51 protein-coding genes and 1 pseudogene (2 of these 52 running past the window's edge) are annotated in these 57450 nt (G+C 64.2%); 11 read left to right on the top strand and 41 right to left on the bottom strand.

The window, feature by feature from the left end:
- The 9 genes from addB to ubiE all read right to left on the bottom strand — a co-directional run.
- Positions 1 to 430 carry the beginning of a double-strand break repair protein AddB gene (gene addB, locus I6F35_RS23675; RefSeq protein WP_225120063.1) on the bottom strand. Its footprint begins 2717 nt before the window's first position, so only the first 430 of its 3147 coding nucleotides appear in the window; the start codon lies at positions 428 to 430; the stop codon falls past the left edge of the window.
- Positions 431 to 637: 207 nt separating this feature from the next.
- Complete coding sequence (locus tag I6F35_RS23670) at positions 638 to 1360, bottom strand: nucleotidyltransferase family protein (RefSeq protein WP_225120062.1); 723 nt, start codon at positions 1358 to 1360, stop codon at positions 638 to 640.
- A gap of 141 nt (positions 1361 to 1501) precedes the next feature.
- Complete coding sequence (locus tag I6F35_RS23665) at positions 1502 to 1828, bottom strand: PilZ domain-containing protein (RefSeq protein ID WP_225120061.1); 327 nt, start codon at positions 1826 to 1828, stop codon at positions 1502 to 1504.
- A 77-nt stretch (positions 1829 to 1905) separates the two neighbouring features.
- The gene (tsaE, locus tag I6F35_RS23660) at positions 1906 to 3429 is read right to left on the bottom strand and encodes a tRNA (adenosine(37)-N6)-threonylcarbamoyltransferase complex ATPase subunit type 1 TsaE (protein ID WP_225120060.1); all 1524 of its coding nucleotides are present in this window, start codon (positions 3427 to 3429) and stop codon (positions 1906 to 1908) included.
- Positions 3426 to 5945 (bottom strand): PAS domain-containing sensor histidine kinase, encoded by a 2520-nt coding sequence (locus tag I6F35_RS23655; RefSeq protein WP_225120059.1) that lies wholly within the window; start codon positions 5943 to 5945, stop codon positions 3426 to 3428. The genes tsaE and I6F35_RS23655 overlap by 4 nt, the downstream gene beginning before the upstream one ends.
- A gap of 335 nt (positions 5946 to 6280) precedes the next feature.
- Entirely contained in the window at positions 6281 to 6739 is a 459-nt protein-coding gene (dut, locus tag I6F35_RS23650; protein WP_225120058.1) for a dUTP diphosphatase, read from the bottom strand.
- Positions 6736 to 8154: a bifunctional phosphopantothenoylcysteine decarboxylase/phosphopantothenate--cysteine ligase CoaBC gene (gene coaBC, locus I6F35_RS23645; RefSeq protein ID WP_225120057.1), complete on the bottom strand. Its 1419-nt coding sequence runs from the start codon at positions 8152 to 8154 to the stop codon at positions 6736 to 6738. Before coaBC ends, dut begins: the two co-directional genes overlap by 4 nt.
- A 52-nt stretch (positions 8155 to 8206) precedes the next feature.
- Positions 8207 to 9781, bottom strand: a complete 1575-nt coding sequence (ubiB, locus tag I6F35_RS23640) for a 2-polyprenylphenol 6-hydroxylase (RefSeq protein WP_225120056.1) — start codon at positions 9779 to 9781, stop codon at positions 8207 to 8209.
- A complete protein-coding gene (ubiE, locus tag I6F35_RS23635; RefSeq protein WP_225120055.1) occupies positions 9778 to 10539 on the bottom strand; it encodes a bifunctional demethylmenaquinone methyltransferase/2-methoxy-6-polyprenyl-1,4-benzoquinol methylase UbiE in 762 nt (253 codons plus the stop codon). The genes ubiB and ubiE overlap by 4 nt, the downstream gene beginning before the upstream one ends.
- A 191-nt stretch (positions 10540 to 10730) precedes the next feature.
- Between ubiE and mutM the strand changes: the two genes are divergently transcribed.
- Together mutM and ggt are read left to right on the top strand one after the other, a co-directional pair.
- The gene (mutM, locus tag I6F35_RS23630) at positions 10731 to 11636 is read left to right on the top strand and encodes a bifunctional DNA-formamidopyrimidine glycosylase/DNA-(apurinic or apyrimidinic site) lyase (protein WP_225120054.1); all 906 of its coding nucleotides are present in this window, start codon (positions 10731 to 10733) and stop codon (positions 11634 to 11636) included.
- A 30-nt stretch (positions 11637 to 11666) separates the two neighbouring features.
- The gene (gene ggt, locus I6F35_RS23625) at positions 11667 to 13346 is read left to right on the top strand and encodes a gamma-glutamyltransferase (RefSeq protein WP_225120053.1); all 1680 of its coding nucleotides are present in this window, start codon (positions 11667 to 11669) and stop codon (positions 13344 to 13346) included.
- Positions 13347 to 13476: 130 nt separating this feature from the next.
- On the opposite strand, the gene I6F35_RS23620 is transcribed toward ggt, so the two are convergent.
- Entirely contained in the window at positions 13477 to 14832 is a 1356-nt protein-coding gene (locus tag I6F35_RS23620; RefSeq protein ID WP_225120052.1) for a serine protease, read from the bottom strand.
- 243 nt (positions 14833 to 15075) lie between these two features.
- On the opposite strand from I6F35_RS23620, the gene moeB reads away from it, so the two are divergent.
- Positions 15076 to 15879, top strand: a complete 804-nt coding sequence (moeB, locus tag I6F35_RS23615) for a molybdopterin-synthase adenylyltransferase MoeB (protein WP_225120051.1) — start codon at positions 15076 to 15078, stop codon at positions 15877 to 15879.
- 9 nt (positions 15880 to 15888) lie between these two features.
- Here moeB and I6F35_RS23610 read toward each other — a convergent pair whose 3' ends face one another.
- Positions 15889 to 16896: an aldo/keto reductase gene (locus tag I6F35_RS23610; RefSeq protein WP_225120050.1), complete on the bottom strand. Its 1008-nt coding sequence runs from the start codon at positions 16894 to 16896 to the stop codon at positions 15889 to 15891.
- 117 nt (positions 16897 to 17013) lie between these two features.
- Between I6F35_RS23610 and I6F35_RS23605 the strand changes: the two genes are divergently transcribed.
- On the top strand, positions 17014 to 17931 hold the full coding sequence (locus I6F35_RS23605; protein WP_225120049.1) for a LysR family transcriptional regulator: 918 nt from the start codon (positions 17014 to 17016) through the stop codon (positions 17929 to 17931).
- A 44-nt stretch (positions 17932 to 17975) separates the two neighbouring features.
- On the opposite strand, the gene I6F35_RS23600 is transcribed toward I6F35_RS23605, so the two are convergent.
- Positions 17976 to 18977, bottom strand: a complete 1002-nt coding sequence (locus tag I6F35_RS23600; protein WP_225120048.1) for a D-glycerate dehydrogenase — start codon at positions 18975 to 18977, stop codon at positions 17976 to 17978.
- 330 nt (positions 18978 to 19307) lie between these two features.
- Here I6F35_RS23600 and I6F35_RS23595 point away from each other — a divergent pair, with 330 nt between their 5' ends.
- Positions 19308 to 19835, top strand: a complete 528-nt coding sequence (locus I6F35_RS23595) for an SH3 domain-containing protein (protein ID WP_225120047.1) — start codon at positions 19308 to 19310, stop codon at positions 19833 to 19835.
- Between the two features lie 144 nt (positions 19836 to 19979).
- Here the strand turns inward: I6F35_RS23595 and irrA are convergent, their stop codons facing one another.
- A complete protein-coding gene (irrA, locus tag I6F35_RS23590) occupies positions 19980 to 20468 on the bottom strand; it encodes an iron response transcriptional regulator IrrA (RefSeq protein ID WP_275945489.1) in 489 nt (162 codons plus the stop codon).
- A gap of 323 nt (positions 20469 to 20791) precedes the next feature.
- On the opposite strand from irrA, the gene fabA reads away from it, so the two are divergent.
- From fabA to fabI, 3 genes are all read left to right on the top strand, one after another.
- A complete protein-coding gene (gene fabA, locus I6F35_RS23585; RefSeq protein ID WP_027580962.1) occupies positions 20792 to 21313 on the top strand; it encodes a 3-hydroxyacyl-[acyl-carrier-protein] dehydratase FabA in 522 nt (173 codons plus the stop codon).
- 43 nt (positions 21314 to 21356) lie between these two features.
- Positions 21357 to 22580: a beta-ketoacyl-ACP synthase I gene (gene fabB, locus I6F35_RS23580; RefSeq protein ID WP_225120046.1), complete on the top strand. Its 1224-nt coding sequence runs from the start codon at positions 21357 to 21359 to the stop codon at positions 22578 to 22580.
- Positions 22581 to 22724: 144 nt separating this feature from the next.
- On the top strand, positions 22725 to 23525 hold the full coding sequence (gene fabI, locus I6F35_RS23575) for an enoyl-ACP reductase FabI (RefSeq protein WP_225120045.1): 801 nt from the start codon (positions 22725 to 22727) through the stop codon (positions 23523 to 23525).
- A gap of 61 nt (positions 23526 to 23586) precedes the next feature.
- On the opposite strand, the pseudogene I6F35_RS23570 reads toward fabI, so the two are convergent.
- The 10 genes and pseudogenes from I6F35_RS23570 to rimP all read right to left on the bottom strand — a co-directional run bounded on the left by I6F35_RS23570 (position 23587) and on the right by rimP (position 35572).
- Positions 23587 to 24073, bottom strand: a pseudogene (locus I6F35_RS23570) (glutathione S-transferase).
- Between the two features lie 170 nt (positions 24074 to 24243).
- A complete protein-coding gene (locus tag I6F35_RS23565) occupies positions 24244 to 24978 on the bottom strand; it encodes a Fe-Mn family superoxide dismutase (protein ID WP_275945488.1) in 735 nt (244 codons plus the stop codon).
- Positions 24979 to 25186: 208 nt separating this feature from the next.
- Positions 25187 to 27343: a polyribonucleotide nucleotidyltransferase gene (gene pnp, locus I6F35_RS23560; protein ID WP_225120044.1), complete on the bottom strand. Its 2157-nt coding sequence runs from the start codon at positions 27341 to 27343 to the stop codon at positions 25187 to 25189.
- Positions 27344 to 27722: 379 nt separating this feature from the next.
- Positions 27723 to 27992, bottom strand: a complete 270-nt coding sequence (gene rpsO / locus I6F35_RS23555) for a 30S ribosomal protein S15 (RefSeq protein WP_225120043.1) — start codon at positions 27990 to 27992, stop codon at positions 27723 to 27725.
- Positions 27993 to 27994: 2 nt separating this feature from the next.
- Positions 27995 to 29104, bottom strand: coding sequence for a tRNA pseudouridine(55) synthase TruB (gene truB / locus I6F35_RS23550; protein WP_225120042.1), 1110 nt, complete (start codon positions 29102 to 29104; stop codon positions 27995 to 27997).
- 1 nt (position 29105) lies between these two features.
- Complete coding sequence (rbfA, locus tag I6F35_RS23545; protein WP_225120041.1) at positions 29106 to 29519, bottom strand: 30S ribosome-binding factor RbfA; 414 nt, start codon at positions 29517 to 29519, stop codon at positions 29106 to 29108.
- A 145-nt stretch (positions 29520 to 29664) separates the two neighbouring features.
- Positions 29665 to 32331, bottom strand: a complete 2667-nt coding sequence (gene infB, locus I6F35_RS23540; RefSeq protein WP_225120040.1) for a translation initiation factor IF-2 — start codon at positions 32329 to 32331, stop codon at positions 29665 to 29667.
- 164 nt (positions 32332 to 32495) lie between these two features.
- The gene (locus tag I6F35_RS23535) at positions 32496 to 33179 is read right to left on the bottom strand and encodes an RNA-binding protein (RefSeq protein ID WP_225120039.1); all 684 of its coding nucleotides are present in this window, start codon (positions 33177 to 33179) and stop codon (positions 32496 to 32498) included.
- A 15-nt stretch (positions 33180 to 33194) separates the two neighbouring features.
- Positions 33195 to 34805, bottom strand: a complete 1611-nt coding sequence (nusA, locus tag I6F35_RS23530) for a transcription termination factor NusA (protein ID WP_225120038.1) — start codon at positions 34803 to 34805, stop codon at positions 33195 to 33197.
- A 2-nt stretch (positions 34806 to 34807) separates the two neighbouring features.
- The gene (gene rimP / locus I6F35_RS23525) at positions 34808 to 35572 is read right to left on the bottom strand and encodes a ribosome maturation factor RimP (protein WP_225120037.1); all 765 of its coding nucleotides are present in this window, start codon (positions 35570 to 35572) and stop codon (positions 34808 to 34810) included.
- A 441-nt stretch (positions 35573 to 36013) separates the two neighbouring features.
- On the opposite strand from rimP, the gene I6F35_RS23520 reads away from it, so the two are divergent.
- Complete coding sequence (locus I6F35_RS23520; protein WP_225120036.1) at positions 36014 to 37090, top strand: DUF2336 domain-containing protein; 1077 nt, start codon at positions 36014 to 36016, stop codon at positions 37088 to 37090.
- A gap of 232 nt (positions 37091 to 37322) precedes the next feature.
- On the opposite strand, the gene trmB is transcribed toward I6F35_RS23520, so the two are convergent.
- The 16 genes from trmB to murJ all read right to left on the bottom strand — a co-directional run bounded on the left by trmB (position 37323) and on the right by murJ (position 52401).
- Entirely contained in the window at positions 37323 to 38036 is a 714-nt protein-coding gene (gene trmB, locus I6F35_RS23515; RefSeq protein WP_225120035.1) for a tRNA (guanosine(46)-N7)-methyltransferase TrmB, read from the bottom strand.
- A complete protein-coding gene (locus tag I6F35_RS23510; RefSeq protein WP_225120034.1) occupies positions 38036 to 39160 on the bottom strand; it encodes a M20 family metallopeptidase in 1125 nt (374 codons plus the stop codon). The genes trmB and I6F35_RS23510 overlap by 1 nt, the downstream gene beginning before the upstream one ends.
- A gap of 193 nt (positions 39161 to 39353) precedes the next feature.
- Positions 39354 to 39770 carry a helix-turn-helix transcriptional regulator gene (locus I6F35_RS23505; RefSeq protein WP_225120033.1) on the bottom strand — a complete coding sequence of 139 codons (417 nt, stop codon included), beginning with the start codon at positions 39768 to 39770 and terminating at the stop codon, positions 39354 to 39356.
- A 257-nt stretch (positions 39771 to 40027) separates the two neighbouring features.
- On the bottom strand, positions 40028 to 41641 hold the full coding sequence (gene lnt, locus I6F35_RS23500) for an apolipoprotein N-acyltransferase (protein ID WP_225120032.1): 1614 nt from the start codon (positions 41639 to 41641) through the stop codon (positions 40028 to 40030).
- Positions 41638 to 42750, bottom strand: coding sequence for a hemolysin family protein (locus I6F35_RS23495; RefSeq protein ID WP_225120031.1), 1113 nt, complete (start codon positions 42748 to 42750; stop codon positions 41638 to 41640). Before I6F35_RS23495 ends, lnt begins: the two co-directional genes overlap by 4 nt.
- Before the next feature lies 1 nt (position 42751).
- Positions 42752 to 43258 carry an rRNA maturation RNase YbeY gene (ybeY, locus tag I6F35_RS23490; protein ID WP_225120030.1) on the bottom strand — a complete coding sequence of 169 codons (507 nt, stop codon included), beginning with the start codon at positions 43256 to 43258 and terminating at the stop codon, positions 42752 to 42754.
- Between the two features lie 83 nt (positions 43259 to 43341).
- Positions 43342 to 44397: a PhoH family protein gene (locus I6F35_RS23485; protein ID WP_225120029.1), complete on the bottom strand. Its 1056-nt coding sequence runs from the start codon at positions 44395 to 44397 to the stop codon at positions 43342 to 43344.
- Positions 44398 to 44401: 4 nt separating this feature from the next.
- The gene (gene miaB, locus I6F35_RS23480) at positions 44402 to 45802 is read right to left on the bottom strand and encodes a tRNA (N6-isopentenyl adenosine(37)-C2)-methylthiotransferase MiaB (protein WP_225120028.1); all 1401 of its coding nucleotides are present in this window, start codon (positions 45800 to 45802) and stop codon (positions 44402 to 44404) included.
- A 169-nt stretch (positions 45803 to 45971) separates the two neighbouring features.
- Complete coding sequence (locus I6F35_RS23475) at positions 45972 to 46646, bottom strand: HAD family hydrolase (protein ID WP_225120086.1); 675 nt, start codon at positions 46644 to 46646, stop codon at positions 45972 to 45974.
- Positions 46647 to 46705: 59 nt separating this feature from the next.
- Positions 46706 to 47155 carry a Fur family transcriptional regulator gene (locus I6F35_RS23470; protein WP_225120027.1) on the bottom strand — a complete coding sequence of 150 codons (450 nt, stop codon included), beginning with the start codon at positions 47153 to 47155 and terminating at the stop codon, positions 46706 to 46708.
- Positions 47156 to 47207: 52 nt separating this feature from the next.
- Positions 47208 to 47693, bottom strand: a complete 486-nt coding sequence (gene rimI, locus I6F35_RS23465; RefSeq protein WP_225120026.1) for a ribosomal protein S18-alanine N-acetyltransferase — start codon at positions 47691 to 47693, stop codon at positions 47208 to 47210.
- Positions 47690 to 48391, bottom strand: coding sequence for a tRNA (adenosine(37)-N6)-threonylcarbamoyltransferase complex dimerization subunit type 1 TsaB (gene tsaB / locus I6F35_RS23460; protein WP_225120025.1), 702 nt, complete (start codon positions 48389 to 48391; stop codon positions 47690 to 47692). Before tsaB ends, rimI begins: the two co-directional genes overlap by 4 nt.
- 83 nt (positions 48392 to 48474) lie before the next feature.
- On the bottom strand, positions 48475 to 49044 hold the full coding sequence (locus I6F35_RS23455) for a NifU family protein (RefSeq protein ID WP_225120024.1): 570 nt from the start codon (positions 49042 to 49044) through the stop codon (positions 48475 to 48477).
- 116 nt (positions 49045 to 49160) lie between these two features.
- Positions 49161 to 49655 carry a universal stress protein gene (locus I6F35_RS23450; protein ID WP_225120023.1) on the bottom strand — a complete coding sequence of 165 codons (495 nt, stop codon included), beginning with the start codon at positions 49653 to 49655 and terminating at the stop codon, positions 49161 to 49163.
- Between the two features lie 85 nt (positions 49656 to 49740).
- The gene (gene trpS / locus I6F35_RS23445; RefSeq protein WP_225120022.1) at positions 49741 to 50793 is read right to left on the bottom strand and encodes a tryptophan--tRNA ligase; all 1053 of its coding nucleotides are present in this window, start codon (positions 50791 to 50793) and stop codon (positions 49741 to 49743) included.
- Positions 50794 to 50859: 66 nt separating this feature from the next.
- Positions 50860 to 52401, bottom strand: a complete 1542-nt coding sequence (gene murJ, locus I6F35_RS23440) for a murein biosynthesis integral membrane protein MurJ (RefSeq protein WP_225120021.1) — start codon at positions 52399 to 52401, stop codon at positions 50860 to 50862.
- A gap of 87 nt (positions 52402 to 52488) precedes the next feature.
- On the opposite strand from murJ, the gene I6F35_RS23435 reads away from it, so the two are divergent.
- Positions 52489 to 53490, top strand: coding sequence for an adenosine kinase (locus tag I6F35_RS23435; RefSeq protein WP_225120020.1), 1002 nt, complete (start codon positions 52489 to 52491; stop codon positions 53488 to 53490).
- A 1003-nt stretch (positions 53491 to 54493) separates the two neighbouring features.
- Here I6F35_RS23435 and I6F35_RS23430 read toward each other — a convergent pair.
- Both I6F35_RS23430 and I6F35_RS23425 read right to left on the bottom strand, forming a co-directional pair.
- The gene (locus I6F35_RS23430) at positions 54494 to 55450 is read right to left on the bottom strand and encodes an NADP-dependent oxidoreductase (protein WP_225120085.1); all 957 of its coding nucleotides are present in this window, start codon (positions 55448 to 55450) and stop codon (positions 54494 to 54496) included.
- Positions 55451 to 55675: 225 nt separating this feature from the next.
- On the bottom strand, positions 55676 to 57091 hold the full coding sequence (locus I6F35_RS23425) for a PLP-dependent aminotransferase family protein (RefSeq protein ID WP_225120019.1): 1416 nt from the start codon (positions 57089 to 57091) through the stop codon (positions 55676 to 55678).
- A 108-nt stretch (positions 57092 to 57199) separates the two neighbouring features.
- On the opposite strand from I6F35_RS23425, the gene I6F35_RS23420 reads away from it, so the two are divergent.
- A protein-coding gene (locus I6F35_RS23420) for an HD domain-containing protein (protein WP_225120018.1) crosses the window boundary here: on the top strand, positions 57200 to 57450 show its 5' end (the start). Its footprint extends 388 nt past the window's final position; the window shows 251 of its 639 coding nt (coding positions 1-251); its start codon is at positions 57200 to 57202; its stop codon lies beyond the right edge, outside the window.

Below are 57450 nucleotides of genomic sequence, written 5' to 3'. Positions count from 1 at the left end.
GATCGCCGGCAAGCTGCAGCGTCGATGCGGGGCCGCCGACCACTTGCGGCGCGGTCACCGGGCTCTTCGCCCAGGCCGCAACCAGCCTCGCCAGTATCAGCCGCCGCTCGAGCTCGCCGAGCTTGGGCGGGATCTCAAGCGGCGCCGCGCCGCCGAATTGTTCTGCCTCTTCCGCGAAGGCGAGTTCATCCTCATCGATGTCGCCAAGCGCTACGATGCGCGGCAGCACGACGGCATCCGTGTTCAGGACATCGAGGAATATCTCCCGTGCGAGCCGGCCGGCGCGTCGCGTCGGCAGATAGAGCGTCGCATCCGCCAGCTTTTCGGGATTGCGGCGCGCGTCAAATCCCCTGACCAGGCGACCATCGACCAGGGCGGCGATGACGGTACGCAGGAATGGAGCGGAGAGGGGAACGCTGAAAACGCGCATGAGGAGCCTGATTCGGAATCAGGCAGTAATATAGGCGGCGATCTCTCAATGGTCATGCGCGCTCAACCGCTACGCACCGGTCATCACCCGCGAAAGCGGGTGATCCAGTATTCCAGAGGCTGCGGTGATTGAGCCGAGAGGCAGCGGCGTACTGGATGCCCCGCATGCGCGGGGCATGACGGCCGGATTGTGGCGGGCTCTAGCAGATCAGGCCACGCTTTCCAAAAACGCTTCTTCGGCGGCTTGCACGGCGTCGGGGGTTCCAACATGCATCCAGACACCGTCGAGCCTGAGCCCGAACAGCCGCTCCTGCTCATTGGCGCGGTCGAACAGCCTGGTCAGCGAGAACTCGCTCGCAGGGGCGTCGGAAAAGATCGACGGCGACATGATCGCGGCGCCAGCATAGACGAACGGCACCACCTGCTGTTCCCGCCGCTTGCGCAGCGCGCCGTCCGGCAGCATGGAATAGTCGCCGCGGCCGCTATAGCCGATGCTGCTCGCGGTCGGCGCCATCAGCAACAGGATGTCCATTCTGGCGGGATCGAAGGTTTCCGCGAGTCGCGCCAGATTCGGCCGCACGCCGTCGATCCACATGGTGTCGGCGTTGACATGGAAGAACGGCTCGGGCCCGAGCAGCGGCAATGCCTTCACCACGGCGCCGCCGGTGCCCAGCACCTTGTCGCGCTCGTCCGAGATGATCACCCGCGGCTGCTTCCGCGTCTTGACGTGCTCGATGATCTGGTCGGGCAGATAGTGCACGTTGACCACGGCCTCGCTGACGTCGGCAGCGGCAAGCTTGTCCAGGACATGATCGAGCAACGGCTGGCCCGCCACGCTCACCAGCGGCTTCGGCATATGGTCGGTCAAAGGCCGCATCCGCAGGCCGAGACCGGCAGCGAGGACCATGGCTTTACGGGGGGTGACGGGCATTCTTCCGGGCTCTCGAACCGTTCAAATCATGTTATGCGTCACCCTATCACGCGGATTCGGGGCGCGCATGGGGTCGACGCGATAGTCGCCGGACATGACGGCCGTGCGACGGGGAAGAAAACGCGTCAAAAACAACAATCTTCAGGCGTCGGTCGTTTGCGAGCCGCGTTTGCCCGCCTTCTTCTTCTTCTCCCCCTGCTTGAGGAAATTGACCCCGATCTGGTCGCCATTGACCCAGGACAATTCGCAGCGGCGATAGGCGAGCCCGGTCGATGACAACAGCAGGAAGAATTCCTTCAGGTGCAGGCCCTCCACCGAGCCCTCGACCGTCAGCTTGGCGCCGGTCTCGGAAACGTCTTCCATGGTGCAATCGCGCCGCCACGTGCCGTCGATCCCCATCATATGCGCGGGAATGCCGCGTTCGAAGGTGACACGCTCGCCGCGGCGCCGTTCTGTCTTCATCGCCAAACTCAAAGCCCTGATCAAGCCGCCCTGCACCCGGAGCGTGTGTCACACTAGGGCAGCTCGGGCTAACAGGGGGTAAATCAGGCGCCCGGCGGCGGGACGTGGGCAGCGTACCATTCGCGGAGACCGGCCAGAGCGGGGTGAGCCAGTGAACGAGTAAGATAGGTCCAGATCCGCGGCTGGTGCCTGAGATAATGCGGCTTGCCGTCCCGCCCGTTGAGCCGCGCAAAGGTCCCCAGCAGACGGGTGTTACGCTGGGCCGACATGATCGCGTAGAGCTCCGCGAAGCCGGCCGCGTCGAAATGCTCTTCGGTGGCCCGCCGCGCCTTGATGTAGCGGGAGAGCAGCGTGAGCTCGAGCGATTCGGGCACGTCGATCCGCGCATCCTGCAACAGCGACACCAAATCGTAGGTGGCAGGGCCCAGCACGGCGTCCTGGAAGTCGATCACGCCGACCCGCAGGATTCCCGTGCGCTCGCCAAGCCAGATCAGGTTTGGCGAGTGGAAGTCACGCATCACCCAGGTTCGCGGCGCGGCGGCCGGCTTCTCCAGCACCGTTCGCCACATCGCGAAAAACTCGTCGCGCAGCTCGGGGGCAAGCGTGACGCTGCGGTCCGGCAAGTACCATTCGATCATCAGCCCGATTTCGACCAGCCAAGCGTCGATGTCGAAGACGGGGATCTCGTAGGTGAGCTGCGGCGTCAGCGGCAGCGTGTCCGGCAGCTTCTCCCGATGCAGCGCCGCCAGCATGTCGGTCGCCGCTTCGTAGCGCGCCGTGATCGGTGCCGGCGGATCGCCTTCGACGACGCTGTCCTTGCCGAAATCCTCGGTGATCAGGAAGCCCAGATCAAGGTCGGCGTGGCGGATCGCAGGTGCGGAGAAGCCATGCTCGCGCAGGCCGTTATCGATGGCGACGAACGGCTTGACGTCTTCGGCGAGATGAACTGCCGCGCTGTAGGACTTGCCGTCATAGATCGCCGGCCCGTCGGGACGGCGCGGCGAGTTCATCAGGATGACGCTGCCATTGTCGTCGAACAACCGGGCATAGGAGCGGGTCGAGGCGTCGCCGGGCATGCGCTCGCGCCGCGCGTCGATATAGCCGGCATTGTCGAGGAATTGGCGCAGCGCCTTCAGCCGCGTGACGACGGCGGCCGCCTTGCCGTGGCCGGTGATCTCGGCGGCGCGCGCGGTCGATCCCAGTGCCGGCCGATGGCTCAGTGCAATGTCGATGCGGTCTGGCGGCAGGGCATCCGGCGCCCGCTCCGGCCATTCGATGAGCGCCACCGTGGCGTCGGGCAAAGGCGACAGCCCGATCTCGTCGAGCTCGCTCGCGTCATTGATGCGATAGAGATCGGCGTGAACAAGCGGGAACGCCGGCAGCTCGTAGCTTTGCGCCAGCGTAAATGTCGGGCTTGGCACTTCCAGCGTATCGTCAGCGGCGAGATAGCGGATCAGCGCGCGGGCCGCGGCGGTCTTGCCGGCGCCGAGGTCGCCGGAGAGCGCGATGACTTCGCCCGGGCCGATCAAGAGCGCGAGATCGGCCATCAGATGCGCGGTCGCGGTCTCATTGGCGAGTGCGACCGAGAATGTGCTGGTGACAATCATTCGGCGGCGTTGCGATGCGCGTTCTGGTCGACCGGAAACACGCAGGTCACGGTCGTGCCTTTGCCAACAGTCGAATCGACGCGCACCTTGCCGCCATGCAGCTCGACGAAGGAGCGCACCAGCGACAGGCCGAGGCCGGCGCCGCGGTGCCGCGAGCCATGGGAATGGCTCTCGAACCAGTTGAACACCTTGTCCTTGACTTCAGGCGCGATGCCGGGGCCGGTGTCGGTCACCGCGAACACGACGCTATGCTCGGCGCGTCGCGCAGAGATCGTGACCGTGCCGTCATGCGGGGAGAATCCGACGGCATTGGCGAGCAGGTTATAGAGCACCTGCACCACGCGTCGTTCATCGCCGATGAATTCGCCGATATTGGGCTCGATGTCGACCTTGAGCGTGATGCGGTCGGTCGCGAGCCGGTCCTGGATGCCTTCGGCGGCGGCCTCGATCGTCTTGCCGATATCGACGGAGCCGAGCTCGAGCGTCATCGCGCCGGCATCGATGGTGGCGAGATCGAGGATGTTGTTGGTGAGCGCGAGCAGCGCATTGGTCGATTTGGTGACGTAGTCGAGATATTCGGCCTGCTTCGCATTGAGCGGCCCAGTGGCGGGATCGGAGAGGAAATGCGCGAAGCCGATGATGGTGGTGAGCGGCGCGCGCAATTCGTAGGACACGTGATGGACGAAATCGACCTTCATCTGGTCGGCGGCTTCGAGCGCCTCGTTGCGCTCGCGCAGCGCGCGTTCGACATTTTCGGTGTCGGTGATGTCCTGGAACGTCAGCATGGTCGCGCCGTCGGGCAGCGGCATGGTCATGCAATGGAGCACGCTGCCGTCCTTGCGCTCGAGCTTCAGCGCAACCTGGGCCCGGTTCTCGATCGCAGTGATCGCCTCGCGCAGCGCCCGCCAGACGATCGGATCGTCGAACAGTGGCTTGCACAGCGCTTCCACGGTCTCGATATGCGGCTGCTCGCGCAGCGCATCCGCCGGCAGCTTCCACATCGTCGCGAACGCCGGGTTGAACAATTGCACCCGGCCGTTGCTGCCGAACACCGCCACAGCCTCGTTCAGGTTGTCGAGGGTTTCGTGCTGGACCCGGATCAGGCCGTCGAAGCGACGCGCCAGGTCGAGGCTTTCGGTGACATTGTCGAAAAGATAGGTGACGCCGCCTTCGAGGTTCGGCGTGGTGACGACACTGACTGCGCGGCCGTCGGGCAGGAACCAAGTGTAGCTCTCCGGGTCGACGGCGCGATAGGCTTCGTGCAGCTTGGCCTTCCAGGCGCGGAAATCCGGCTGCTCCGGCAGTTTGCGGGCGGCGCGCAGCCGGTCGAGGATGCTGGTATCGTCCGGATTGCTATCGAGGAACGCCTGATCGAGGTCCCAGAGGCGGCGGTAGGATTCGTTGTAAAAGGCAAGCCGCCGGTCGGCGCCGAACACGGCCACGCCGGAAGAGAGCTGGTCGAGGGTGCGGCGATGCGCTTCCGCCATCCGGGTGAGCGCGGCGCGAAGCGCGGCGACTTCGCTGGCGTCGATGGCAATGCCGGCGCTGCCGCCGGCAAGCTTCAGCGCCTGGACGTCGTAGATCCGCCGCTCGCCGCCGACCACGATCGGCAGTCGCGCGGCATAGGTCGAATATTCGTGCAGCGCCTTGGCCATCTCGATCCGCTGGTCGTTCTCCAGGAGTTCGAGATTGCGCTTGATCGCATCCGCGATGCTCGCGCCCTCGGTCGCGCGCAGATAGGCCGTGTTGGCGTAGCGCAGGTCGTCCTGCGCATTCTTGGCCCAGATTGGCCATGGCGCGGCGGCGGCGAAATCGCGCAGCAGCTCGGTCTCCTCCTGCAGCATCTTGTAGCGCAGATTGGCTTCAGCCAGTTCGCGGCGCAAGCCGCCAAGCTCGCGCATCCGCACGATCGCCTGGCCGCCGATGGCGCGGCCCATCGCCTCGATGGCGCGGCCGTTGGAGGTGGTGAGGTTGAGCAGGAAGCCCTGGCCGGCCTCGCGCAGCGCGTCGACGGCATGGTCCATCTGCAGCGCCGGTTCCGGCGGCAGCCAGGTTCCGAACGCCAGCACGCGCTGCGGCGAGTTCTGCGTCGCCTCCTGGGAGGTGAGCAATGCGATGTCGCCGCTGATCTCGGGACGGTTGTCGCCAGCCGCCCAGGAAATCAGGACCTGCGGCTCGGCGAACAGTAGCGCGCGCAGGCGATCGGATTGGGCCTGCAGATCGGCGATCTCGGCGCGCAGACGTCCCTCGCTGCGGCTGGCGCGTGCGCGCGTGCGCATCAAGAGGATCGCGGCGACCACGGAAAAGCCGAGCAAGGCCACCGCGGCGGTGAAAAGGACGAATTCCTGGTGATCGAGGTCGAACCACGCCGAGATTACCGGCTCGAGCAGCCAGTCGGCGGCGCGCGCTGATCCGGCGGGTAGCGCAAGCGTGGCGGCGAGCCCGATCAGGCCGTCGCGCGCCAGTGAGGTGCACGACAGCAGGGTTCGACGCATTGCGGCGACCACGCCCGACATAATTTGCCCCAGAACGCACGACTTCAGCCCGGCGTTAGACCCCCGCCGTGCTCACGAATCGTGAAAGCATATCCTCAAGCTGACTCAGCGAGTAAGAGTCCAGATCGTGAACGCAGGATACGCTGTGAAAAATGCGGACCTCAATTCGAGCGCTTGCGCAAATTTTATCCGTATTCGAATGGCTTATCAGTTACGTCAGTGTAGCCTGGGTGAAGCGCCGGCGTAACCCGGGTCCACCGGCAAATGTGGATGCAGATGTCCCGGGTTGTACGGAGCCTTGTCATCGGGCGCCCGTTCGCGCGACCGGTTGGCTCCGCCCCGGCGACGAATCTGAGCTATCTTCCCGTTGAACCAAAGCCGCCGCCGCCTCGTTCGGTGCTCGACAGGGCGGTCACCGGAACCAGCTCTGCCTGCACGACCGGCGCGATCACAATCTGCGCGATGCGCTCGCCGCGTCGGATCGAAAACGGTGCTTGGCCGTGATTGATCAGGAGCACGTTGATCTCGCCGCGATAGTCGGCATCGATCGTGCCCGGCGAATTCAACACGGTGACGCCGTGTTTGGCGGCGAGCCCGGAACGGGGCCGCACCTGCGCCTCATAGCCCGGCGGCAGCGCGATCGTCAGCGCGGTCGGAACCATCGCGTATGTGCCTGATGCGAGCACCAGCGGCGCTTCTTCGGGAACGGCGGCCAGCAGATCAAGCCCGGCGGCATCGGCTGTCTGATAGGCTGGCAGCGGAAGGCCTTCGCCATGCGGCAATTGCCGGACATCGACCTTGATTGTCCCACTCACGATTTCGTCTCCACGGCTCCCGCGATCCGCGCCACCAGCTCGGTCGCGACCTGTTCCTTGGTCATGACCGGCCAGGAATCGACGCTGATATCCTCGCCCTCGCCCTCGCGCGTCAGCAGATGAACGGTGTTGCGGTCGCCGCCCATCACGCCGGTGGTGGGTGAAACGTCGTTGGCCACGATCCAGTCGCAGCCCTTGCGGACGATCTTGGCCTTGGCGTTCTCGATCAGATGCTCAGTTTCAGCGGCAAAGCCGATCACCAACGGCGGACGCTTGTCTTTCAGCTTTGAGATCGTGGCGAGGATGTCGGGGTTCTCGACCAGTTGCAGCGACGGCACGCCGGCGGCGGTCTTCTTCAGCTTCTGCTCGCCTTCATTGGCGACCCGCCAGTCGGCGACCGCGGCCGCGAAGATCGCGACATCGACGGGCAGCGCCGCTTCCACGCGGTGCAGCATGTCGCGCGCGGATTCCACAGAGATCACGGACACGCCGGCTGGCTCCGCGAGATCGACGGGCCCCGAGACCAAAACAACTTCGGCGCCGGCACTGCGCGCGGCGGTCGCGATGGCAAAGCCCTGCTTGCCCGAGGAGCGATTGGCGATATAGCGCACCGGATCGATCGCCTCATGCGTCGGGCCTGCGGTGATCAGCACCCGCTTGCCGGCAAGCGGGCGCGGCTGCGGCGGGCGCAGGATATGCTCGGCGGCGGCGGCGATCTCCGTCGGCTCGGCCATCCGCCCGACGCCGGCTTCGCCCGCTTCCGCCATCTCGCCGGCATTCGGGCCCACTGTCAGGATGCCGTCGCGACGGAGCTGCAGCACGTTGCGGCGGGTGGCGGCGTTGTTCCACATCAGCGGATTCATTGCGGGCGCCAGCAGGATCGGACGATTAGCGGCGAGCAGGATCGCGGAGGCGAGGTCGTCGGCATGGCCATGCGCCATTTTCGCAATCAAGTCCGCGGTCGCCGGCGCCACCACGATCAGGTCGCATTCGCGCGCGAGGCGGATGTGGCCGGCATCGAATTCGCTCTCGGCATCGAACAGGTCGGTATAGACGCGCTCGTGCGACAGGGCGCTGGCCGCCAGCGGGGTGACGAATTGCTGCGCCGCCTTGGTCAGCACGCAGCGGACTTCAATACGGCGTTCCTTGAGCCGCCGGATCAAATCCAGTGCCTTGTAGGCGGCGATGCCGCCGCCGATGATCAGGGTCAGACGGGCTAGGCCGCTGGCCGATGCTGGAAGCCCATGCGGACGCTGTGCAGACACCGTTGCCGGGACCTCGGAGGGCAACCTTGTCACCGCTTCGCCCAGGATGACCCGGACCTCGTCCTCGACTGAGCGGCCGCTGCGGGCGGCCCGCAGGCGCAGTTCGTCTCGGACGGCGTCATCGAGCTTGCGAATCGTCAGATTGGCCATGGCCGCACCATCAGTTTGACAGCAATGCTAGCATCATGCGCTATCATTGCAATCACAGATTCCGGACGGCGATCAAGATTCCGATGAAGGTTGCTGCAATGATCCAGAGCGCAACCGTCCGCCAGCGGTTCTTGCGACCTTCGGTCTGTCCCATCGCCGCGATCGTCTCGGGGGACAACGTAACGCCCTCGCGGCTCATCCTCTCGAGATTGCCGAGCACCGCGACCGCGCGCGAGGCGATGTCGGGCAGATGCACCAGCACCCGGGCGAGTTCGCCGGCGCCCGTCATCGCGCCCTGGATGCGCCCGACCGGCCCGAGATTGCGCTCAATCCATTCGCGCACCACGGGATCGGCAATTTTCCAGATATCGAGCTTGGGATCGAAGCCGCGCGCCACGCCTTCGACCACCACCATGGTCTTCTGCAGCAGGATCAATTCGGGCCGCGTCTGCATGTCGAACAGGCCGGTGACCTCGAGCAGCAGCGTCAGCAGCCGCGCCATCGAGATTTCCTCGGCGGTGCGGTTGTGGATCGGCTCGCCGATGGCGCGGATCGCCTGCGCGAAATTCTCCACAGAATGATGCCCCGGCACATAGCCGGCCTCGAAATGCACCTCGGCAACGCGGCGATAGTCGCGGGTGATGAAGCCGAGCAGGATTTCGGCCAGGAAGCGCCGCTCCTTCTGCCCGAGCCGGCCCATGATGCCGAAATCGACCGCCACCAGCCGCCCGGTATCGTCGAGGAACAGATTGCCGGGATGCATGTCGGCATGGAAGAAGCCGTCGCGCAAGGCGTGGCGCAGGAAGCTCTGGATCACCTTGCGGCCGAGATCGGGCAGGTCGACCTGGGCCTGCTCCAGCCTGATACGGTCGTTCAGCGGGATGCCGTCGATCCATTCCATCGTCAGCACGTTGTGGGTGGTGCGGTCCCAGTCCACCGCCGGCACGCGGAAATCCGGATCGTCGTTGGTGTTCTCCGCCATCTCGGAGAGGGCGGCGGCCTCCAGCCGAAGGTCCATCTCCATCGCGACCGAGCGCGACATGGTGTTGATGACCTCGACCAGGCGCAATCGCCGCGCTTCCGCCGAATGTGCTTCCGCCTTGTGCGCGACGAAGAAGAAATCGGAGAGATCGCGGCGGAAGCGGGAGGCGACGTTCGGCCGCAGCACCTTCACGGCCACCTGCTTACGCACGCCGCGGTGCTCGATCTCGCCGCGATGCACCTGCGCGATCGAGGCGGCGGCGACCGCGGGCCCGAGACTCACGAAAGTCTGCGCCAGCGGGCGTTCCAGCGATTGCGCGATCACGGCTTCGGCTTCGGCTTGCGGGAACGGCGGCAGGCGGTCCTGCAAGCTCTCCAGGTCGCGCGCCAGCACCACGCCGACCACATCGGGTCTTGTGGCGAGGAACTGGCCGAGCTTGAGATAGGCCGGCCCCAGCCGCGTCAGTGCGCGCGATAGCCGCGGTCCGGATTTGGCGCCGCGCCGCTCGACCAGACGGGCGAGCTTCACCAGGATTTGCGCCGGCGGCGGCACCAACGCCGGATCGACGACGCCGAACACGCCCTCACGCGCGAAGACGTAGGCGGCGCGGGCGAGGCGCACGATGTGGTTTGTTGCAGAGATCACAAACGCCAGCCCGAATGCAGCGCCACAATGCCGCCGGAGAGGATGTCCCATTTCACGCGCGCAAAGCCGGCGGCAGTGATCATCTCGGCAAAGGCGCTGGGCCGTGGAAACTTGCGTATCGATTCGACGAGATATTGATAGGACTCGGCATCGCCGGTTACGGCTCGGCCGAGCGGCGGGATCACCTTGAACGAGAACAGGTCATAGAGCCGGTCGAGGCCGGGCACGTCGACGGTGGAAAATTCCAGACAGAGGAATCGGCTGCCGGGCCGCAGCACCCGATAGGCCTCGCGCAGCGCGACATCGATCTGCGGCACGTTGCGGATGCCGAACGCGATCGTGTAGGCGTCGAACGAACGGTCCGGAAAGCCCAAGGCCTCGGCATTGCCGGCGACGAAGCAGACCCGGTCGTCGAGGTGCTGCGCGCGGGCGCGGTTGCGGCCGACCTCGAGCATGTCGGCATTGATGTCGCAGACGGTGGCGCGGAAACCTGCGCCGCCCGCTTTCGCCGCGCGGAACGCGACATCGCCGGTGCCCCCCGCCACATCGAGCAGCGCGAACGGCGCCTCGCTCCTCGGCGGATTGAGCTGGCTGATCATGATGTCCTTCCAGACCCGGTGCAGGCCGATCGACATCAGATCGTTCATCAAGTCATAACGCGACGCCACGCTGTGGAACACCTCGTTCACCAGCGTCTGTTTCTCGCCCAGGGGCACGTCCCTGAAGCCGAAATGGGTGGTTTGGTCCCGCCGATCCATCAACGCATTACCTTAAGGAGCGGACCATAGCGCGCCCGCTACAATGGCGCTATCACGTCAGCACCTCCGCGCACAATCCGCCAAACCGGCCGCGGTCTGGCGGATTGTTCGCAAATTGTTAATTTGGAGCGCGAAGGGGCGCAAAACCGCTTACACTTTTGCCGATCGCCCTCCATGTGAATGACGTTTCCATGCCCGAACTCCCCGAAGTCGAGACCGTCCGTCGCGGCCTGCAGCCGTCCATGGAGGGCGCGAAAATCCTGAAAGCGGAGGCCCGCCGCAAGGACCTGCGGTTTCCCTTTCAGAAAGATTTTGTCGCACGGCTGGAAGGGCAGACCGTCGAGGGCCTCGGCCGCCGTGCGAAATATCTGATGGCGGACCTGACCTCGGGCGACGTGCTCCTGATGCATCTGGGCATGTCCGGCTCGTTCCGCGTGCTCAGGGACGACGGCAAGATCGCGCCGGGCCATTTCCACTATGAGCGGAATCAGGACCGCGCGCACGATCATGTGATCTTCCACATGTCCTCGGGTGCTGCGATCGTCTTCAACGACCCGCGCCGCTTCGGCTACATGAAAGTGATCGCGCGCAATGCGATCGAGGACGAGCCGCTTTTGAAGGGCCTCGGTCCCGAGCCGCTCGGCAATGAGTTTGACGCGGCGATGCTGGCGCGCTCCTGCGCCAACAAGAAGACCAGCCTGAAGGCCGCGCTGCTCGATCAGCGCGTGGTCGCAGGGCTTGGCAACATCTATGTCTGCGAGGCGCTGTTTCGCGCGCGCCTGTCGCCGCGCCGGCTGGCGGCGACGCTTGCCACGAAGACCGGACAACGCAAGGGCGTTGCCGGGGGGGAGCCGACGGAGCACGCGAAACGATTGGTCCCTGCGATCCATGATGTGCTGAGCCAGGCGATCAAGGCCGGCGGCTCATCGCTGCGCGACCATCGCCAGACCAATGGCGAACTCGGCTATTTCCAGCATTCGTTCCAGGTCTATGACCGCGAAGGCGAGAAGTGCCCGACGCCGGGTTGCGGCGGCACCGTGAAGCGCTTCACCCAGAACGGCCGTTCGACCTTCTGGTGCCCGAAATGCCAGAAATAACCGATAACCAATAACAAGGGGAGCGACATCATGAGCGGCAATTGGCGCGATCGCGCGGCGACGGGTTTCGAATGCGAGAAGCAGTCCGCTATCTCCAGCCGCGGCATGGTGGTCAGCAATCATCCGCTGGCCTCGAGCGCGGGTGCCGAGATGCTCGCCGCCGGCGGCAATGCCATCGATGCGGCGATCGCGACCTTGTTCACGCTGACGGTGGTCGAGCCGATGATGGTCGGCATCATCGGCGGCGGCATGGCTCATATCCGCCTCGCCGACGGCACGCATCGCTTCATCGACGGCCAGAGCACGGTGCCGCTCGCGGTCCGTCCCGACACCTATAGGTCGAAGCCGGGCGCGGCGCATGACGTGTTCGACACCGTCGGCAATGAGAACTGCGTGGGGCCGAGGGCGGTCGCGGTGCCGGGCTCGCTGATGGCCTGGTGCGAGACGCTGCGGCGGTTCGGCACCATGAGCCTTGCCGACGTCATGCAGCCCGCAATCAAGCATGCCGCCCGCGGCTATGCCGTGACGCCTTACTTGCACGAATGCATCCGCGAGAGCGCTGCTGATATGCGCAAGGACAAGCCGATTTCGGCGATCTACCTTCCGAACGGCGAGCCGCTCAAGATCGGCGAGCGCGTGGTGCAGGCCGAATATGCCGAGACCCTGCGGTATATCGCCGAACACGGCGAGGCCGCGCTGTATCAGGGATCGCTCGGCGAAATCCTCGTCGACTACATGGAGAAGAACGGCGGATACATTCGCCGCGCCGATCTTGCAGCCTACAAGACCGTCGAGCGCCAGCCGATCCGCGCCGATTATCGCGGCTGGACCATTCTGGGACCACCGCCGCCGGCGGCATCTGGCGTGCATATCGCGGAGATGCTGAACATCCTCGAAGGATACGACATCGCGGCGCTTGGTTTCGGCACCGCCGAGACCATTCACTATCTCGCCGAGGTGCTGAAGATCGCGTTCGCCGATCGTGCGGCTGCGACCGGCGATCCCGCCTATGTCAACGTGCCCGTCGAGCGGCTGACATCGAAAGCCTACGCCGAGGAGCGCCGCCGCGCCATCGATCCCAACCGGGCGCAGGCGTGGAGCGCGGGCGTCACGCAGCTCGAAGGCGCGCACACCACGCATCTGACGGCGGCGGATGCGTTCGGCAATGTGGTCGCGACCACGCAGACCATCAACAACCTGTTCGGGGCGAAGATCCTGATCCCCGGCTTGGGGGCCATCGCGAACAATTACATGCATCTGTTCGATCCGCGTCCCGGCCACGCGTTGTCGCTGGCCGCAGGCAAGCGTGTCACCACCTCGATGTCGCCGATGATGGCGCTGCGCGACGGCAAGTTGAAATATGCGCTCGGCCTGCCCGGAGGAAAGCGCATCTTCCCCAGCGCCATGCAGGCGCTGATCAACCTGATCGACCACGGCATGAGTCTGCAGGAAGCAGTCGAAGCGCCACGGGTGTGGACCGAAGGCAATGCGCTGGAAGTCGAGCTCGCCGTTCCCGAGAGCGTGCGCAAGAAACTCGCGAGCCTGGGCCACACGGTCGCGCCGGTGTCTTCCGTCGCCGGCGGCATGAACGCGATCCAGTTTGATGAGGACGGCCGCATGCTGGGCGCCGCCTGCTGGCGCGCCGACGGCACGCCGATCGGAATCGCCGGCGGTCTCGCGCGTGCGGGCGTGAGGTTCAGATTGGCGTGACTACGTCGTCATGCCGCATCAAAAGCTGTCATACCCGCGGAAGCGGGTATCCAGTACGCGCTGACGTTTCGGCTCTTTCGCAGATCTCTCGAATACGGGATCATCCGCTTTCGCGGATAATGGCGGCGACCTACTTCCGTACGCAGATCACGCGGACGACGGCGGACGTTGCGTCGGACGATGTGCCGTTTGCAGTCACACCATGCGCCTTGAGGAAAGCGCGCACGGTCTCGGCTGGGGCCAGCATCGCCTGCGATGCGGGCATTGCATTCGCTGGCCCGGCCACGATCACAGGCTTCAGCAAGGCAAGTCCCGCGAACTTGCCGTCGGCGTCGAGCGCCGCGGCGCCGGAGAAGCCGATCGCGGGCGGCGGTGTCAGCGTGACATCGCTGCCCACAGGCATGGCTGTTGCCTTGGCGCTGCTCACCGCATTGCCGCCGCCCTGGTTCTGCGGGTCGGCGATGCCGGTAATGTCTAGCGCTGTCTTCGCGCCAGTGGCGCCAATGTCGAGCGGCTTTAATCCGCGTGCGCCGTAGATATGGAGGAGCGCGAGATCGTGTTCCTTGTCTTGGGCGATCCGGTCGGCATTGCCGTGGCCGGGAATCGTGATCGAGATGCATTCGTCAGTGGCCAGACGGTCGGTCACGATCGCGCCGTCGTCGCTCACGACAACGCCAGTGCCATATTCCACCGTCTTGCGCGGCGGCGGACCCGCAACCTGCGGACCTGACGGGAACGCGTTGAACGCGCTCGACATCGCGATCACCACCGGCTCGACGGTGTTTTCGGTCGCCTGGTCGTAGAGGATGGTGAGGATGCGGACTTCGTCGCCCTTGAACGTGCCGCGGATGTAGAATTTCTTCAGCCCCTGCAGGCCCGAGAGCACGAAGAAGTCCGGCTTGACCACGGTATACTCGACGGTCCGTCCCGGCTCCTTCTTCTCGCGGTCGGCAAGCTTTGCGGTGGTCGGGTTCGCCTCCTTGCGCCGCGCCAGCACCACCTGGACTGTCCCGGTCGGTGACGTCCATTTGGCGCCGTCGACGCCGCTTGCGAGTTGCGGAACCAGCTTTGAGGGAATGCCGAGCCGCGCCCCGGTGCCCGGCTCGGTGACGATGCGCCAGCCGACGTTTTCCTGCTTCCGCCGCGCGGTGTCGGCCAGCACGCCGCGCTCCTGCGGGTTGAGCACGCCGGTCGGCTTGCCGCCGCGCGATTTCTGGAATTCCTTGATCGCGTTGACCATGCGCTCGCTGACATCACCCGTGATCACGCCATTATACTGGCCGACCCAGGCAAGATCGGACTGCAGCGCCAGCCGCTCGGCCTGCGCCATCCCGTTTGCCGTCTCCTCCGGCTTCTGCAGTGCGGGGCGGACCGGCACGGTCGCAACCGTTTTCGGCTTGGCGCCCGCCGTGGAGGGCAGGGTCGTCTGCGCCTGCGCGGCGCCCATTGTCACGACCATCAATGTTGCCGAGAGCATCGATCTCATGACAAGTCCGGGAGGGTTATTGCGCAGTGCGCCGATTATGCACATCTGCTTGGTCGGCAACAACCGCGTGAGGGTTCACTGCGTAAGGCGCACATGGAAGGCCCTCATCCTGAGGAGGCCGCGAAGCGGCCGTCTCGAAGGATGGCCACGGGCGAGGTCCGGGCCTCATGGTTCGAGACGCCGCTTCGCGGCTCCTCACCATGAGGGACTTATGGCGGCGGGCAGGAAGGATTTGCTGAGACAATGCTGAGTGCCGACGAACTTGAACGCTATGCCCGCCACATCGTGCTGCGCGAAGTCGGCGGACCGGGACAGGCGGCGCTGAAGGAAGCGTCCGTGCTAGTGATCGGCGCCGGCGGCCTGGGTGCGCCGTCGCTGATGTATCTGGCGGCGGCCGGCGTCGGCACGCTCGGGGTCGTCGATGACGACACGGTCTCGCTGTCCAATCTGCAGCGCCAGATCATCCACACGACGCCGGACATCGGCAAGCGCAAGGTGGACAGCGCCGCCGAGCAGATCCATGCGCTCAATCCGCATGTCAATTTCGAGGCGCATGCGGTGCGGCTCGACGCAAACAATGCGATGGCGCTGATCGGCGGCTACGATCTCGTGCTCGACGGCTCCGACAATTTCGCGACGCGCTACCTCGTCTCGGATGCCTGCTTCCTCGTCGGCAAGCCGCTGATCACCGCAGCGCTCGGCGTGTTCGATGGTTCGCTGACCACGATTCGCGCGCATGAGAAGAACGCCGCCGGCGAATTCAATCCGACCTATCGCTGCCTGTTCCCGGAGCCGCCGCCGCCCGGCACGGTGCCGGCCTGCGCGGAAGCCGGCGTGATGGGCGCGCTCGCAGGTATCCTGGGCTCGATGATGGCGCTGGAGGCGATCCGCGAGATCGTCGGTTTCGGTGACGGCCTGGTCGGGCGCCTTCTGATGGTGGATGCGCGCGCGATGCGCTTCGAGACGCTGCGCTACGCGCGCGATCCGGCCAATCCGCTCAACGGTGATAACCCCGTCATCACCGATCTGAGCGCGCATCGCACCTGATTGCGGCCGTTACATTGTGGCCGGCTTCTCGCTGTCCAGATGTGCCATCTGCTCGGCGGCATAGCGCGTGCCCGAGGCGACATCCGGCGGGAAGGCTTTTGCCAGCGCCGCAAGATGAGCCTCTGTCAGCGTCACCTTGGTCGCGCCAAGTGCTTCGGTGAGACGGTTGCGGGTACGGGCGCCGACCAGCGGCACGATCTCCTTGCCCTGCGCCGCCACCCAGGCGATTGCGACCTGTGCCGGTGTTGCGCCGATCTGGTTGGCGATCGCGCGCAGCGACTCCACGAGCGCGAGATTGGCATCGAGGTTCGCGCCCTGGAAGCGCGGCGTCATCAGCCGGTAGTCCCTGCCGACCTTGCCGCTGTCCTTCGTCCAATGACCGCTGATCAGTCCGCGGGACAGCACGCCATAGGCGGTGATGCCGATGCCGAGCTCGCGGCAGGTCTTGAGGATGTCGCGCTCGATGCCGCGTGCGATCAGCGAATATTCGATCTGGAGATCGACGATCGGGTGCACGGCATGCGCCCGTCGGATCGTTTCGGAGCCGACTTCGGACAGGCCGATATGCCTGATGTAGCCGGCCTTCACCATCTCGGCGATGCCGCCGATCGTCTCTTCGATCGGAACGTTGGGATCGAGACGCGCGGGTCGGTAGATATCGATGTAGTCGGTGCCGAGCCGTTGCAGCGAATAGGCAAGAAAATTCTTGATCGCGGCGGGGCGGCAATCGATCCCTGCGAATTCGCCGCCGGGACCGCGCAGCGCACCGAACTTAACGCTGATCTGCACCTTGTCGCGCGGGCGCTCCTTCAGCGCTTCGCTGATCAGCATTTCATTGTGGCCCATGGCGTAGAAATCGCCGGTGTCGAGCAGCGTGATTCCGGCATCGAGCGCCGCATGGATCGTGGCGATGCTCTCGCCGCGGTCGACCGGTCCGTAGACTTCCGACATGCCCATGCAGCCGAGACCCAGGGCGGAAATGCTGGGGCCGGTCGAACCGAGTTTGCGTAGTTCCATGTTGGCTCTCCTCGAAAGGGCGGGCTGTTTGCGCCGCGTGACGAGGGCGGATATGCGTGCTTATTATTACGCCGATAAGCTGGACAATCCCGAATAGCTTGTTCATCCTGTCGAACAATGGCGGATCCCGACCTGCACGACCTCGACGCTTTCGTGGCGATCGCCCGCACCCGCAATTTTCGGCGCGCGGCGCAGGAAATTCGCGTGTCGGCGTCTAGCCTTAGCCAGCGTCTAAAGGATCTGGAGGATCGCCTTGGCGTCCGCTTGATGAACCGCACTACCCGCAGTGTCGCGCTGACCGAGGCAGGCGAGCTGCTGCTGTCGCGCGTCGCACCCGCGCTCCGCGAAGTCAGCGATGCCCTTGACCAGGTGCGGGGCCTGCGCGAGGTGGCGTCGGGCCGCCTGCGCGTCAACGCCCCCCCGCCAGCAGTCGACCTCGTGCTGGCGCCGATGGTTGGGCCATTCCTGGAGGCCTATCCACAGGTCGACCTCGACATCGTCTCCGAAAGCGGCTTCGTTGACATCGTCAGCGCGGGCTTCGATGCCGGCGTGCGTTATGGCGAGCATCTCGCGCAGGACATGGTGGCGATTCCGCTCAGCGGTCCGCAGAGCTACGTCCTCGTGGCATCGCCTGCTTATGTCGCGCGCCGCGGCAGGCCGAGCCATCCGAAGGACCTGCTCGAGCACGATTGCCTCCGCGCCCGCTACAGCAGCGGCGTCATGCACGATTGGGAATTTGAAAAGGGTGGCCAGCTCGTCAAGGTCGATCCGCCCGCAAGGCTGATCTCGACCAATATGGGTCTTGCCATGCGCGCTGCGCTCGACGGCGCAGGTATTTGGGCAACGCTCGATGGCTACGTCAGTGAAGCGCTGAAGTCTGGTGCACTGGTCAGCTTGCTGGAAGATTGGTGCGAGCCGTTCCCGGGCCCGTTCTTCTACTACCCGAGCCGACGCCAACCGCCGCCGGCCCTCGCCGCCTTCGTGGCGTTCGTCGCGGAGTGGCGCAAACGCGAGCGGCGGAAGAAGATCCCGTAGCCCGGATTGCGCTTCGCTCCATTCGGGCTACAAGCATTCGCCGTTTACAGCATGCTCGGCAGCACGCGGTCCGGCGGCTTGTGGTTGTCGAGGAAGGTGCGGATGTTGATGATCACCTTCTCGCCCATCTCGACGCGGCCCTCGATGGTAGCCGAGCCCATATGCGGCAGCAGCGTCACCTTGCCGGCCTTCGCGAGCCGCACCAGCTTCGGATTGACCGCGGGCTCATGCTCATAAACGTCGAGGCCGGCGCCGCCGATCTCGCCGGCTTCGATCAGCTTGATCAGCGTGTCCTCGTCGATCACCTCGCCGCGCGCGGTGTTGACGATGTAGGCGTCCTTGCGGATCAGCTTCAGCCGCCGCGCCGAAAGCAGGTGGAAGGTTGCAGGCGTATGCGGACAGTTCACCGAGAGGATGTCCATCCGCGCCAGCATCTGGTCGAGGCTTTCCCAATAGGTGGCGCCAAGCTCGTCGGCGATGCGCGGCGCCACCGGGCGGCGGTTGTGATAATGGATCTGCAGGCCGAAGGCGCGGGCGCGGCGCGCCACCGCCTGGCCGATGCGGCCCATGCCGATGATGCCGAGTCTTTTTCCTCCGATGCGATGGCCGAGCATCCAGGTCGGTGACCAGCCCGGCCAGTTCTTGCCGTCGGTCAGGATCGAGGCGCCCTCGATCATCCGTCTCGGCACCGCGAGGATCAGCGCCATGGTCATGTCGGCAGTATCCTCGGTCAGCACCTTCGGCGTGTTGGTCACGGTGATGCCGCGCGCATGCGCCGCCGCGACGTCGATATTGTCGACGCCGTTGCCAAAATTGGCGATCAGCCGGAGCCTGGATTCGCCCTGATTGAGAACGTCCTCGCGGATCAGGTCGGTGACGGTCGGCACCAGCACGTCCGCGTTGCGCACAGCTTCCGCGATCTGCTCGGATGTCATCGGCGTGTCGTCGAGATTGAGCCTTGCGTCGAACAATTCGCGCATCCGGGTCTCAATCGAATCCGGTAGTTTGCGGGTGACGACGACGAGAGGCTTCTTCCTAACCGACATGTCCTGCTCTCATGAGGCTTCGGCCCGTCAAAGGCTTCGCCGTTCAGGCCTCATTAACCCGGTTGTTCGAAACTGCGGTTGCTGCGCGGTCCCGGCGTTTCCTTCACGTTTCCCTGGGTTCCCGATGACTTGCCTCGGGTTTCCAAGGAAAAGTCGGGCGTTCTCGTTCTAAGGCGTTCCGTCCTCTCTAGCAGAAGACCGGGCCAACACAAGAACCCCTCGGCAAGACGGGCCAGGGCATTGACGCGCGGCACCGGGGTCTGGGGTTCTGAACGTTCAAGGGTTCAACTCGCAGAATTTGAGTTGGCGTTCTCGGCAGGAGACGAGTTGATGGCGTTGGGGCGGTTGAGTTGGTTGGCGATGCTGGTCGGGTGCGTGCTCGGCACCTCGGTATCCCCAGGACATTCGGCCAAGGATGCAAGTCCGACCACCAGCGGCCTGCCGATACCCCGCTACGTCAGCCTCAAGTCAGATCATGTGAACGTCCGCGCCGGTCCGACCAAGGACAATGACGTCGCCTGGGTCTACACCCGCTCCGGCCTGCCGGTCGAAATCACCGCCGAGTTCGAGAACTGGCGCCGGGTGCGCGATTCCGAAGGCGCCGAAGGCTGGGTCTATCATTCGCTGCTGTCGGGTCGCCGCACTGCGGTCGTCACCATGAAGCACAAGGACGATCTGGCCGCGCTCTACGATCGTCCGGACGCGACCAGTGCTGTGGCGGCGCGGCTGCAGGCCGGCGTCATCGCGCAGGTGAAGAAATGCGCCAATGGCTGGTGCCGCGTCATCGGCAGCGGCTTCGACGGCTGGATCGAGCAGCAGCGCCTGTGGGGCGTCTACGCCGACGAGAAGGTGGATTAGCCGAGCCAGGTTTGCGGTGTCGTCCCGGCCTTGAGCCGGGACCCATACCGCGCGATCTTGCGATAGGGCGCTGCGGGAAGAGGCCCAACTCAAACAACGAAGATTTGTGGTTATGGGCCCCTGCTTTCGCAGGGGCGACAAGGATCAGCGCTTCTTGCGCAGCCGCACAACCATGTCGATGCGCGCGATCTCGTAGCCGTCCGGGATATCCGGCATCTTCGAGAGCACCAGATGCGGGTCGGGAATGTCGACCAGCTCGTGGTTGTTCTCGAGATAGAAATGGTGGTGCGCGGTGACGTTGGTGTCGAAATAGGTCTTGGTGCCGTCGACGCTGACCTGGCGCAGCAGGCCGGCATCGGTGAGCTGGTTCAACGTGTTGTAGACGGTAGCGAGCGACACCGGAACCTTGGCGAGCGTTGCTTCCTCGTAAAGCATTTCTGCGGTGAGGTGGCGGGCACCCTTGCCGAACAGCAGCCAGCCCAGCGCCATGCGCTGACGGGTCGGCCGAAGGCCTGCCGCCTGCAGCATCTCGTTGACGTCATGCCACGGGCAACCGGTCAGCGCCGGCTGATGACCGGGGCTGCGGGCGACCTGACCAGCGTCATCGCTCACATGCGGAACTTCGTCGTTCATATGCACTCTAGCTACCTGAACTCGGGCAATTTCATGTGACTATAAGAAGGAAATCCTTCAGATGCAAGTTTCTCGCAACTGGGGCCTCCCCGGCGCATTGAAGCGGAACCCTCTGGGGATGCAGCAATTTAACCCATTCCGACACTTTGCCGCGCCTTCCCGCCTATGTTAGAGAGCGCGCGGACCACATATGCGAATTCGGCAGAGACGACGCCGTTCGCGCCCAAGATAGCGCCGGGTTGCGGGAAATCCAGTCCCGCCGGGAAGAGGGTCCGGTTCGTTCGAGAGCGCTTCACCGGGACATTGAGGAGAGTGGAAAGAGGATGCTGGAGCGGCGCAGCGGTTATGAGTACGAGGATCTGCTGGCGTGCGGCAGGGGCGAGATGTTCGGTCCGGGCAACGCCCAGTTGCCGTTGCCGCCGATGCTGATGTTCGACCGCATCAGCGAGATCTCGGAGACCGGCGGCGAGTTCGGCAAGGGACTGGTGCGCGCCGAGCTCGATGTGAAGCCGGATCTCTGGTTCTTCGGCTGCCACTTCAAGAACGACCCGGTCATGCCGGGCTGCCTTGGCCTGGATGCGATGTGGCAGATGGTCGGCTTTTACCTCGGCTGGATCGGCGGCGAAGGACGCGGCCGCGCGCTCGGGCTTGGCGAGTTGAAATTCGGCGGCCAAGTGCTGCCGAACGTGCGCAAGGTTGTGTACAACGTCGATATCAAGCGCGTGATGCGCTCGAGGCTGGTGCTCGGTATTGCCGATGGCTGGCTTTCCATGGACGGCGAGATTATTTATCGCGCGAAGGATTTGAAGGTTGGGCTGTTCAAGCAGGGCACGGCCCCGGCGTGACCGAAACCGTCGCACAGAAAACTAACGGCAGGGCGAGGCGATCATGAGGCGGGTTGTCATCACCGGGATGGGCATTGTCTCGTCCATCGGAAACAACACCCAGGAAGTGCTTGCGAGCCTTCACGAGGCAAAGTCCGGGATTACCCGCGCGGAGAAATATGCGGAGCTTGGCTTCCGTTCCCAGGTGCAGGGTGCGCCGACGCTCAATCCTGCCGAGGTGATCGATCGCCGTGCGATGCGGTTTCTGGCCGAAGGCGCGGCATGGAATCACGTGGCGATGGAGCAGGCGATCCGCGATGCCGGACTGGAGGCGGGCGAAGTCTCCAACGAGCGCACCGGAATCATCATGGGCTCGGGCGGCCCGTCGACGCGCACGCTGGTGGAGGCCGCCGACATCGCGCGCACCAAGGGTCCGAAGCGGGTCGGTCCGTTCGCCGTTCCCAAGGGCATGTCGTCGACCGCATCCGCGACGCTTGCGACCTGGTTCAAGATCAAGGGCGTGAATTATTCGATTTCCTCGGCCTGCGCGACGTCGAACCACTGCATCGGCAATGCCTACGAGATCATCCAGATCGGCAAGCAGGACGTGATCTTCGCCGGCGGCTGCGAGGAGCTGGACTGGACGCTGTCGGTGCTGTTCGACGCCATGGGCGCCATGTCGTCGAAATATAACGACACGCCGGCCACGGCCTCCCGTCCCTACGATATCAACCGCGACGGCTTCGTCATCGCCGGCGGTGCCGGTGTCGTGGTGCTGGAAGAGCTGGAGCATGCCAAGGCGCGCGGCGCGCGTATCTACGCCGAACTGGTCGGCTATGGCGCGACTTCAGACGGCTACGACATGGTGGCGCCTTCGGGGGAGGGCGCCGAGCGCTGCATGCGCATGGCCTTGTCGACGGTGAAGACGCCGATCGACTACATCAATCCGCACGCGACCTCGACGCCTGCTGGCGATCCGCCGGAAATCGAAGCGATCCGCAAGGTGTTCGGCACCGGCGAAAAATGCCCGCCGATCTCTGCGACCAAGGCGCTGACCGGCCATTCGCTCGGCGCCACCGGCGTGCAGGAAGCGATCTATTCGCTGCTGATGATGAACAACGGCTTCATCTGCGAAAGCGCGCACATTACCGAGCTCGATCCCGTCTTCGCCGACATGCCGATCGTGCGCAAGCGCGTCGATAGCGCGAAGCTCGGCACCGTACTGTCGAATTCGTTCGGCTTCGGCGGCACCAACGCGACGCTGGTGTTCAAGCGGCTGGATGCGTAGTTTTCCTTTACCCGTCATGCCCCGCGAAGGCGGGGCATCCAGTATGCCGCAGCCTCTCGGTCGGTCACTGGCGTATTCGGAATACTGGATCACCCGCCTTCGCGGGTGATGACGCAGCAGCGAGTCAATAGGAGCGGACTGGCAATGCAGGACCTGATGAAAGGCAAGCGCGGACTGATCATGGGCGTCGCCAATGATCATTCGATCGCTTGGGGCATCGCCAAGACGCTGCATGCGCAAGGCGCCGAGCTTGCCTTCACCTACCAGGGCGAGGCGCTCGGCAAGCGCGTCAAGCCGCTGGCGCAATCGCTCGGTGTCGATGCGGTGCTGCCCTGCGATGTCGAGGATCTCGCCAGCGTCGACGCGGTGTTCGCGAGCCTGCGCGACAAATGGGGTCAGCTCGATTTTCTCGTCCACGCCGTCGCCTTCTCCGACAAGAACGAGCTGAAGGGTCGCTATGCGGACACCACGCGAGAGAATTTCTCGCGCACCATGCTGATCTCCTGCTTCTCCTTCACCGAGATCGCCAAGCGCGCGGCGGAGTTGATGCCGGAGAGTGGCGGCGCCATGGTCACGCTGACCTTCGGTGGCTCGGTGCGCGTGATGCCCAATTACAACGTGATGGGGGTTGCGAAGGCGGCGCTGGAAGCGTCCGTGCGCTACCTCGCCGCCGATTTCGGCCCGCGCGCCATCCGCATCAATGCGATCTCGGCCGGTCCGGTGCGCACGCTCGCGGGGTCGGGCATCGGCGACGCCCGCGCGATGTTCGCGTTCCAGCAGAAGCATTCGCCGCTCGGCCGCGGCGTGACGCTCGATGAACTCGGCGGCTCCGCGCTCTATCTGCTGTCCGATCTTTCCGGCGGCGTCACCGGCGAAATCCACTACGTCGATTCCGGCTACAACGTGATCTCGATGCCGCGCCCGGAAAACCTGAAGGCGGAGTAATCTCAGCCGTCATGCCCCGCGCATGCGGGACCCGGTGGCGGGTGATGACGGCGGCGGGAAACTAACCCGCTATGAGTTTCTCCGCGAACTGGAACGCCGGACGCGCGGCGCAGCGGGCGATATAGGCCTCGAAGGACGGTCGCGACGGCACCATCTTGAACAGCCGCACCGCATAGTTCAGGCCCGAGCCGACCACGATGTCGGCGGCGGAAAAATCCTCGCCGAGGATCCACGGTCCTTTCTGAAGCTCGACGTCGAGCACACTGCAGATATCGTGCGCGCTTCGGATCGTTCAGCGCCGGCGCGAGTTTGGTTTCCGGATAACGATCCGCGATATAGGCGCAGATCGCAGCCGCCTCGCCGAGCGCCACGTCGCCGTCCTTCAGCGCCGGCACCTTGCCCATCGGATTGATCTTCAGGAACTCCGGCGCCTTCTGCGCGCCGGTCGAGATGTCGGTCAGCACGCGCTCATAGGGCAGTCCGGTTTCTTCCATCAGCCACAGGCAGGTGAACGAGCGCGAACGGGGCGACCAATAAAGCTGGATCATGGGGCTGAACCTCATCACTGGCGAAGACGCGTTCATCGCTCCGAACGCTCGCATTGGCAACGGCCGATTCCAAGGCGCCGTGAAGGGCGGCTTGGAATTGGCGGTGCAGCGAAACGGCCGGAGACGATATCTCGCCTCCGGCCGCGTGGTACTGTTCTGTCGCGCGTGGTCTATACGCCGAGCGTGCCGGCCTTTGCTGCCGCATAGCGGTCGCCGATCGCCTTCCAGTTCACCGTGTTCCACCAGGCCTGCAGATAGTCGGGGCGGCGGTTCTGGTAATGCAGATAATAGGCATGCTCCCACACGTCGTTGCCGAACAGCACGCGCTTGCCGTCCATCAGCGGGCTGTCCTGGTTCGGACGAGTCTCGAGCGCGAGCTTGCCGTCCTTGCTCACGGTGACGAACACCCAGCCCGAACCGAATACGCGTCCGCCGGCCGCGTTGAAGTCGGTGCGCAGTTTCTCCAGGCCGCCGAGATCGCGTTCGATCGCCGCGAGCACCTCGCCCTCCGGCTTGCCGCCATTCGGTCCCATGATCTGCCAGAACATGGTGTGGTTGGCGTGGCCGCCGAGATTGTTGCGGACACCCGTGCGGACGGCTTCCGGCACGTCGCTGAGTTTGGCGAGCACATCTGCAATCGGCTTGTCTGCGATCTGCGGATGGTCTTTCGCGATTGCATTGACGTTGTTCACATAGGCCTGGTGATGCTTGTCATGATGGATCTGCATGGTCAGCGCATCGATATGCGGCTCCAGCGCATTGGCGGGATATGGCAGCGGATCGACCTTGAACGGACCGGCAGGTGGCGGCGCCGACGCTTGCGCGAACACCATTCGCGGCGAAGCGACTGCGGCGACGATACCGGTTGCGGCCATCATCAGGTGGCGGCGGGATAGAAATGACATCGTGACCTCCGGGCTTAAGGAAAGCGTTCTGTCCTATTGTAGGCGCAGGATATGAAGCGGTTCCGATAAAGCTGATCACGATATCGCGGCCAAACCGCGCATGGTCATCAGCGACGGTTGATTTGCCAGGCCCCACATAAACTTAGGGCGGCCATCGAGGCCGCCCTTTTTAGCAATTCCATTATGTTGAGGCGTTATGTTGAGGCGTTCACTCGCCGGCGGCCTCGCGCGGCGCCGGCGCGTCCGGCTTCTGCTTGGCCTCGAGATCCTCACCGGTCTCCTGGTCGACCGCCTTCATCGACAGCCGGGTCTTGCCACGGTCATCGAAGCCGAGCAGCTTGACCTTGACCTTGTCGCCTTCCTTGACGACGTCGGAGGTCTTCTGCACCCGGTTGGCCGCGAGCTGGCTGATATGGACGAGGCCGTCCTTGGCGCCGAAGAAGTTCACGAAGGCGCCGAACTCCATCACCTTGACCACGGTGCCGTCGTAGATCTGGCCGATCTCCGGCTCGGAGGTAATCGACTTGATCCACTTGATCGCCGCCTTCATCGCCTCGCCGTCGTTGGAGGCGACCTTCACGGTGCCGTCGTCCTCGATGTTGATCTTGGCGCCGGTCTTCTCGACGATCTCGCGGATCACCTTGCCGCCGGTGCCGATCACTTCGCGGATCTTGTCGGTCGGGATCTTGAAGGTCTCGATGCGCGGCGCGTATTCGCCGAGTTCGGCGCGTGCTGCGGTCAGTGCCTTCGCCATCTCGCCGAGGATGTGGATGCGCCCCTCCTTGGCCTGGCCAAGCGCGACGCGCATGATCTCCTCGGTGATGCCCTCGATCTTGATGTCCATCTGCAGCGAGGTGATGCCCTGGTCGGTGCCGGCAACCTTGAAATCCATGTCGCCGAGATGGTCCTCGTCGCCGAGGATGTCCGAGAGCACCGCGAAGCGCTGATCTTCGAGGATCAGGCCCATCGCGATACCGGCGGTCGGCCGCTTCAACGGCACGCCGGCATCCATCAGCGCGAGCGAGGCGCCGCAGACGGAAGCCATCGACGACGATCCGTTCGACTCGGTGATTTCAGACACCACGCGCACCGTGTAGGGGAATTCGTGGTGCGGCGGCAGCACCGGATGGATCGCGCGCCAGGCGAGCTTGCCGTGGCCGATCTCGCGACGCTTGGTGCCGCCGAGCCGGCCGGTCTCACCGACCGAGTAGGGCGGGAAGTTGTAGTGCAGCAGGAACGTCTCCTTATACGTTCCGGACAGCGCGTCGATGTACTGCTCATCCTCGCCGGTGCCGAGCGTGGTCACGACCATCGCCTGGGTCTCGCCGCGCGTGAACAGCGCCGAACCATGGGCGCGCGGCAGCACGCCGACTTCGGCGATGATGTTGCGCACCGTCTTGACGTCGCGGCCGTCGATGCGCTTGCCGGTGTCGAGGATGTTCCAGCGGACGATCTTCGCTTCCAGCTCCTTGAACACGTCGGCGACGCGCAGCTTGTCGTATTGCGGCTCCTGCCCTTCCGGGAAGAAGTGCGCCATCACCTTTTCCTTGGCGGCGCCGACCGCGGCGTAACGCTCCTGCTTGATCGGAATGGCGTAGGCGGTGCGCAGATCCTGCTCGATGAGGGCGAGCATGTCCTTCTCGATCGCCGAGTTGTCGATCGGAGTAATTTCGCGCGGCTCCTTCGCGGCCTTCTCGGCGAGTTCGATGATCGCGTTGATGACCGGCTGGAAGTGGCGGTGGCCGAACATCACGGCGCCGAGCATGACGTCTTCGTTCAGCTCCTTGGCTTCCGATTCCACCATCAGCACGGCGTCGGCGGTGCCGGCGACGACGAGATCGAGCTGGGTCTCGTTCATCTCGTCCAGCGTCGGGTTCAGCACATATTCGTCATTGGCAAAACCGACGCGTGCGGCGCCAATCGGGCCCTTGAACGGCACGCCGGACAGCGTCAGCGCGGCGGAAGCCGCCACCATCGACAGCACGTCCGGATCGTTCTCCATGTCGTGCGACAGCGTCGTCACGATCACCTGGGTTTCGTTGCGCCAGCCGTCGACGAACAGCGGACGTATCGGGCGGTCGATCAGGCGGGAGACCAGCGTCTCCTTTTCGGTCGGCCGGCCCTCGCGTTTGAAGTAGCCGCCGGGAATGCGGCCCGCGGCATAGGCCTTCTCCTGGTAGTCGACCGTCAGCGGCAGGAAGTCGACGCCCTCGCGGGGCGCCTTGGCGGCGACGACGGTGGCAAGCACCACGGTCTCGCCATAGGTCGCGACCACGGCGCCGTCGGCCTGCCTTGCGATCTTTCCGGTTTCAAGCTTGAGGGGACGTCCGCCCCAGTCGATTTCCACGGAATGGGTAGTAAACATTTCGGTCTTCTTTCATGGTTCCACGAAAGAATGGGCCTCCAAAACGCAAAAACCATGCGCAAGATGGCGGGACGCTGATCGCAAGCCGTGATCAGTATCCGGCGATCCTGCCATGGTTCTCAAGTTCCGGATGGCGTCCATCCTTTCGTTCATACGGGCATCTTGCCCTGCCCAGCGGCCGGATTGCTGCTGGGCACTTAGGCTTTGAGCATGATCGTTCCGGAGAGGCGGATCATGCTCCAGGCTTGAGCATGTGTGCGGCGACATGCCGTCGCCACGTTCATGCTCCTGCGCATGATCGTCTCCGAACGGTCGAAACTCCGGTTTCTCGGAAGATCATGCGAAAACGCGCGCCAACGTTGCGCGCGCAGTCTTGAAATCAACGACGAATGTTATGCTTTTCCAGCAATGCCTTGTAACGCGCCTCGTCCTTTTTCTTGATGTAGTCGAGGAGAGAGCGTCGCGTCGACACCAGCTTCAACAGGCCGCGGCGTGAATGGTTGTCCTTCACGTGGGTCTTGAAGTGCTCGGTGAGGTTGTTGATGCGTTCCGACAGGATCGCGACCTGAACCTCGGGCGAGCCGGTGTCGCCGGCTTTGAGGGCACTCGTCTTGATGACTTCCGCTTTGCGTTCGGCGGTAATCGACATCGTCAGATACTTTCATGGTTGCGAGCCGAACTGGCAGTCAGTCCGGTCAGGTTGAACACGCGCTTGGGGATGATTTCGCCATTGCCAATCTCGGCAAGCGCGAGAAGTCGGCCTGCCACCGTGACATAGACTGTGCCGCTACTATTGGGCGCATCCCGTCCGCGCAACAAAACGGCTTGGCCCCGATGGAGCCTTGCCGCATCCGCCCGTGTGACGGCCAGTGCCGGGATGTCGTCCAGCGCGGTCTCAACGGGCAAAAGCGCGTCGGCGAGGCTGCCCTCGCCAGACGCGGCTCTATTGCATAAAGCCTCCAATTCTTCCAGCGGAATCATGTCCCGTTCGGTAAACGGACCGACAACGGTGCGCCTGAGGGCGCAGATATGGCCGAAACAGCCGAGAATTCGCCCCATATCCCGGGCCAAAGCACGAACATAGGTTCCCTTGCCGCATTCGGCTTCGAACACGGACTGGCCGCCATCGTCATGTTCCACCAGGGTTAATTCGTGAATCTCGACCGGCCGGGGCTGCAATTCGACCTTTTCGCCGTCCCGCGCCAGGTCATAGGCCCGCTCGCCCTGGACCTTGATCGCGGAATATTGCGGAGGAACCTGCTCGATCACGCCGGTGAAGCGCGGCAGCAGTTCCTGGATTGAAGCGGCCGAAGGACGAAGCTCGCTGGTCCTGACCACGCGGCCTTCGATATCGTCGGTGTCGCGCTCCTCGCCCCAGGCCACCGTGAAGCGATAGCGCTTGCGGCCTTCCATGACGAAGGGAACCGTCTTGGTGGCTTCGCCGAGCGCAATCGGCAGCCCGCCCGAGGCGAGCGGATCCAGCGTGCCGGCGTGTCCGGCGCGCTTGGCCTGGAACAGGCGCTTCAGCACCGCGACGGCGTGCGTCGACGTCATGCCGATCGGCTTGTCGAGCACCACCCAGCCGTGGACGTCGCGCTTGTCGCGCCGCGGCTGGTTGCCCTGCTGCTTCGGTTTCTGGCGCGGATCATTGTTGACGCGACGCCTTTCGTCGACGCGCGCAGGCGCCGAAATTTTTTCGTCGTCCGCATGCGAATCGATGTCTTGCGATTCGATCACGGGGTTTGCGGTCGTCACGGTCATCTCATTCGTCGTCCGAATCGGGTGCAAGATCGCGCTGCACCGCAGGTGTTCTCAGTAATTTCTCGATACGTTCCGCTTCGTCGAATCGATCGTCGACGCGAAAGCGGATGTCAGGTGCAAATTTCAGGTTAACGCGATGCGCGATCTCGCCGCGGAGGAATTTCTTGTTGCGGTCGAGCGCAGCAATCACGGCCTCGGTGTCGCGTCCGCCGAGCGGCATCACATAGATGGTCGCGAGCTTCAGGTCCGGCGACATTCGCACCTCTGGAACGGTGATGATGTGGCCTTGAAGATCCGGATCGTGGACGTCACCGTGCGAGAGAATCTCGGCAACCGCGTGGCGCACCGTCTCGCCGACGCGCAGCTGACGTTGCGAGCCGCCGGCGGCGGAACTCTTCTTCTGATGACGGGGCATTATCTAAAATCCCAATTGTCGTCACCACCCGCGAAAGCGGATGATCCAGTATTCCGTGCCTAGAATCAATTGCGCTACTGGATGCCCCGCTTTCGCGGGGCATGACGGTTCAGCTCGAAATTCCCGCGCTCCGTAAGATTTGGACTTACAGAGAGCGCTGGATGGTTTCGATACGGTAGCACTCGATCACGTCGCCGACACGCATGTCGCCGTAGTTCTCGAACGCCATGCCGCATTCCTGGCCGGCGACGACTTCCTTCACTTCGTCCTTGAAGCGCTTCAGCGTCGACAGCTTGCCTTCATGCACGACGACGTTGTCGCGGATCAGGCGGACATTGGCGCCGCGTTCGACCGTGCCGTCGGTGACGCGGCAGCCGGCGACCTTGCCGACCTTGGAGATGTTGAACACCTCCAGGATCTGGGCGTTGCCGAGCATGGTCTCGCGCAGGGTCGGCGCGAGCAGGCCGGACATCGCCTTTTTGATGTCATCCACGAGATCGTAGATGATGTTGTAGTAGCGGATTTCGATGCCGTTGCGCTTGGCTGCGGCCGCCGCCTCCTTGTTGGCGCGGACGGAGAAGCCGATGATCGCGGCGTTGAAGCCTTCCGCCAGTGTGACGTCGGACTCGGAGATGCCGCCGACGCCGGCATGCAGGATGCGGGCGGCGACTTCCTCGGTGCCGAGCTTTTCCAGCGAGCCCAGGATCGCTTCCAGCGAGCCCTGCACGTCGGCCTTCACGATCAGCGGGAATTCCTTGCGGCCCGCGGTCTTGAGCTGCGACATCATCTGTTCGAGCGAGCCGCGCATGCCGGAGATCGAGGCGGCGGCGTTCTCGCGCTTCTGATGCGCGCGGTAGCTCGTGACCTGGCGGGCACGCGCTTCGTTCTCCACCACCGCAAGCCGATCGCCTGCTTCGGGCGGACCGTTGAAGCCGAGCACCTCGACCGGCACCGACGGACCGGCTTCGTCGAGATTTTCGCCCTGGTCCGAAATCAGCGCGCGGACGCGGCCCATCTCGGCGCCGGCAACGATGATGTCGCCGACCCGAAGCGTGCCGCGCTGCACCAGCACGGTCGCGACCGGACCGCGGCCGCGGTCGAGCTTGGCCTCGATCACGGTGCCTTCGGCCGGACGCTGCGAGTTGGTCTTGAGGTCGAGAAGTTCGGCCTGCAGCGCGATCATCTCGAGCAGCCGGTCGAGATTGGTCTTGTTCTTGGCGGAAACCTCGACGTCGACGACTTCGCCGCCGAGCGATTCGACCTGCACTTCATGCTGTAGCAATTCGGTGCGCACGCGCTCGGGCCGGGCGTCCGGCTTGTCGATCTTGTTGATCGCGACGATGATCGGAACCCTGGCGGCTTTGGCGTGATTGATCGCTTCGACCGTTTGCGGCATCACGCCGTCATCGGCTGCGACCACCAGCACCACGATATCGGTGACCTTGGCGCCCCGCGCGCGCATCGCGGTGAACGCGGCGTGGCCGGGCGTGTCGATGAAGGTGATCTTCGTGCCGCTTTCCGGCGAGGACACCTGATAGGCGCCGATGTGCTGGGTGATGCCGCCGGCTTCGCCTTCAACCACGTTGGCGTGACGAAGCGCGTCGAGCAGCGAGGTCTTGCCGTGGTCGACATGGCCCATGACGGTGACGACCGGCGAACGCGGCTCGGTATCGGTGGAATCGTCGACGACATCGAACAGGCCTTCCTCGACGTCGGATGCAGCCACGCGCTTCACCGTGTGACCGAGTTCCTCGGCGATCAGTTGCGCGGTGTCGGCATCGATCACGTCGGTGATCTTGTGCATCGCCCCCTGCTTCATCAGCATGCGGATCACGTCGACCGCGCGCTCGGACATGCGGTTGGCGAGTTCCTGGATGGTGATGGCTTCCGGGATCGTCACCTCGCGGATCAGCTTTTCCTTCGGTTCGTTTGACGCATGGCCCTTCAAGCGCTGCGTGCGGCGGCGGAACGATGCGATCGAGCGTTCGCGCACGTCGTCGGCGTCGAGCGCGGTAACAACCGTCAAGCGGCCACGTTGCTTCTGCGGACCCGGCTTGTGGGTGGTCTTCGGGGCGGCCACAGGGCGCATGGCGCCGCCCGGGCCGCGGCGAACCTGTCGCGGACCCTCGTCCTCATCGGGCTCGGCGGCAACGCCCGGTGCCTTCGCCGCTGGAGCCGCCGCTGGCGCGCGCGCCGGGGTCGTCGGGGTACGGGCCGGAGCCGCCGGTGCTGCCGCAGGAGCTGCTGCGGCAGCAGGCTTGGCCTCGGCCTCACCAAAGCGCCGCTTGGCCTCGATCTCGGCCTTGCGCTTGGCTTCCTCTTCCTGGCGATGACGTTCCTCTTCGGCCTGCCGGCGGGCTTCCGCGGCTTCGCGCTCGGCCCGTTCGATGCTTTCGCGGCTGGCGCGGCGCTTGGCTTCCTCTTCGGCCTGCCGGCGCTCCTCGATCTCACGCTGCCGGGCATCGGCGAGCGCGCTGGCGCGGGCCGAGCGCTCGTCCTCGGTCAGGGTGCGCAGCACCACGCCCGATCCGCCCGCATTGCGCTGCGATGAAGAGGGGCCGCCCGGGCGGCCGAGTGGCGGCCTGGCTGGCGCCGGCGCGGGCTTGGCCACGACCGGTTCGGGCGCATGCGCCTCGGTTCCGGGGCCGTCACCACCGACGCGGCGCTTGCCGCGCTTCTCGACCACAACCTGCTTGCTGCGGCCATGGCTGAAGCTCTGGCGCACGGTGCCCGTCTCGACGCGTGGTTTCAGCGTCAAGGTCTTGGTCGGGACACTCAAAGTCTTGTCGCCAGGGGTTTTGGTATCAACCATTCAGCAGTCCTAATCTTGTTAGCGTTGTGCCTGTTCGCACGCGTCGTCGTCGCAGTCCCAAAAGAGCGAAATGACTTCTTCTCAACCGTCATCTCGCTCCATCTTGTTGTTTGAACACGATCTTTTCGGAAAACCGGTTTCCCCTTTTCCGGATCATGCTCTCGCTAGAATTTCTGGCCGCTACCTTCGGTCTTGTCGTCATCGGCCATCCGGTATCGGACCAGAAGCTGGCAGCGCGACAGGAACGTCTTGCTCGCCGGGCCCGCGAGCAGGGCAGCATGTATCACATTTGACCGGCCCAGTGCCAAATCCAATTCTGCTGACGTCAGCGCGGTGACGACAGAAATTTTCAACGAATCTTCGTCTTTTCCGCCCCTTTGCCGCAAGATCGCGTCCAATTTGCGGACTCCATCGGGGGCCGCATCGGAAGCATGGATCAGACCTAAGGGTCTTTCCCGCTGCGACAACGCGTCCTCGACCTTGCCGAAGCCGGAAACGACCTGGCCAGCCTTGGCGGCCATGGCCAGCGCCTCGAGGGCACTGCGAACCAGCAGCGCTTCGGTATCATCGGGCAGAGTTGCCGCGACGCGGACGTCGCGCTTGAATCCCCGGCTAAACTGGTGACGGCGCACCGCTTCCGCAACCGTGCGGCGCGAGGCCGAAAGCCAAAGGCCGCGACCCGGCAGTTTGCGTTTCACGTCGGCGATCACCTCGCCGGTGGGGGCGACGACGAAGCGGATCAGTTCGTCGATCGGGCGCACCTCGCGGCTGACCGCGCACATCCGCATGGTCGCGGACTTGTCGGTCCGCGGCCCATGATCCAGATCGGGGTCAACCATTGCGAGCATGCCCGGGCCATCTCCTTAGGCCGTCGGTTCTTCGGCGGCTTCCGCCTCGACGTCCTGTTTGGCGAGGTCAGCCTCGGTAATCCAGCCGGCCTTCACGCGGGCCTGCATGATCATCGCCTCGGCGTCCTCGCGGGAGACATCGATCCCGTCGAGGAACCCCTTATGCTTGGTCTGCTCGCCGCCGTCCTTGCGCTCGGTCCAGCCGACCAGGTCGTCGGTGGCGCAGCCGGCGAGATCCTCGACGGTTTTGACGTCGTTCTCGCCGAGCTTGACCAGCATCTTCGCGGTTATGCCGGGGACGGTCTTCATGGCGTCCTCGACGCCGAGTTCCTTGCGCTTGGCTTCCAGCTCGGCCTCGAGCTGCTCCAGATATTCCTTGGCGCGATTCTGCAGCTCGGCAGCGGTTTCCTCGTCGAAGCCCTCGATGCCGGCGAGTTCCTTCACATCGACCAGCGCCAGTTCCTCGACCGAGGTGAAGCCTTCCGACGCCAGGAGCTGGCCGACCACTTCGTCGACATTGAGCGCTTCCATGAAGACACGGGTCGAGTTCTCGAAATCGGCCTGGCGGCGCTCGGATTCTTCCTGCTCGGTCAGGATGTCGATGTCCCAGCCGGTGAGCTGCGAGGCGAGGCGTACGTTCTGGCCGCGGCGGCCGATCGCGAGCGAGAGCTGGTTGTTGGTGTCGGGCACCACGACCTCGATGCGCTCGCGGTCCTCGTCGATCACGACCTTGGCGACTTCGGCCGGCGCCAGCGCGTTGACGACGAAGGTCGCGATGTCGGGCGACCACGGGATGATGTCGATCTTCTCGCCCTGCAGTTCGTTGACCACGGCCTGCACGCGCGAACCCCGCATGCCGACGCAGGCGCCGACCGGATCGACCGACGAATCCCGCGAGATCACGCCGATCTTGGCGCGCGAGCCGGGGTCGCGGGCCACCGCCTTGATCTCGACGATGCCGTCATAGATCTCCGGCACCTCCTGCGCGAACAGCTTGGCCATGAATTGCGGATGGGTGCGCGACAGGAAGATCTGCGGGCCCCGGGTCTCGCGGCGGACGTCGAAGATGTAGGCGCGGACGCGGTCGCCGTTGCGGAACACTTCACGCGGCAGCATCTCGTCGCGGCGGATGATGGCTTCGCCACGTCCGAGATCGACAATCACGCTGCCATATTCGACGCGCTTGACGACGCCGTTGACGATGTCGCCGATGCGGTCCTTGAATTCCTGGTATTGCCGGTCACGTTCGGCCTCGCGCACCTTCTGCACGATCACCTGCTTGGCGGATTGCGCGGCGATGCGGCCATATTCGAGCGGCGGCAGGGTGTCGGCGATGGTATCGCCGACACGGGCGCCGGGATTGGCGCGCTGGGCATCGACCAGCGAAATCTGGTTGGACGAATTCTCGACCACGTCGACTACCAGCATGTGGCGCGACAGGCGGAGCTCGCCCTTCTTGGGATCGATCTCGGCGTGGACGTCGGTCTCGCTGCCGTACCGGGCGCGCGCCGCCTTCGCAATGGCATCCTCCATCGCGGCGATCACGATGCCGCGGTCGATCGATTTCTCGCGCGCGACGGCGTCGGCGATCTGCAGCAGTTCAAGTCGGTTGGCGCTGACTGCCATGGCTAGTCTCCTTCGTCAGGCTCGGTCTCGCCCCGGCGCAGCCGTTCGGCGGCGAGGCGGTGTTGTTTAGTGTTCTTCGGGGCCGTTTTCGTGCCGGTCCCGTGTTTCGGCTTATGGCTCTTGCTCGGATCGCTTTTCTTGGCGTGCGCGGGTTGTGGCGGGGCCAGACCCAGTTCGCGGCGCAGCTCACGTTCCTGAGCCTTGCCGCGCCGCATCGATTCGGCGATCAGCTCGTCGGTCAGCACCAGCCTTGCTTCGGCGATGTCCTCCATCGTCAGCAAGGTCTCCGCATCTTCGCCCTCGCGTGTGTCATCCCGATGTAGGCGCACCGCGCTACCCTCAACGCCCTTCAGGATGCCGCGGAACCGCTTGCGGCCCTGATGCGCCACTGCCATCTCGATCTTGACGAGATGGCCGGCATAGCGTTCGAAATCCGAGCGCCGCACCAGTGGCCGGTCGATGCCCGGTGACGAGATTTCCAGCCGGTAGGCCCGGTCGATGGGATCGGCGATGTCGAGCACCGGCGACAGCGCGCGCGAGATCGCCTCGCAATCCTCGATCTGCATCGAGCCATCCGGCCGTTCCGCCATGATCTGCACGGTGCAGCCGGCCTCGCCGGTGATCTTGATCCGCACCAGGCGATAGCCCAGTCCCTGCAGGACCGGGGTGGCGACGGCCGACACGCGCGCCGCAGGGCCGGGCTCGACCACGAGCCGCGGCTCGGCGAGCAATTCGGCATTGACGGAACCAGCGGTTGGATCGGTCATATCCAGGGTCAAAGATACGTCTTGAGCTGTCGGTTCTGTTGGTTAGCCGGCCCTTGACCGGCGTCGGGTCATGATCCGATCACGCAAAAATCGGGTCATGATCTTCTCTCGTGTTTGAGCATGATCCTTGCGAACAACTGGCTTCGCTTTTCCGGTTCATGCTCTGGTTGCGCTACCCGAACCGGACCAGGCTCGGCCGGGTTCGTTCGGGTAATAAAAAAGAGCGGGTCCGGAGGGGCCCACTCTCAATACGCGATCGTATGAGAACTTTAAGTCGCTGCCGATATAGCGCTTTTCCGCTCATCCGGCAAGGGGCGTAGGCCACCCGGAAGCAAATTTGCGCCGTCCGGCGGCCGGATGCAACTGTCTAACACTTCGTTCACGAACGCCACCTAGATTGCGCCGCAAAACCGGCATGGCGCGGCCGGTTTAGGCAGGCTTATGACGACGACAGCGACCGCACTGATTCCTGAACTCGACGAGATCGTCCGTACCGGTGACCCCAGGCGCCGCGCCGAGGCCGCGCGCCGGATCGGCGAACTGTTCCTGCAGGGGGCCGCGGGTTTCAGCACCGACCACATCGATCTGTTCGACGGCGTCCTGACCAGCCTGGTGCCGCACGCAGAGCGTGCCGCGCGGGCGGAGCTCGCCGAACGCCTGTCGCTGTTGTCGAAGGGGCCGCGCACCCTGATCGGGCAGCTTGCGCGGGAGGACGAGATCGCGATCGCCGGGCCGCTGTTGCGCCGGTCTCCTGTCATCGACGAGCAGGTCCTGGTCGAAATCGCCCGCGCCAAGGGGCAGGAGCATCTGCTGGCGATGGCGGAACGGCCGAAGCTCTCGGCCGATCTGACCGACGTCATCGTCCGCCGTGGCGATCGCGACGTCGTCCGCCGTGCGGCCGGCAATGCCGGCGCCGAGTTCTCCAGGGGCGGTTATTCGACGCTGATCCGGCGCGCCAACCAGGACAGCGTGCTGACGCTCGCCGTCGGCCAGCGCGCGGATCTGTCGCCCGAGCAGTTGAAGACGCTGGTGGCGGGTTCGGTCGATATCGTCCGCCGCCGCCTGTTCGACGTGGTCAAGCCGGAGCGGCAGGCCGCGATCAAGCAGGCGATCAGCGAGATCAACGGCATGAGCGAGAAGGTCGACAGCGCGCGCGATTTCGCGCCGGCGCAGCGCACGATCCTCGCGCTGCATCACGCCGATCAATTGAACGAACTCGCGCTGCTCGACTTCGCCAAGTCCTTCAAATACGAGGAAGCGGTGTGCGCGCTGGCCGCGATGACCGGCGTCAAGATCGCAACGCTCGATCGCCTGATCACCGGCGACCGCTACGATCCCATTCTGATCGCCGGCAAGACCATTGGCCTCGAATGGGCCACCGTGCGCGCGCTGATCCTGCTCCGGCTCGGTCCCAACCGGGTGCCGTCGCCCGCCGACATCGAGAGCGCCCGGCTGAACTTCACCCGCCTGATGCCCTCCACCGCGCAGCGCGTCGTGGATTTCTGGAAGACGCGGTAATCTCTCTCCTCGTCATTGCGAGCGCAGCGAAGCAATCCATTTCACTGCTTGCGGAGGCATGGATTGCTTCGCTGGCGCTCGCAATGACGGACGCTCAGATTTGAATGCCAAGTGCAAACCACGCCGTCATTCCGGGGCACGCGCAGCGTGAGCCCGGAATCCATCGGGCCACATACACACGCGGCGAAATGGATACCGGGTTCGCGCTACGCGCCCCCCGGAATGACAAGCGTCAAATTCTGCGAAACCGCAGGTACGTCGCGCGTCGTCCCTCGCGCTCGGCCTTGGCGCCGTAGCGCGTCATCGTGTAGTCCGGCCAGGGCGCCTGCCAGTCGGCGGCGCGCTCGGCCGTCCAGGTGAAATCCGGCGAGCGCATCAGGTGCGCTAGCGTCCAGGTGCAGTAATCGTCGATGTCGCTGACGAAGCGGAATTCGCCGCCTGCTTTGAGGATGCGCGCCATTGCGGCAATGGTGGCGTCCTGGACAAAGCGGCGCTTCCAGTGCCGTCGCTTCGGCCAGGGATCGGGATGGATCAGGTCGATGCGCCGCATCGATTGCGATGGCGCCCAGGCGAGCAGCTCGGCGGCGTCGCCTGCGAACAGGCGGATGTTGCGGATATTGTGCGCCTCGATCTGGGTCAGGATCTTGGCCATGCCGTTGACATAAGGCTCGCAGCCGATGAAACCGATCTTCGGAAACGCGCGAGCCTCGGCGACCAGATGCTCGCCGCCGCCAAATCCGATCTCGAGCCTGACATCCTCGATATCGTCGTCATCGAACAATTCGGTGAGGCGGGCCGGCGCCGGGCTTGCGATATCGAGCGCCAGATGCGGCAGCAGATGCTCGATCAGGTCGGCCTGATGCGCACGCAGCCTGTGGCCCTTGCGCCGTCCGAAGAACGAGCCCTGCACATGTGCGTCGCGCTCCTGATCGCGTGAAGGCGTCATCATCGCAGCGTCTGGTACAGCCGATAGAGCAGCCGCGCCCGCGGCTCGATCGATGAGATATACATCTGCTCGTAATGGGTATGCGCGCCCTTGCCGTCGACGCCGAGACCGTCGAGCGTCGCCGTATGCCGGGCCGTGAAATTGCCGTCGGAGCCGCCGCCGGTCGAGGTGTCCACGAGGTCGAAGCCGATCTCGGTTGCGAGCGTCTTGGCGTGCTCGTAGAGCGCCGCGCCGGCGTTGGTCTTCTCGTAAGGCGGCCGGTTCAATTCGCCGACCACCCGCACGCTGACGCCGTCGGTCCGCGATCTCAGATTGAGAATCTTCGGCACCAGCTCTTCGGCATCGGCGGTGGTCGGCACGCGCATGTCGACCTCGGCATAGGCCTCTTCCGCGATCACGTTCGGCTTGGTGCCGCCCCTGACCACGCCGACATTGACGGTGACGCCGCGCTTCAGATCGTTCATCGCCTCGAGCGTCTGGATGATGTTGCCGAGCTCGCGGATCGCGCTGCGGCCGTCCTCGGGCCGTGTGCCGGCGTGCGAGGGCACGCCCTTGACGAAGATCTCGAAGCGGGCAACGCCCTTGCGCCCGGTGACAATCTTGCCACCGTCACGCGCCGGCTCGGTCACCAGCACATATTTGGCTCTGCGGCCTTCGGCTTCGATCAGCGCCCGCGAAGTCGGGCTGCCGATCTCCTCATCGGACACGTAGAGCTGGGTGACGCCGAGTGGCGGGCGCGCGCCATTGGCACAAATTTCCCTGAAAGCGTGGTAGGCGAGATAGGCGCCGCCCTTCATATCGTAGATGCCGGGACCGAAGGCGCTGTCGCCGTCGATCCTGAACGGCAGGCGCTGGATGAATCCGAGGGGATGCACGGTATCCAGATGGCTCAGCACCAGGATTCCCGGTGCGTCCTGGCCCCAGGCCGAGCGCGCGACGAGATGATCGCCGTATCCGTTCTGGCCGTCGATCCGCTCGAGCGTGGCCGGCAGGCCGCGGTAGCCTTCGGCGACGAGATCGGCGAGCTTGTTGACCTGCTCGGGCGCTTCCGTCGGCGTCTCGATCTCCACCCAGCGGCGGATGCCGTCGAGAATCTCCGCAGACTTGAAGGATATGCTGGTCATTGGCGCGCCGGTATCTGGAGCATGATCCGGAAAAGTGGAAACCGGTTTTCCGAGAAGATCATGCTCAAACAAAGAGATGAGATCATGATCAGATTCCGTCTAGGCGGATCATGATCTGGAAGCGATTGAACCGATGTCATGCCCCCGCGCCGGCGGGTGCGTCAATGCCATGTCGCCGGAATGATGACGCCGATCAGCGCTTGTCGGGGCCTTCGCGGGCGGCGATCTGCTCGACCAGTTCGACGATGCTGCGGCGAAGCTTGGCGTCGGCGATGCGCGTGAAGGCACGCGTCAGCGCCAGTCCCTCGGAGGTTGCGAGAAAGTCAGAAACGTAACTGGGCGAGGCGCCCTCGCTAAAGCCTTCCGCGGTTGGCGAGCCGCTTGGTCCGCCGTCGAACAGGAACGAGACCGGCACCTGCAGGATCTCGGAAATCTGCTGGAGCCGGCTGGCGCCGACGCGGTTGGTGCCCTTCTCATATTTCTGGATCTGCTGGAAGGTGAGGCCGAGCTTTTCTCCCAGCTTTTCCTGGCTCATGCCCAACATGATCCGCCGCATGCGGACACGGCTGCCGACATATTTGTCAACAGGATTGGGCGCTTTGGTAGACATCTTCGGACTCTCCTGGAAGGATTACGCGCCCGGCGGATGAGGCAAAACGGGCATGGAGTATGCCTCAGGCGCCGGTATCGTCAAAATCCCGCGAGGAGGATCGAGGACGAATGCGGACAATTTGAGCAACTGCGCTGGCTGGATTTCAGTTTGGCTTGGAACGGTAGAATGCGAATGACGCGGTCGGTCTGTCAACTGGGGGAAGCGCGCCTGCTAAATTTTTCCTTGCGTAGGCAACCATCGGGCGACCGCAGGCGTCAGAAACTGCGCCGGGCAACACGCCGTCCGACCACGAGCAACAACGCGGCGAAGAGAATGATCGCCGCGGGAATGTCATTGAAACGTGCATATACGGTCGGCGGAATGGCAGCCGGCAAGCTGGCATCGAGCACGCCTTCAATGCCGAGGCCGAGCTCTGCGACAATTCGTCCAGCGGGATCGATGACTGCGGAAATCCCGGTGTTGGCTGCGCGGACGACCGGCAGGCCCTCCTCGATCGCGCGCAGCCGCGCCTGCTGCAGATGCTGGTATGGGCCGGTCGAAATTCCAAACCACCCGTCATTGGTGACGTTGATGATCCAGCCCGGCCGGTCGTCGTGAACGTCGATGTCGCCGGGAAAGATCGCCTCATAGCAGATCAGCGGCAGCGCGCGCGGCGCCGCTGGGATATCCAATGCATGGCGGCGCTGGCCGGGGATGAAGCCGCCGTGGACTTTCGTGAGCTGCACGAAGCCGAGCTTTTCCATCAGGTCCTGAAACGGCAGGTATTCGCCGAATGGCACCAGGTGCAGCTTGTCATAGACTGACAGCACGCTGCCGTCGTGGTCGATGACATAGATCGAATTATAGGCCCGTGTGATGCGAGCGCCCGGCGGCAGGTCGGGGGCGCGCACCGAGCCGGTGATCAGCACGGTTCCGGGGGACAAGAGGTCGGCGATTTGCGCCATCGCATCGGCCTCGCGCGTCAGGAAGAACGGGAACGCCGATTCCGGCCAGATCAGGATGCTGGCGTCGCGCACGCCCGTGGATTGTGGGCCGGAGGCGCGGTCGGAGAGAGTCAGGTATTTCTTCATCACCTCCGCTTTGGCGGAGTAGTTGAATTTGACGTCCTGCTGCAGGTTTGGCTGCATGATGCGCAGCTTGACGTTGGCGACCATGGCGGTCGGCAGCCGCGACAGCCGCACCGCGCCGAACACCAGCATGGCCGCGAGAACGACCAGCGCCGTGACCGGTACCCTCCACAATCTTCGGTTGGACGATTTGCCATCGATCAGGACAGCCGGGCTCGCGAAGATCGCAACGGCAAGGAACGTCATGCCCCAGAGCCCGATCAGCGACGCGGTCTGCGCCAGCGCCAGTGGTTCTGACAACGCATAGCCGAAGGCGTTCCAGGGAAACCCTGACAGCAAGTGGCCACGCAGCCATTCGGCGATGGTCAGGCTCGCCGCCAGCGCCAGCACGCGGAAACCATCAGGGGTCCAGAGCAGGCGCGCCAGCGCAAAACCGAGCGCCGGAAACAGGGCGAGATAGGCGGGCAGGCCCAGCACCGCAAATGGCAGCAGCCAGGCGAAAGTCTGCGCATCGACCAGGAAGGCATAGCCGATCCAGTAAAGCCCAGGCACGAAGTAGCCGAGCCCGAACCAGTAGCCGGAGATCGCCGCCGCCGGAATGCCGCGCCACTTGCCGGCCCCGGCGCCGTCGATCAGCCAGACCGCGACCGGGAAGGTCAGGAACAGGATCGGCCAGGCGTTGAACGGCGCCATTGCGAGTGACGACAGGGCGCCGGCCATCAGCGCAATGACGGCGCGTTTCCATCCCCAGGTCAGGATGATCGAAAGCCCGGCCGTGCGGAGTTGATCGGAAAATCTCACTGCGGGCCGGCTCCATCGCCGGACGGGGGCGCGGAGTCGTTGGCCTGCGGGTTGGCGTCGGGGGTGGCCTCGCTGCGGCGACGGCCCTCGCGCTCCTTGCGCGGAACGTTGCGTTCCCTGCGCGTCGCGATCCGCACCCGTTTGACCCGCCGCGGATCGGCGTCGAGCACCTCGACCTCGAAATTGCCCGGCCCGGAAATCAATTCGCCGCGTACCGGCACGCGGCCGACGAACGACACCAGATAGCCGCCGAGCGTCTCGACCTCCTCGCCGGCCTCGCCCGTCACGAACTCTTCGCCGATCACGGAGCGAACATCGTCGAGGCTCGCCCGGGCGTCGGCGATGAAGGAGTTGTCCGCCTGGCGAACGATCGACGGCGGCTCGTCACTGTCGTGCTCGTCGTCGATCTCGCCGACGATTTCCTCGACGAGGTCCTCGATCGTCACCAATCCATCGGTGCCGCCATACTCGTCGACCACTAGCGCAAGATGAATCCGCGTGGCCTGCATCTGCACCAACAGGTCGATCGCGCGCATCGACGGCGGCACATAAAGCAGTTTTCGGATGATGCTGGCTTCGTGAAGCGGCAGCGCGAGATCGACCGCCCGCAGATCGAGGCCGGCGGGCAGCGGCTTCCTGCGCCGCGTCTTGCCGGCGTCGCTGACGCGCGCCCTTGCGGTCATGAAGGCGAGCAGGTCGCGGATGTGCACCATGCCCTCGGGATCATCGAGGGTTTCGTTGTAGACCACGAGGCGCGAATGCGCCGCGCTTTCGAACAGGCTCATCAATTCGCCGAGCGGGATGTCGCGCTTGACCGCGACGATGTCGGCGCGATGCACCATTACGTCGGCGATACGCCGCTCATGCAGATTGAGGATATTGCGCAGCATGGTGCGCTCGACGGCGGAAAAGTTCACGTCATCGGGCGTCGACGCGTCGAGCACCACCTGCAGATCGTCGCGGACCGATCCCGCCTTCCAGCCGAACAAGGTGCGGATCGCGCGCAGCAGCCAGCCCTCCGCTGCGGGACGCTGCGCTTCCTCCGGCACCACGGCCGGCAGGTTGCGCACATCGCGCGGATTGTCGTGGATAGGTTCGGAGTCCGCCATTTCAGTCCATCCGCTCCCGGTCCGCATACGGATCGGGAATGCCAAGCTGCGCGAGGATTTCGCGCTCGAGATTTTCCATTTGCTCGGCGTCGTCGTCGTTGTCGTGGTCATAGCCGATCAGGTGCAGGAAACCGTGCACCGCGAGGTGACTCAAATGGTGGTCGAACGGCTTCTGCTCCTCGTCGGCCTCCTTGCGCGTGGTCTCATAAGCGATCGCGATATCGCCGAGCATGCGCGGGGCGTCGTCCGGCCCCTGGGTTCCGTTGGGCTGCAGGGCCGGAAACGAAAGCACATTGGTCGGCTTGTCGACACCTCGCCAATTGCTGTTCAGTGTCTGGATTCCGGAATCATCCGTCAGCATCACTGCCAGTTCGGCGTCGCCGACATCGGCTTCGGCGATCTCGGCGGCGGCCTCGATGGCGCGATGGATCACCGCTTCAGCATCAGGCTCGGTCTGCCAGCAATCGGCTGTGACCAGAACCTCGGTAGCGGGGAGGGCGGAAGACACTGTCGTTCCAAAAAGTTGTTTCTAGGCGTTCGGGTTGCGCCTGGAACCCGCCTGCGGCAGGTTCGCGAGGCCGGCTGATAACATCAAGATTTGGCGGCGCCCTGCCGTTGTGGCAATCCCTCATAGGCGGCGACGATCCGTGCCACCAATTCGTGACGGATCACGTCTTCGGCGGTGAAGTGCACCTGTGCGATGCCCTCGACGCCCTCCAGCAGGCGTACCGCCTCCGCCAGCCCGGAAGCCTGGCCGTGCGGCAAGTCGACTTGCGAGGGGTCGCCGGTGACGATCATGCGGCTGTTCTCGCCGAGCCGCGTCAGGAACATCTTCATCTGCATCGAGGTGGTGTTTTGCGCTTCATCCAGGATGATGACGGCATTGGTCAGCGTGCGGCCACGCATGAAGGCGAGTGGCGCGATTTCGATCTCGCCGCCTTGCAGCGCGCGCTCGACGACGCGCGCATCCATCAGGTCATAGAGCGCATCATAGATCGGCCGCAGATAGGGATCGACCTTCTCGCGGAGATCGCCGGGCAAAAAGCCGAGCCGTTCGCCGGCTTCGACCGCGGGCCGCGACAGGATGATGCGGTCGACTTCCTTGCGCTCGAACAGTTGCGCGGCATAGGCGACCGCAAGCCAGGTCTTGCCGGTACCGGCGGGACCGATGCCGAACACCAATTCATGCCGTTTCAACGCGCGAATATAGGAATCCTGGGCCGCGGTGCGCGCCCGCACCGGGCGCTTGCGCAAATTTATAGTCTCGAACGAGGGCTTTGCGGTCTTGGCATCGAACTCGAACAATGAGCCTTGGGCGATCACGGCGCGGATCGCACCTTCGACGTCGCCCTGCGAAAGGTCATGTCCCTGCGTTGCCTGGCCATAGAGCGTCTCCAGCACACGCCGTGCGGCGTCGCAGCCGTCGCGGGAGCCGGCGATGGTGATCTGGTTGCCGCGGGAATCGACGACGACGCCGAGCCGCCGCTCGATCTGCGCCAGATTCTGGCCGTAAGGACCGACCAGCGCGGAAGCGGCGCGGTTGTCGTCGAAGTCGATGACGACCTGGGTCTCTGGCGGGATCTGCATGTCGCGGTCGGGTTTGCGGCTGGGAGCAAGCGAAGATGAATCCGATGCACTTTTTGGCAAGGGTTCAGGCTCCAATGGCCGTCTGCGAAAGAGCGGATGCTTGCGGCTGCGCATGACGCGCGGCGAGCTCGCCGAGCAGGCTATAGCGCTCGAGGCTGTCGATCCTGACCGGTAGCACTTTTCCGATGATGTCAGGCGAGGCCATCACATGCGCGGGCTGCAGATAGGCGGTGCGGCCGACGATCTGGCCAGGATTGCGTCCTGCGCGTTCGAACAGCACATCGACCGTGGTGCCGATCACAGCCTTGTTGAAGGCCGATTGCTGGATGTCGATCAAGTTCTGGAGGCGCTCCAATCGCTCGTCCATTTCTGCCGCTGGCACGATCTCCCGCATGTCCGCCGCCGGCGTGCCGGGCCGCGGCGAATATTTGAAAGAATAAGCGGCAGCGTACCCTATTTGCGTGACAAGCGCGAGGGTCGCGGAAAAATCTTCCCTGCTTTCACCGGGGAAGCCGACGATGAAATCCGATGAAAAAGCAATATCTTGGCGCGCCGCGCGAAACCGGTCGATGACGCGACGGTAGTCATCGGCGGTATGTTTGCGGTTCATGGCTGCCAAAATCCGGTCCGAACCGGACTGCACCGGCAGGTGCACGAACGGCATCAGCGCCGGCAGGTCGCGATGTGCCTCGATCAGGCTGTCCTCGACATCGCGGGGATGACTGGTGGAATAGCGCAGGCGCGCGACGCCGGGAATTGCGGCGAGCCGCTCCAGCAATTTGCCGAGCGGCCAGCTTCGTCCATCCGGCCCTTCGCCGTGATAAGCGTTGACGTTCTGCCCGATCAGGGTGATCTCGCGCACGCCGTTATCGGCAAGCCGCGCCACATCGTCGATGATTCTTGTCACAGGACGCGAGACTTCCGCGCCGCGCGTGTACGGCACGACGCAGAAGGTGCAGAACTTGTCGCAGCCTTCCTGCACAGTGACGAAAGCGGAAATGCCGCGCGAGCGGATCGCGTCGGGCTTCGGCGGCGGCAGAAATCCGAACTTGTCCTCGACGGGGAATTCAGTCTCCAGCGCGCGGCCTTCTGCCTTCGCCTGCTTCAGGAGTTGCGGCAGATGATGGTAGCTCTGCGGACCGACTACGACATCGACGGTCGGTGCGCGGCGGATGATCTCCTCACCTTCCGCTTGCGCAACGCAGCCGGCGACCGCAATTTTCATCTCGCGACCCTGCCGCACGGCGTCGTCCTTCATCACCCGCAGCCGTCCTAGCTCGGAATAGACCTTTTCCGAGGCCTTCTCGCGAATATGGCAGGTGTTGAGGATCACCAGGTCCGCTTCATCGGCGTTCGCCGTCTCGACAAAGCCCTCGCCGGCCAGCGTATCCACCATGCGCTGCGCATCGTAGACATTCATCTGGCAGCCATAGGACTTGATGTGCAGCTTGCGCGGCGGCGTCATGGAACCTGCTTTGGGTGGAAAGGAGCGCATTCAGGGCGCAGGGCTCAAATACAGCCTAAAGCAGCCAAAATCCAGCTTTTGGGCCGTCATTCCGGGATGGTCCGAAGGACCAGACCCGGAATCTCGAGATTCCGGGTTCGATGCTGGCGCATCGCCCCGGAATGACAACTCAGGTTACGGCAGCGACTGCGCCCCGTTCGATCAACCCTGGCAGTTCCCGCATATCCGCAAACGTCATGGTGGCGCCGGCGGCGTGCAGCGCCTCGGCATGGCCGGCCCCGCAATGGCTGCCGCCGCAGAAGCCGAGGACTGCCATCCCGGCCGCGCGGGCGGCTGCGATGCCGGCGATGCTGTCCTCGATCACAAGGCAGCGCTCAGGCGGCACCCCCATCTGCTCAGCCGCGAACAGGAACAGATCGGGCGCCGGCTTGCCGTTCTTGACCTGCAAGGCTGAGAAGATGTTCGGCGCGAATCGATCGTAGAGGGCGGTGCGGCCGAGACTGACGCGCATGCGTTGCGGCGAGCCGCTGGACGCCACGCAAACCGGCTGCGCGATCTCATCGAGCGCGGCATGAATGTGCGGCACCGCTTGCAGGTCGGCCTCAAAGGAACGGAAAAGTTCGTCCTGCAATTGCGTGTGAAAATCATCGGGAAGGCTGCGGCCGAGTTCGGCTTCGACTTCGAGGTTCGCCTGCCGCGTCGAACGACCGAGGAAACGCTCGAAGACCTGCTCCGATGTGATCGGATAGCCGTGACGCGTCAGGACCTCGGCATGCGCTCGGCAGGAAATGACTTCGCTGTCGACCAGCACGCCGTCGCAATCGAAGATGATGAGATCGGGAATTTCTTGTTGACGCGTTTTCTTCACGCGAACCGGTATCCACTTCGCTCGAAAACGCTATGTTACGACTTATCTTCGTCCAGCGGAACGCAATACAACTCCAGCCGGTGGTCGACCAGCTTGTAGCCGAGCTTGCGCGCGATCTCCGCCTGCAGCTTCTCGATCTCTTCGGAGGTGAATTCGATCACCTTGCCGTCGCGCAAATTGATCAGGTGGTCGTGGTGGCTGTCCGGCATCTGCTCATAGCGCGCGCGGCCCTCGCGAAAGTCGTGGCGCTCGATGATGCCGGCATCCTCGAACAATTTGACGGTGCGGTAGACGGTCGAGATCGAGATCTTGTCGTCGACCGCGACGCAGCGCCGGTAAAGCTCCTCGACATCAGGGTGATCCATGGATTCGGCCAACACGCGTGCGATGACGCGGCGCTGCTCGGTCATGCGCATGCCGGTCGCGGCGCAGCGCGCCTCGATGCCGGAATTCTTGATCGCAGACGGGGATTTTAGCGGAGCCATGTTTCTTCAGCCTTGAAGGGCAGGGCGGCACTGTTTTGCCACTGCCCGCATGTTACGACAAGTCACGCCGCATCAGAAGCGCATTCAAATGTTCCCCGCCGGGCTGCTTGTAATAGCGTTCGCGACGACCGACGACGGCAAATCCGGCCCGTTCATAGAGCCGCCTGGCGGGCTGGTTGTTTTCCTCCACTTCAAGGAAAACAGTGCGAACGCCGCGGCCGGCGAGATGGCCGAGATGCGTCAGCAACAGGTTACGCGACAGCCCTCTGCCGCGCTGACCAGCATCGATCGCGATCGACAGGATTTCAGCTTCATCCGCTCCGATCCGCGAGACCGCAAAGCCGATGATCTTGCGCCCGAGCCGCAGCCGATGCACCAGCGTGTTGCGCTCGCCGAGCATCGCCTCGAACTCGCCTTCGCCCCAGCCGCGATGAAACGAGGCGCCATGCAACTGCGCAAGCCGCGGTACGTCGTGCACAGTCGCGGGCTCGACCGCCGGCGTGCCGCGGCCCAGCCACTCGGAAAGCCAGGCCATCATGACGCTGTCGGTTGCGGGACGTCGAGCGGCGGGTTGGCCGGCGGCTTTGCGTCCGGCGCACGCAGATAGAACGGCCGCGGCGGCGCCGTTTCGGGATCGACGGCCGCGCCGACCCAGGCGACCCAGGTGATATCGGGCGCGACCTCTGAATCGACCTTGAACGGTGGCGCCATCTCCGCCGGCCAGCGGTCCGCGAGGATTTTTGCGGCGTTGCCGACCAGATGCGGCGGCGCGCCAAGCTGCGCGGCCTCGATCGCGTGTGCGATCGGCGCCACCTTCGGCTTGACCAGCGGACTGCCGTCGCCGCCCACCACCTGGAAATAGACATGATCGTGCCGCGCATCGATCGCGGAGATGATCGGCTGCTCGCCGTTCTCGGCAACGACAGGCGCGGCATAGGCCGTCAGCGTGGTGACGCCGACGACGGGTTTACCGGCCGCCAGCGCGATGCCGCGCGCCGCCGACAAGCCGACGCGCAGTCCGGTGAAGCTGCCGGGACCGGTGGTGACGGCAATGCGATCGAGCGAGCCGAAGGCGATGCCGCTCTCCTTCATCACCCGCGCAATCAACGGCATCAGCGCTTCGGCGTGTCCGCGCTTCATCGGTTGCGATTGCAGCGCGATCGCCTTGCTGGCGGTGGTATCGAACACCGCGGCGGAGCAGGCGTCGAGCGCGGTGTCGATGGCGAGAATGATCATGGGGCGAATGGCGAATGGCGAGTGGCGAACGGATGGTCAGATGCGATCCTTATTCGCCATTCGCTACGCACTCTTCGCGCTCCTCACATCGGGCGGACTTCGACCACGTCGGGGACAAAGTGCCGCAACAGATTCTGGATGCCGTGCTGCAGCGTCGCCGTCGAGGACGGGCAGCCGGAGCAGGCGCCCTTCATGTTGAGATAGACGACGCCGTCCTTGAAGCCGCGGAAGGTGATGTCGCCGCCGTCATTGGCAACTGCCGGCCGCACCCGCGTCTCGATCAGATCCTTGATCTGCTCGACCGTCTCGGCGTCTTCCTCATCGAAGAACTCGCCGTCCTCGTCGAGCGCCTCGTCATTTTCGGCACTGCCATCCGCGAGCAGCGGCGCGCCGGACATATAATGCTCCATGATCGCGCCGAGGATCGCGGGCTTCAGATGCTGCCAGTCGCCGTCGGCCTTGGTCACGGTGACGAAGTCGGAGCCATAGAACACGCCGGTGACGCCGGGCACGGCGAACAGCCGTTCGGCAAGCGGCGAGCGGATGGCGGCTTCGGGGCTCGCAAATTCCATGGTGCCGCTGGCGAGCACGGTACGGCCCGGAATGAACTTCAGCGTGGCGGGATTGGGGGTAGCTTCGGTCTGGATGAACATTTGTTTTCTCCGGCGTCGCCGGTTCAAGGCCGGCGCGTGAGGTTCCCTTAGCAGATGGCGACGGCGAACGCACGGATCAAGGCGGGAACCGCCGGTTCCGGCGATTAATCAACGAGTTACGACAGCGAATCGATCTCTTCGTCGGTCAGGCCGCCGGGCACGATGGTGACGGGAATCGGGAACGCGCCCATGATCTTGGCCATGGTGGTGATGAGCGGGCCCGGGCCCTCGGCTCCCGGATTGGCCGCCAGCACCAGGATCGAGATGTCCTCGTCCTTGTCGATGACGTCGAGGACCTGCTCGGTCGGGTCGCCCTCGCGAATCACCCGCTCGGGCGTGATCGCGGCAATGCCATTGGCGCGCCCTGCCGCGCGGTCGAGCGCCTCGTTGGCGGCCTCCTCGGCCTCCGCGCGCATGATGTCGGCGACCCCGAGCCATTGCTGGTTCTGGTCCTCGGTCTCGATGACGCGCAGCATCACGACGCCGCCGCCGACCCGGATCGCCCAGCGGCTGGCGTAGTAGACGGCGCGGTCCCATTCGGCGCTGTCGTCAACGATGACAAGACATTTTGGCTTGTGACCAGATTCGTAGCTTCGTCGCTGGGTGGTCATGCATGTCCCGGTGCATTATTGCCAAGCAACATATGGTGACACACTCCCTCTCCTTTTGGGAGAGGGCGCAATCGATGTTGATCGCCTAACGCTGCCGGATGAAGCCGACGACGTCCTTCGTGGCGCGCATGGTTTCATCGGCGATCACGCGGGCGCGGTTGGCGCCGTCGACCAGGATCTGATCGACATGGCCGGGATCGGCGACCAGCCGCTTCATTTCGGCCGCGATTGGCGACAGTTTCGCAACGCAAACGTCCACCAGCGCGTTCTTGAAGCTGGAGAACTGGCCGCCGCCGAAATCCTTCAGCACCTCCTGTTTGGTGATGCCGGCGAGCGCCGCATAGATGCCGACGAGATTGTCGGCTTCGGGCCGTGCCTCCAGGCCCTTTTCCTCTGACGGCAACGGCTCCGGATCGGTCTTGGCCTTGCGGATCTTCTGCGCAATGGTGTCGGCATCGTCGGTCAGGTTGATGCGCGAATTGTCCGAGGGTTCCGACTTCGACATCTTCTTGGTGCCGTCGCGCAGGCTCATCACGCGCGTCGCCGGGCCGGTGATCAGGGGCTCGGGCAGTGGGAAGAACAGGCCGTCGGCAAAGCCGTGGCCGCGGATCGAGTCGCCGAAGTCGTTATTGAACTTCTGCGCGATGTCGCGCGACAGTTCGAGATGCTGCTTCTGGTCCTCACCTACGGGCACATGGGTGGCGCGATAGAGCAGGATGTCGGCCGCCATCAGCACCGGATAGTCGTAGAGACCGACCGACGCGTTCTCGCGGTCCTTGCCGGCCTTCTCCTTGAACTGCGTCATCCGGTTCAGCCAGCCGATGCGCGCGACGCAGTTGAAGATCCAGGCAAGCTCGGCATGGCCGGCGATCTGGCTCTGATTGAAGACGATGTGCTTCTTCGGGTCGATGCCGCTCGCAATGAACGCCGCAGTCACCTCGCGGGTGTTGCGCGCCAGTTCCGCCGGGCCGCCCCAGACGTCCACGCCCTGGGTGATCGCGTGCATGTCGACGACGCAGTAGATGCAGTTGTGCGTGTCCTGCAGCTTGACGAAGTTGACGATGGCGCCGAGGTAATTGCCGAGGTGCAGATTGCCCGTCGGCTGGACGCCTGAAAAAACCCGTTCCACGAACGCCATGGTCTCAATTCCCGGAAAGTGCCACTTTGGCGGGCTCGTTTGCCATTTTGGTGCTATCCGCGCAAGTCAGGCGGCACGGTTTTGCCTGATCGCGGCGACCGCCTCGCGCCAGCCGATCACGCCGAACAGCTTCAAGAACAGGCCGTAGCTCGCCATGGCGGCGAAAACCACCACGAGCAGCACCATGGCCTGCGCCGGCCCGCGTGATCCGGCCGCCAGCGGCGCAAGTCCCTCGGCAAGCCAGAGCAGCGCGCCCATCGCGAGCGCCGCCAGGCAGATGCGCGGCAGCCGATCGCGCGCCTGCGCATCAATCGAGAAGCCGAACGTCGCTCCGCCCTTCCTGATCAAATAGAGCGCGTTGCTCCAGGCCCCGAGCGTGATGCCGGCCGCGATGCCGCGCGTTCCGAAAGAGTGACGGAGCAGGAACGCCGCCACGATCGCCACCAGGATGGCGGCCAGAGCCCCAAGCAGCGGCGTGCTTGTATCCTCGCGGGCGAAGAAGGCGGGCGACAGCGCTTTCACCAGCACATGCGCGGGCAGGCCGAGCGCAAGCCAGGTCAGCGCATGCGCGGTGGCCGTGGCGTCGTGCGCGGCGAATGCCCCATGCTCGAACAGCATCCGCACGATCGGATCGCTCAAGACGATGAGGCCAAGCGTCGCCGGCAGCGCGAGGCCAACCGCCAGCTCCAGCCCGCGCGATTCGGCGTGCGCGATTGAGCCGCGGTCGCCGCTGTGCAGCGCGCGGGTCATTTCCGGGATCAGCACCGTGCCCATGGCGACACCGACAATGCCAAGCGGCAGTTCGACCAGGCGGTTGGCGAAATAAAGCCAGGAGACCGCCGACGGCGAGGCGGAGGCGATCACCGCGCCCGCCACCATCAGCCATTGCGGCGCACTGCTTGCGATCATGCCGGGAATCGCCTTGCCGAGAAAACCGCGCATGTCCTTGTCGAAGGAGATGCGGAGCGGCGATGCGGCGTTGCCGCCGCGCAGCACCAGGATCGACAATTGCAGCAGTCCGGCGACGCCAACCGTCGCAGCGACGATCAGCGCGGCATGCGCCGCATCTCCTCGCCATACCAGCAGCACGGCCATCACCGCGATCAGCGCGATGTTGAACAGCAGCGGCGAGAATGCGGTGAGCGCAAATCGTGCCTGCGCGTTCAACAGCCCCATCATCACGGTGACCGGTCCTGCGAAGGCGAGATAGGGCAGCATCAGCCGCGCATTGTTGACCGCAAGCTCCAGCGTTTCGCGGCCGACAAATCCCGGCGCCAGCGCCGCAATCACCAGCGGCATCAGCAGGCCGATCACAAGGGAAGCCACGATCAGCGCGGCGCTGATGGTGCCAAGCACGCGGCCGGCGAAGGCCGCGGCGGCGGCCGCGCCTTCCGTCTCACGCAGGCGCAACCAGGCGGGTATCAGCGCGGCATTCAGCGCGCCCTCGGTCAGCAGCCGCCTCACCACATTGACCATTTGGAAGGCAACCAGGAACGCGTCGGCCACGGCGCCAGCGCCAAGCAGCGCCGCGATGATGGAATCGCGGGCAAATCCAAGCAGCCGTGAGGCCAGCGTTCCCGATGAGACGGTGAGGAAGGAGCGGATCATATGACTTCTATATAACAGCCACTTGGCTTGCTGGCGCCATGTTGATCTGATAGGGCGCAACCTTCGCAATCGCCAGAAGGATGGATAATGGCCGACGCAAAATATGACGTTCTCGGGATCGGCAACGCGATTTTCGACGTCCTGGTCAGAACAGACGAAGCGTTCCTCAGCCGTCACGGCATGACCAAGGGCAGTATGTCGCTGATCGACGAAGCCCGCGCCGGCGCGATCTACCAGGACATGGGCCCGGCGACCGAGATGTCCGGAGGCTCGGCGGCCAATACCATCGTCGGCGTCGCCAATTTCGGCGCCCGCGCGGCCTATGTCGGCAAGATCAAGGACGATCAGATCGGCCGGCTCTATGCCCACGACATCCGCGCCGCTGGCGTTGCATTCGAGACCAGGCCTGCCGCCGATGGCCCCGCCACCGGCTGCTCCTATATCCTGGTGACGGGGGATGGCGAGCGCACCATGAACACCTATCTCGGCGCCGCGCAGGATCTGACGCCGGCCGATATCGATGAAGCGCAGGTCGCGGCGTCCCGGATCGTCTATCTCGAAGGCTATCTCTGGGATCCCGCCAGCGCCAAGCAGGCCTTCGTCAAGGCTGCAGGAATCGCGCATGGCGCGGGCCGCCAGGTCGCGCTGACCTTGTCCGACTCGTTTTGTGTCGATCGCTACCGCGACGAATTTCTCGAATTGATGCGCAAGGGCACGGTGGATCTGGTCTTCGCCAACGAAGCCGAGCTGCGCTCGCTGTATCAGACCGCTGATTTCGACAGCGCGCTGAAGCAGTTCCGTATCGATGCCAAGCTTGGCGTCGTCACCCGCAGCGAGAAGGGTTGCGTGGTGGCATCGAAGGACGGCGTCACCGCCGTGCCGGCGTTCCCGATCGAGCAACTGGTGGATACGACCGGCGCCGGCGATCTCTTCGCCGCCGGTTTCATGTTCGGGCTGGTTCGCGATGCCGGCTATGAAAACGCCGGCCGGCTCGGCGCGCTTGCGGCCGCGGAAGTGATTCAACACATCGGCGCAAGACCGCAGACGTCGCTGAAGGAGCTGGCGCAGCAGAACCGCTTGCCGGTTTGAGCTGCTCTCACGCCGCACACCGGTGTCGTCCCCGCGAAGGCGGGGATTAACAACCACAGGGAGCTGTTGTGGCCAGAGCAAGTGGTTGCAACGGGGCACAATATAAACGCCTGTGGTTATGGGTCCCGGCTCCCGGCTACGCCAAGACTTCGCCGCGGCGCGGCAAGGCCGGGACGACCGGGGAAGAGATACTGATTCAAATGTCAAACAGCTTCTCCGCTGGCATCGTCCGCCACCGGGTCGGCCGAACGGCCGCCCCGTTGGCGGGGCATGACGGTGGAGTGTGAGGAGAGGATATGAATTTGCATTCTCGCGGCGCGTTGCGTCCGAGCTTTGCTTCACTTTCCACCCTCTCATTGAAGTGAGGGCGCAGGGAAAGCCGGGTGCCGGTCGCACCCGTGGGCCCCGTGCAACAAAAAACACGGGGGTAGGACCACAGGTCAACCGGAGCAACACCGGCTTTCCCTGCGCAGTGGTTTACGGCTTACTTCGTGCTCTTCTCGGTGACCGGGCTTTCTTGCCACCGTCGCTCCGTTCAACGAACAGAACTTAGCGCCAGCGTCGGGGCGCCAGAACCACACGACTTCGCCGTCCGTGATGTGTGTGCTCGTCAGTCACACCCGTCACGTCCACCGCATCTCACCGCACGTTCGTGACGATCGCGAGCCGCCCCTCATTTGGGTGAGACGCGCGGAGTTAAATCACTGATTTGCCCGACGACGGAAGCGGAATGTTTTTCGCGGGAGGGCTGGACAGGGCAAATCAGGTTGATTGGATTGAGGAAATTTCCACGAACGCAACTCGTCATTCCGGGCCGACCGAAGGACGAGCCCGGAATCCATTTCTCCGCTCGCGCATGCGGCCCAATGGATTCCGGGCCTGCGCCTCATGGCGCATCCCGGAATGACGGCGGTAGTCGTGGTGAGCCCTGAGAGCAGAAGCAGGCGGATTGACCCAATAACGAGTCCGCCAGCTCGCCGCCACACTCATGGTTAGCTCCAACTCAGGTCGGCGCGGTGACTTCGCCCGAGCTCCCCACATCGAGAATGATCTTCCCTTTCGGCGACGGTCGCTGGCCTTCCAACATCATATGGGCTTCTCGCGCAGCGGCAAAAGGAAGAACTGCGCCGACGCGGGTTTTCAGTTCACCGCGATCAATGAGATCGGCAATTTTGCGCAGACGCTCCGTGGTCACTTCCACCAGGAAGAAGGCTGCGGTGACCCCATGGTGCTTTGCGCGGTCTTGATCGGGCTGGGACACAGCGGAGATCAGCCTGCCGCCCCGGCGAAGAACCTGAAAAGAGCGTATTTGCGTGTCGCCTCCGACGAGATCCAGTACCGCGTCCGCATCCTTCACCTCTTCCTCGAAGTGTTGCGTGTGATAGTCCAATACTCTGTCGGCACCGAGGGACCGCACGTACTCGACGTCTTTGGCCCCCGCGGTGGCGATTGAACGCAGGCGAGCGCGACGAGCGAGCTGAACCGCGTAGGCTCCGACGTTTCCCGCAGCTCCGTGAATGACGACCGTCTGCCCGGCTTCGAGGCGAGCGTGATCGAACAAGGCTTGCCATGCGGTGACCGCAACGACGGGAACGGAAGCCGCTTCGGCATAGCTCAGCGAGCCTGGTTTCTTCGCGAGCATCCCGGCAGAAGCCACGGCGTATTCTGCGTAAGCACCAAGGAACTGGCTGTTGGTCACTCCGAAAACCTGATCTCCGACAGCGATGCCGGAAGTGCCAGCTGCAACGGCCGCGACTGTTCCGGACAGATCGGAGCCGAGCGTAAGAGGAAGAGGCTGCGGCAACGCGCTCTTGCCGGCCCTGATCCACCCGTCCCAGGGACCGACTCCGGCTGCGTGAACAGCGACAAGGACCTCGCCCGGACCAGGCACTGGCCTCGGAACCCGATCCAAAATCATCACTTCCGGCGGTCCGAATTCGTGTACTCGCCATGCCGCCATGGAGCAGCGAGCAGAAGCTTGGGACGCATCGTCGACGGGGGTGTTTGCCATTTTTTGGACTCTCTACCAAGACGCGGGTCAGCTTGAAAAACCAGCATCGGCCATTGATCCGGCAGCCGGCTCGCCTCAACCGGTGCTACCGTTCAGAGGTAGGGGGCAGGCTGATCGGGAACAGTACCAAGATCGGCAACTCTCAATGTACCATCGAGAGACGTCGCATCGAATTCATTCGCAATGCAATCGCGCCAATTCCAACAGCCGACGACAGTCCGCCGGCAGCCGCCGTTCATCGAGGTTGGTCACGCCGAGCAGTAATCCCTGCTGTCGGGAAGACTGCATGTACCACGGTGACAGCGGTGCCGGCGCCAAGCCGAACTGTAGGGCGCGCGAAGCGATGGCCACGTCTGCCGCAAACTCGGGAAGCAAGAGAACCACTGCCAGACCGGCGGTTGCTTGCACCTTGATCGCGTCGGGCGCCATCTCTCCCAGGTAACGGAGCAGGGTCTCCCGTCGGGCGGCGTAGAGCCGCTTCATGCGGCGCAGATGGCGAAGATAGTGCCCGTCCCGCAGGAATTCCGCCACGGCGCGCTGCACGGCCGCAGCCGGCGCCGGCGCCAAACAAGCAGCGAGCTCGCCGAACCGACGCCCGAGTTCCGGCGGAACGACCACAAATCCAAGGCGCAGGCCCGGGCTGATCGTTTTGCTGAAACTGCCGATGTGCAGCACCCGGCCTCCATGATCCAGAGATGCAAGGGCCGGGGCCGCGCGTCCTTTCAGCTGCAGCTCGCTCAGGTAGTCGTCCTCGATGATCCAGGCGTCGTTCTGTCGAGCCCAGGCGATCAGTGCAAGCCGGCGCGGCAGCGACATCGTCATCCCAAGCGGCGCCTGCTGGCCTGGTGTTACAACTGCCAACGCCGCTCCTCCGGCGGTCTTGACCCCAGCGGCAACATCAAGTCCTTCTGCATCGACCCGAACAGCTGTCACGCCAATGCCGGCGAGACCGAGGGCGGTGCGAGTGAGCGGAAAGCCTGGATCCTCGATCCAAGCTCCCATCCTTTCAAGCTGAAGACCGCGAATCGCCAAACCGAGTGCGCCGGAGAATCCGCCCGTTATGAGCACCTGAGAGGGGCTGCACCGAATTCCGCGGGCCAGCCCCAAGTAAGCCGCGATTTCCTTTCGCAACTCCGGATCGCCGCGCGGATCCGGATACGTCACCGGCGCTGCCGCAACCACTCGGGTCTCACGAGTCAGGATGCGCGACCACAGCTTGAACGGAAAGGCGTCTTGAGAGGGGACGCCCATCTGAAATGCCCGCGGTGCGCTTCCGAACTCATAAAAGAGGTCCGGTAGAGGCGGCGCTTCCGGCGACCAGTCAGGCGTTGAGGATCGGGATGGGCGCTCCGCGACACGAGTTCCTGCCGACCCGAGACCGATCGCGAATTGCTCCGCGACGAGACGTTCGTAGGCCACACGCACGGTGCCGCGGGAGACGCCGAGCTGAGCGGCCAGATCGCGCCAGGAGGGCAACCGCGCGCCGGTAGCGAGCCGCCCGTTCTCGATGCTCTCTCGGATCGCACGATAGATCTGGGCAGCCAGTGGTGTCCTTCTGGCACGATCAACTTGGATGGGGAGGACGGCCATCGCGCGATGGTACAGTCAAAATTGGCAATCTTGGTACTGTTTTATGATCAGGGCGGTCCGATCTATTTCCTGTAACCAGCAGCACAGATACAGAGACGGAGTTCAACAATGGCCGATGTTATTTCTGGCGTTAAGATCCCCGATAGCAAGATCGCACGCCAGGCCGCCGAACTCGTGCGACACCATGAAACCGAGTTGTTGTTCAACCACTCGGTTCGCGTGTTTGTGTTCGGTGCGATGAAGGGAATCCGCCAGAACCTGAAATTCGATTCTGAACTGCTTTACGTCGCGGCGCTGTTTCACGATCTGGGTCTTGTCCACTCTTACCACACCGACACGAAGCGGTTTGAAGTCGATGG

It is taken from the genome of Bradyrhizobium sp. BRP22 (assembly GCF_020194175.1).
In the GTDB taxonomy this organism is placed as follows: Bacteria; Pseudomonadota; Alphaproteobacteria; order Rhizobiales; family Xanthobacteraceae; genus Bradyrhizobium.
This window is presented reverse-complemented; position numbering and strand designations above follow the sequence as displayed.

Excerpts from the sequence above, each read along its gene's own strand:
- I6F35_RS23670 (WP_225120062.1), bottom strand. The coding sequence starts at position 1,360 with ATGCCCGTCACCCCCCGTAAAGCCATGGTCCTCGCTGCCGGTCTCGGC.
- tsaE (WP_225120060.1), bottom strand. The coding sequence starts at position 3,429 with ATGATTGTCACCAGCACATTCTCGGTCGCACTCGCCAATGAGACCGCG.
- I6F35_RS23655 (WP_225120059.1), bottom strand. The coding sequence starts at position 5,945 with ATGTCGGGCGTGGTCGCCGCAATGCGTCGAACCCTGCTGTCGTGCACC.
- coaBC (WP_225120057.1), bottom strand. The coding sequence starts at position 8,154 with ATGGCCAATCTGACGATTCGCAAGCTCGATGACGCCGTCCGAGACGAA.
- ubiE (WP_225120055.1), bottom strand. The coding sequence starts at position 10,539 with ATGGATCGGCGGGACCAAACCACCCATTTCGGCTTCAGGGACGTGCCC.
- mutM (WP_225120054.1), top strand. The coding sequence starts at position 10,731 with ATGCCCGAACTCCCCGAAGTCGAGACCGTCCGTCGCGGCCTGCAGCCG.
- ggt (WP_225120053.1), top strand. The coding sequence starts at position 11,667 with ATGAGCGGCAATTGGCGCGATCGCGCGGCGACGGGTTTCGAATGCGAG.
- I6F35_RS23620 (WP_225120052.1), bottom strand. The coding sequence starts at position 14,832 with ATGAGATCGATGCTCTCGGCAACATTGATGGTCGTGACAATGGGCGCC.
- moeB (WP_225120051.1), top strand. The coding sequence starts at position 15,076 with ATGCTGAGTGCCGACGAACTTGAACGCTATGCCCGCCACATCGTGCTG.
- I6F35_RS23610 (WP_225120050.1), bottom strand. The coding sequence starts at position 16,896 with ATGGAACTACGCAAACTCGGTTCGACCGGCCCCAGCATTTCCGCCCTG.
- I6F35_RS23605 (WP_225120049.1), top strand. The coding sequence starts at position 17,014 with ATGGCGGATCCCGACCTGCACGACCTCGACGCTTTCGTGGCGATCGCC.
- I6F35_RS23600 (WP_225120048.1), bottom strand. The coding sequence starts at position 18,977 with ATGTCGGTTAGGAAGAAGCCTCTCGTCGTCGTCACCCGCAAACTACCG.
- I6F35_RS23595 (WP_225120047.1), top strand. The coding sequence starts at position 19,308 with ATGGCGTTGGGGCGGTTGAGTTGGTTGGCGATGCTGGTCGGGTGCGTG.
- irrA (WP_275945489.1), bottom strand. The coding sequence starts at position 20,468 with ATGAACGACGAAGTTCCGCATGTGAGCGATGACGCTGGTCAGGTCGCC.
- fabA (WP_027580962.1), top strand. The coding sequence starts at position 20,792 with ATGCTGGAGCGGCGCAGCGGTTATGAGTACGAGGATCTGCTGGCGTGC.
- fabB (WP_225120046.1), top strand. The coding sequence starts at position 21,357 with ATGAGGCGGGTTGTCATCACCGGGATGGGCATTGTCTCGTCCATCGGA.
- fabI (WP_225120045.1), top strand. The coding sequence starts at position 22,725 with ATGCAGGACCTGATGAAAGGCAAGCGCGGACTGATCATGGGCGTCGCC.
- I6F35_RS23565 (WP_275945488.1), bottom strand. The coding sequence starts at position 24,978 with ATGTCATTTCTATCCCGCCGCCACCTGATGATGGCCGCAACCGGTATC.
- pnp (WP_225120044.1), bottom strand. The coding sequence starts at position 27,343 with ATGTTTACTACCCATTCCGTGGAAATCGACTGGGGCGGACGTCCCCTC.
- rpsO (WP_225120043.1), bottom strand. The coding sequence starts at position 27,992 with ATGTCGATTACCGCCGAACGCAAAGCGGAAGTCATCAAGACGAGTGCC.
- truB (WP_225120042.1), bottom strand. The coding sequence starts at position 29,104 with ATGACCGTGACGACCGCAAACCCCGTGATCGAATCGCAAGACATCGAT.
- rbfA (WP_225120041.1), bottom strand. The coding sequence starts at position 29,519 with ATGCCCCGTCATCAGAAGAAGAGTTCCGCCGCCGGCGGCTCGCAACGT.
- infB (WP_225120040.1), bottom strand. The coding sequence starts at position 32,331 with ATGGTTGATACCAAAACCCCTGGCGACAAGACTTTGAGTGTCCCGACC.
- I6F35_RS23535 (WP_225120039.1), bottom strand. The coding sequence starts at position 33,179 with ATGCTCGCAATGGTTGACCCCGATCTGGATCATGGGCCGCGGACCGAC.
- nusA (WP_225120038.1), bottom strand. The coding sequence starts at position 34,805 with ATGGCAGTCAGCGCCAACCGACTTGAACTGCTGCAGATCGCCGACGCC.
- rimP (WP_225120037.1), bottom strand. The coding sequence starts at position 35,572 with ATGACCGATCCAACCGCTGGTTCCGTCAATGCCGAATTGCTCGCCGAG.
- I6F35_RS23520 (WP_225120036.1), top strand. The coding sequence starts at position 36,014 with ATGACGACGACAGCGACCGCACTGATTCCTGAACTCGACGAGATCGTC.
- trmB (WP_225120035.1), bottom strand. The coding sequence starts at position 38,036 with ATGACGCCTTCACGCGATCAGGAGCGCGACGCACATGTGCAGGGCTCG.
- I6F35_RS23510 (WP_225120034.1), bottom strand. The coding sequence starts at position 39,160 with ATGACCAGCATATCCTTCAAGTCTGCGGAGATTCTCGACGGCATCCGC.
- I6F35_RS23505 (WP_225120033.1), bottom strand. The coding sequence starts at position 39,770 with ATGTCTACCAAAGCGCCCAATCCTGTTGACAAATATGTCGGCAGCCGT.
- I6F35_RS23495 (WP_225120031.1), bottom strand. The coding sequence starts at position 42,750 with ATGGCGGACTCCGAACCTATCCACGACAATCCGCGCGATGTGCGCAAC.
- miaB (WP_225120028.1), bottom strand. The coding sequence starts at position 45,802 with ATGACGCCGCCGCGCAAGCTGCACATCAAGTCCTATGGCTGCCAGATG.
- I6F35_RS23470 (WP_225120027.1), bottom strand. The coding sequence starts at position 47,155 with ATGGCTCCGCTAAAATCCCCGTCTGCGATCAAGAATTCCGGCATCGAG.
- rimI (WP_225120026.1), bottom strand. The coding sequence starts at position 47,693 with ATGATGGCCTGGCTTTCCGAGTGGCTGGGCCGCGGCACGCCGGCGGTC.
- tsaB (WP_225120025.1), bottom strand. The coding sequence starts at position 48,391 with ATGATCATTCTCGCCATCGACACCGCGCTCGACGCCTGCTCCGCCGCG.
- I6F35_RS23455 (WP_225120024.1), bottom strand. The coding sequence starts at position 49,044 with ATGTTCATCCAGACCGAAGCTACCCCCAATCCCGCCACGCTGAAGTTC.
- I6F35_RS23450 (WP_225120023.1), bottom strand. The coding sequence starts at position 49,655 with ATGACCACCCAGCGACGAAGCTACGAATCTGGTCACAAGCCAAAATGT.
- trpS (WP_225120022.1), bottom strand. The coding sequence starts at position 50,793 with ATGGCGTTCGTGGAACGGGTTTTTTCAGGCGTCCAGCCGACGGGCAAT.
- murJ (WP_225120021.1), bottom strand. The coding sequence starts at position 52,401 with ATGATCCGCTCCTTCCTCACCGTCTCATCGGGAACGCTGGCCTCACGG.
- I6F35_RS23435 (WP_225120020.1), top strand. The coding sequence starts at position 52,489 with ATGGCCGACGCAAAATATGACGTTCTCGGGATCGGCAACGCGATTTTC.
- I6F35_RS23430 (WP_225120085.1), bottom strand. The coding sequence starts at position 55,450 with ATGGCGGCATGGCGAGTACACGAATTCGGACCGCCGGAAGTGATGATT.
- I6F35_RS23425 (WP_225120019.1), bottom strand. The coding sequence starts at position 57,091 with ATGGCCGTCCTCCCCATCCAAGTTGATCGTGCCAGAAGGACACCACTG.